Source organism: Streptomyces cadmiisoli (assembly GCF_003261055.1).
Classification (GTDB): Bacteria; Actinomycetota; Actinomycetes; order Streptomycetales; family Streptomycetaceae; genus Streptomyces; species Streptomyces cadmiisoli.
Map to the genome: position 1 here is coordinate 979072 of NZ_CP030073.1, position 57671 is coordinate 1036742.

The window sequence follows — 57671 nt, forward strand, 5'->3', positions numbered from 1 at the left end:
CCTGTGGGAGTACCGCGACGACCTCGGCGCCGACCGCGCCGAGGCGGCGGCCCGACTCTTCCGCCGGGCCCTCGACCACCTCAGCGCGGACGGCGGCATCACCTTGCGCGAACTGGTCGCCCCCTACCGCCACGACCTGCCGGACACCGGCCGGGGCTCCGCCCGGGAACCCGACTTCGCGACGGTCGCCGAGGGATTCGCCCGGCAGGTGGCCCGCACCCCCGACGCGACTGCCGTCACCATCGACGACCTGAGCCTCACCTACGCCGAACTCGACGCGCAGGCCGATGAGCTGGCATCCACCCTGCAAGCGCGCCTGCCGTCGGACCCCGCCGCTCCCGCGGCCGTCGCCCTCTACCTGCAGCCGTCCGTCGAACACGTCGTGGCCCTGCTCGCGGCGGCCCGCCTCAACGTGACCGTCGTTCCCCTCGACCCGGCCTACCCGCCCGCCCTGCTGCGCCATGTGCTCGGCCAGTCCGACCCGCTGTGCGTCCTGGTGGCCCCCGAGGACCTCGACGTCCTCGACACGCTGGCCCCACCGGCGCTGCCCCGGCACCCGCTCACCCTGGCCGCCGCTCCGCAGGCCGCGCCCGTGCCCCGCCGTCAGGGGCCCCGCCCGCTCTACACGTTGTTCACGTCCGGGTCCACCGGTACGCCGAAGGGCGTCCAGGTACCCGATCGCACCCTGTGCAACCTGCTGACCTGGCAACACGCCGAGGGCGGCCTGGACCGTCCCGCCGTCACCCAGCAGTTCTCCATGCTGTCCTTCGACGTCTCCTTCCAGGAGATCTTCACCACCTTGTGCTCCGGCGGTCTGCTGCGCCTCGTGAAACCGGCCTGGCGGCAGGACGTCCCCGCGCTGCTGGAGCGGTTGGAGAGCGGCGGAGCGGAGCGGATCTTCCTGCCGTACGTGGCACTGCAACTCCTCGCCGAACACGGTGCACGAACCGGCCGGTTCCCGTCCCGGCTGCGCGAGGTCGTCACGGCCGGCGAGCAGTTGGTGTGCACCGACGCGATCCGCCGCTGGTTCGCCGGTCTGCCCGGCGCGCGTCTGTTCAACCACTACGGCCCCACCGAGACCCATGTCGTCAGCGCCCTGTGCCTCGACGGGGACCCTGCCGCCTGGCCGGCGCGGCCCGCCATCGGACGTCCCGTGTCCCACGCCGTACTGCGGGTGGTCGACGACCACGGACTGCCCGTCCCGCCGGGCGTCACCGGCGACCTGCTGATCGGTGGCCCGATGGCAGGACGCTGCTACCTGGGCGACGACCCGGCCCACCACGACCGGTACGTCGAGGATCCCGCCCTCGGCACCCTCTACCGCACGGGTGACCTGGCCCGCTTCGACCGGCAGGGCCTGCTGCACTACGCCGGGCGCGCCGACGGCCAGGTCAAACTCGGCGGACACCGGCTGGAGCTCGGACAGGTCGAGGCCGCACTGCTTCGCCACCCCGTCGTGACCAACGCCGTCGCCGTCGTCCAGGACGGCCGGTTGGTGGCCGCGCTGGAGTGCCGGGGCGAGGACCCCGGCCTCGCCGACCTGACCGACCACCTCGCACGTCTGCTGCCCGCCTATGTGCGCGTCGCCCGCTTCCGCCGACTGGCACAGCTGCCCCGCACCCCCAGCGGCAAGCTCGACCGCCGCGCCGCCCTGACGGCTCCGGGACATGAGCTGGTCGCGCACGGTTCCGCGAGCGCGACCCTGACGCCGCGGGAACAACGCCTGACCGACCTGTTCGAGAACGTCACCGGCAAGCCGGTCGCCGCGGACCAGCGGTTCTTCGACGCGGGAGCCACCAGCCTGGACCTGATGCGTTTCCAGCTCAGGTGCGCCGGAGAGGGCGATCTCCCGTTCGGTGTGCCGGACCTGTTCGAGCACGTCACCCCGCGCGCTCTGGCGCGGCTCCTCGACGGCCGCACGGACGAACGGCCGGCCCGTACGACACAAGCGGAGCGGGCCGGCGAGCACATCGCCGTCATCGGCATGGCGGTACGGCTGCCAGGGGCACCCGACCTCGCCGCCTTCTGGGACCTGGTCACCTCCGGCCGTCGCGGCATCGAGCACTTCCCCGCGACCGACGGCCGCGTCGGCGCCCGCAGCCAGCTGGAGGGGCCGCTCGCCTTCGACCCCGGCCGGTTCACCATCAGCCCGCAGGAGGCGCGCCTGATGGATCCCCAGCAGCGCCAGCTGCTGATGAACTGCGTCGAGGCACTCGCCCACGCCGGTCTCGGCGACCCGGACTCCCAGCGGGTCGGGCTGGTGGCGTCCTGCGGCGAGAACACGTACTTCCAGCGCATGCTGCGCGAGGGCGACCCGGACGCGCTGCCCGACGGTTTCCGGCTGGCCCTGCACCACGAGAAGGACTTCCTCGCCACCAAGGCCGCCTACCATCTCGGACTCACCGGCCCGGCCCTGACGGTCCAGTCCGCCTGCTCCAGCTCCCTCGCCGGCGTGCACGTCGCCGCCGGAATGCTGCGACACGGCGACGCCGACGTGATGCTGGTCGGCGGTGTCCTCGTCGACACCGAGCTGACGGACGGCTACGTCTACCGGCCGCAGCACATCTTCTCCCCGGACGGGCACTGCCGGCCGTTCAGCGCGGACGCCGAGGGCACGGTCGGAGGCAGCGGCACCGGAGTGGTCGTCCTCAAACCGATGTCCGCCGCGCTCCGGGACGGCGACACCGTGTACGCGGTCGTCACCGGCTCGGCACTCAACAACGACGGCTCGGACAAGCTCGGTTACAGCGCGCCCTCCCTGCCCGGGCAGCGGGAGGCGATCCGTACGGCCCTGCACCGCAGCGGCCGTACCGGCACCGACCCGGGATACATCGAGGCGCACGGCACCGGCACCCGGCTCGGGGATCCGGTGGAGGCCGCGGCCCTGAGGCAGGCATACGGCCTGGCCGACGACGCGCGCGTGGCACTGTCCTCGGTGAAGAGCCAGATCGGGCATCTGGGCGCGGCGGCAGGCGTCGTCGGACTCGTGCGTGCGGTGCTCGCCGTGCATCACGGGACGATCCCGCCCACGGCGGACTTCGACCGGCTCAACCCCGAGATGGAGGACGGGCCGTTCCGCGTACCCGTCGCCGCCGAGCCCTGGCCGGCGGGCGTGCCGCGGATGGCCGCCGTGAGCAGTTTCGGCATCGGCGGCACCAACGCCCATCTGCTGCTGGAGCACCCGGAGCCGGTCCCGCCCGCCGCCACCGCGCCGAACGCGGTGCCCTGCCTGGTGCTGTCCAGCAGTTCCCCGTCCGCGCTGCGTGCCGACGGGCGCCGTATCGCCGCGTATCTGCGGGCACACCCGGAGGCCTATCCGCGGGTCCTGCGCCACCTCCAGGCGGGCCGGCCCGCGCTGCGTCACCGCGCGGCGGCCACCTGTCCGGACGCCACGGCCGCCGTCGCCTGGCTCGACTCGGACTTCGAGGTCACGTCACCACCGCCACAGGACACCGTCCCCGCCCGGGACCGCGGCCCGCACGCGCTCGCCACGGCCTGGACCGCCGGACACACCGTCATGTGGGCATCGGGTCCCGCGCCCGCGCCATGGGACTTCCCGCCGCCCGCCTTCGACACGGCGGACTACGACTTCCCCCGCACGTCCGCCACGGCCGGGGCCGATCTGCCCGTTCCGGAGTCCGGCAGCTCGCGCCCGCAGCGGCTGCCCGCCGACCAGTGGCTGCACCAGACCCAGTGGACACGCCTGCGCCGTGCCCGCACCAGCACCAGCACCAGCACCGGTGAAGGCCGGCGCACCGCAGTGGTGGCCGCCGCCCCCGACACCGCACTCCCGTCGTGGGGATTCCTCACGCGGCACTACGCCCGCGTGGTGACCGTCCGCGCCGGACAGACCTTCCGGAGCCTCGGCGACGACGCCTACGAGGCCGATCTCACCGACTCCGGGCACCTGACCGCCCTGCTGGACGTACTCGCCCCCGTGGCCGCGTCCGGCATCGACTGGCTGCACACGCTGCCCCTGGCCCTGCGCGGCGACATCGACGAGAGCGTCCTCGACACGGCTCACTGGGCGTGCCTCGACACCGTGGCCGCACTCGCCCGAACCCTGGCCGGTGTCCCGCAGGCACAACGGCCACGCGCCTGGCTGCTGTCCCACGGCGCGCAGCCGGTCACCGGCGCCGTCCGCACCCCCGCGGCCGGACTCCTCGGCGCCGCCCCGGAAGTCACCCGCCAGGAGCTGGACGTGACACTGCGCTGGGCGGACCTGCCCAGCCCTGACCCGGCGGACTTCGCGGCGCATCTGCCCGATCTGCTGCTCGACGACGGCCTCGCCGACAGGGCGACGGCGCTGCGCGACGGCTACTGGTGGCATCCCGCCGTGCAGCCCGTCACCGCCCCGGCGCCCCCGCCGGCCGCGGACCCGTCCGCCGCCCTCGGCACCCACCTGGTGCTCGGCGGTACCGGCGGCATCGGCAGCACGCTGGCCGCACGTCTTCTGGAGCACCCCGCCAACCGCGTCGTCCTGGTCGCCCGCGGAACCGACGTACCGGACGCGCTCCGGACGCATCGGGACCGCGTCGCGCTGGTCGCGGCCGATCTGGCCGTGGACGACCTGGCCAGTGTGGCGAAGCGCCTCGCGCCGCATCTGACCGAGGGCCTCGCCGGGATCGTGCACGCCGTCGGCACGGCTGCCGGAGGACTGCTCGCCCACCGCGACACCGCCGCCGCCCGACGCGTCACGGCGGCCAAGCTGCGCGGCGCGGTGCTCGTCGAACGGCTCGTCGCCGAGCACCGCCCCGACTACGCGGCCTACTGCTCGTCGATGGCGGCCTCGTACGGCGGAGTCGGGCAGTTCGACTACGCGGCGGGCAACGCCTTCCTGGACGCGTGCGCGCACTACGCACCGCACGGAGGCGAGCAGTCCACGGCACGTCTGAGCATCGGCTGGGACGCCTGGCGTGAGGTGGGCATGGCGCAGCACGCGCTGTCGGCCGACGCCCGCCACCAGGACCACCTGGAGGTGGCGCTGACCCCGCAGGACGGCTCGTCGGTGTTCGCGCGAGCCCTGCACCTGCGCCTGCCCCACCTGCTGGTCAGCACCACGTCCCTCGACCAGGCGCGCTACTTCTACGAACCGGCACGGCCGCACGGGCCGGCAGCCGACGTCGGCGCAGTCGCGCCCCGCGACGCCACGGCGGAGCTCACCGGTGTCCTGCTCGACCTGCTCGGCACGGATTCCCTCGACCCCGACGCCGCGCTGTACGACCTGGGCGCGGACTCACTGACCCTGCTGGAACTGCTCGACGAGGTGAAGCGCCGATACGGCAGCGACGTCGACCTCTCCCGGCTCAGCCACCGGGTGAGTCTCGCCGAGATCGTCGGCCACCTCGGTACCGGAGCGCCGGACTCTCCGGCCGTGGACGTCGAGGTGTGGCAGCGCGGAACGAGCCGGGACGTGCTGTGCCTGGTGCATCCGGTCGGCGGTGACATCCAGGCCTACCGGCCGCTGGTCTCCGCCCTGCCCGGCGACCCGACGGTGTGTCTGATCGCCGACCCCGGACTGCGCCACCCGGACCTGCCCGACCTGCCCATGGACGACCGTGCCGCGCACTACCTGGCGGCCGTACGGGCCGCTTTCCCCGAACCCGACCGGCGGCTGCGGCTGGCGGGCTGGTCGTTCGGGGCCTGGATGGCCGTGTCGATGGCGGCACACGCCGAGGCGGAGGGCCGGCCGGCCGAGGCGCTGTACCTGCTCGACCCGCCGCCGCCGGACGCGGGCAAACGGCTCGCCGACTACGACGAACAGCAGGTGGAGGCCGTCTTCGCGCGCGAGATGAGCGGCAACGGTGCCGGAACGCTGCCGCAGTCCGGCCGCGCCTACGCCGAACGCCTGGCGCGCCGCTGCCGCAGCAACCTCGCGGCGATGACCGAGCACCGTCCGCCCCGGCTGGAGCGCACCCCCAGCGTGCTGTGGCTGGCCGGCCGCGCCGTGGGCGAGGGCATTCTGGCGCCGGAACCGACCGCGCCCGACGCCTGGGACGCCCATCTGCCCCGGCCGTTCGCCGTCCACCACGTCGACGCCGACCACTACGAACTCGTCGCGGAGCCCCACGTCCACGCCATCGCCCCCGTCCTCGCGGCGGACCCCGCCGAGGCGAGCGCCGGCCCGATCCGCGACACCGCGTCGTCCTGAGGAGACAGCCGTGCAGCACCCGTACAGCAGCCTGCCCGCGCGATCCTTCTGGCGCACCGCGGTGGCCGAACCCGACCCTCTGGACATCACCGACCTGTGGACGCCGAAGTTCGGCATCGACCAGGACGCCCCCGTGGTGACCGCCGGATCCTGCTTCGCCGCGCACATCGGTAGCGCCCTCCTCGCGCAGGGCATGCACTGGTACGACGCCGAGCTGCCGCCCCCGGGCCTGACCCGGGCCGAGCAGACGGCACGCGGCTACCGCCGCTTCTCCTTCCGCACCGGCAACATCTACACCGCCGCGGCGCTCCGCCAGTGGATCGCCTGGGCGCTCGGGAAGGAGGAGCCGCCGCAGGAGGTCTGGGAGGAGAAGGCAGCCTTCCACGATCCCCACCGGCCGACCGTCGAACCGGACGGTTTCTCCTCCCCCGACGACGTGCTGCGCTCCCGCGAGGTCACCCTCGCCGCCGTGCGCACCGCCCTGACCGAGGCCGACGTCCTGGTCTTCACTCTCGGCCTGACCGAGGCCTGGCACGACACGCACACCGGCACGGTGCTTCCGATGTGCCCGGGCACCGTGCGCGGCACCTTCGACCCCGTCCGGCACGTCCTGCACCAGCACACGGCGGCCCGTGTGCACCGCGACCTGTCGGACGCGCTCGCCCTGGCACGCGGCGTGAACCCGGGGCTGCGCACGGTCCTGACCGTCTCCCCGGTGCCGCTCACGGCCACCGCGACCGGCCGCCACGCCCTCGTCGCCACCACCCACTCCAAGTCCGTGCTGCGCGCGGTGGCCGGCCAACTCGCCGACGAGGACGACCGGGTCGACTACTTCCCGTCGTACGAGATCATCACGGGCTTCCCCTACCGGGCCGCCTTCTACGAGCCCAACCTGCGCACCGTCAGCCCCGACGGTGTGGCCCATGTGATGCGGCACTTCTTCCACTCACTGCGCGGACGATCCGCTCCGGCGCTGCCCGCGCCGAGAACCATCACCCCCGTCACCGGCGGAGAGGACCCTTGGTGTGACGACGCCGTGCTCGACTACTACAGCCCCCGCCCGGTTCCTCCTGCTGGGTGACTCCCACGCCGGCTGCGTCGGACGCGCGGCACAGGCCGCCGGGCTGCCCTTCGTGGGCGGTCCGGTGGGATCCGGGCGCGACTTCCTGGGACCCTTCTTCGACACCGACGGCACCGATGTCACCTTCCGCGCGGCGGAAGGGCAGCGGCTGTACCGGGAGTTCCTCGACACGCTGGACGTGACCGCGCTGGCGGGGCTGGCGGTACCTCTGGTGTGCACGTTCGGGCTGAGCGCGCACACGGTGGCCACCCGGCAGAACTGGGACATCCACCGCGACCGGTCCGGCACGGTCCCCGACCGGTTCCTGCGCGGTCCCCTGTTCGCCGACCTGGTGCGGGCCACCGTCCAGGGAGCGCTGGCCTTCTACGAGCACACCGCCGCGCTGGGGCTGAGGGTGCTGGCGCCCCTGCCTCCGCAGCGTGTGCCCGGCATGTCCGACCCCCGCGTCTTCTTCGCGGCGCAGGACGTGATCGGTGCCGAGATCACCGCCCGCGGGGTCGAGATCGTGGACCTGCGGGCCCGCGTCACCGACGCCGAGGGCCTGCAACGCCCCGCGTTCTGCCTGCCGGACGACACGATCCACGGCAACCTCGCCTTCGGCCGCCTGGTGGTGGCCGAACTCCTCGACCGGGGCCTGTGACCCGCCCCCATTCCCTGCTCCCCGTCTCCGCCGTCCCTTGCCCCTTGCCCCTGATCCCCCTACCCGAGCCACGGAGGTCTTCCATGGAGGACTACGCCCTGCGGGCCCTCGAACGACTGTCCACCCGCCCCGCCGAGCCCTACGACACCCTTTCCGTCGCCCCGATCACACCTCTGCTCGGCGCGGAGGTCACGGGGCTGGACCTGTCCCAGGAGCTGACACCCCAGCAGGAGAAGGAGCTCAAGCACGCGTTCCACGCGCATCACGTGCTGGTCTTCCACGATCAGGACATCACGCCGGAGCAGCACAAGCGGTTCGCGCGGGTCTTCGGCGAGCTGCACCCGGTCGCCCTCGCCCCCGAGGGATCGGACCCGCACATCCTGGACATCAAGGCGAACAAGGAGTCGCGCAACGTCGCCGGCAACGGCTGGCACGCCGACGGCACCGCGGACCCCGAGCCCTCTCTCGGGTCGATGCTGTACATCACGACCATGCCCGAGGGCGGCAGCGGCGGCGACACCCTGTTCGCCAACATGCACCTCGCCTACGAGTTGCTCTCCCCCACCATGCGGAGCTTCCTGGACGGCCTGACCGCCCTGCACGACGGGGCTCTGCCCTGGACCGCCGCCGGACAGACCCCGCCGCCCGAGTACGACGTGCCGCGCACCGAACACCCCGTCGTCGTCCGGCACCCGGAAACCGGCGACAAGCTGCTGTTCGTCAACGCGCCCTACACCTCCCACATCACCCAGCTGTCCCGCGCGGAGAGCGACGCCCTGCTCGGCATGCTGTACGCGCACGTCGCCCGTACCCCGCTGCTGCACTGCCGGGTGCGGTGGCAGGAGCGCACCCTGGTGTTCTGGGACAACCGCAGCGTCCAGCACCACGCGATCTGGGACTACTTCCCGCACACCCGCGAGGGACGACGCGTCGCCATCGACGGCTCCGCCCTGCACGCCTGAGCCGACTCCTCGACCAAAGCAGAGGTGCCCCATGCCCACCACCGCCCACCGTGAGGTGTTCCTCGCAGCCCTGCGTGTCTCGGCCGCCGAACCGCCCTCGACGGCCGTGGCCGGGGCACCCCCGCCCGACTGGCTGTGGGACGTCGCCACCGCCCTGCACGAGAATCTGCCGGCGGACACCGGCGACGCCTGGGCGGTACGGCTGCACGGCCTGCTCGGGGCGGAACCGCGCGCGACCGGGCTGCGCGCCGTGCACCTCTGGCACGCGGACACGGTCCTGCCGCTTCTCACCGGGGCACTGCGGGAGGAGCACCGCCCAGCACTCGCCGCACTCGGCGACCTGCACCGTGCGGCGGCGCAGGGCCGGGCGGCCGGGCACGGCACCTGGGCGACGGCCCTCACCCCGGTGCTGCTGGGCCTCCACGACGCGGCCCACGATCGGCCGAGCGCATACGCCGAGGCCCACACGGGAGCTCGCGACTACGCGCTGGCCAACGGCTTCGCTCCGGCCGAGGCCGACGACTACGGCCATGACTACGCGCGACTGAGCTGCGAGGCCAACGTGCGTACGTTCGCGGACGCTCACGCGGAGGCGGTCGGCTCCGGACTGGCGCGGGCGTACGCGACGGACAGCCCCGCGGCGTACGCCGACACCTGCCCCGGCGCCCAGTCACGGGCTGTCGTACGAGCCATGGCGACACGGGACGATCGGGGCGATCAGGCCGGCCCCGGCGCGTCCCTGCGGCTGGCGGACGGCCTGCTCACGGCACTCGGGGCCCTGCCCTCGGAACAGGCCGGTGACCGGACGCGGGTGAGTGTGCCCTCGGCCTCGTCCTCGTGCTTCCCCGGCCGAGCAGGGGACGCATGTTCGTGAGGTGCCGAACAAAGGTAATCTGGTCCCCATGCCGGGTCACTCATCAGTACTCTCCGAGAGCCAGATCACCTTGCCGCGCCTGATGGCAGCGCTCAGCGACCCGACACGGCTCGGCATCGTGCGCGTCCTGTCCGACGGTGCCGAACGCGGATGGGGCCAGTTCCGCGCGCCGGTCGCCAAGTCCACGCTGAGCCATCACCTCAAGGTGCTGCGCGAGGCGGGTGTCACACAGACCCGCCAGGAAGGCACGCGCTGCTTCGTGATCCTGCGTCGTGACGATTTGGACGCCCGATTTCCCGGGCTGCTGCCGGCCCTGCTGTCGGCGGCCCTGGCCGACGGCGTCGGCGAGCACGTGACGGAGAGCTCCGAGGAGGACTGACCCGGGCGGTGCCGGACCGAGAGGGTCCCGGCAGCGACCACCTGGCGATTCCGTGTCGCCGCCCGCCCTCGGTCCGAGCCGGATCAGATCAGCTCGAGGCCGCCGTCGACGGTGATGACCTGGCCGGTGACCTGTCGCCCGGCCGGCTCGGCCATCCGCAGGATCCAGTGCGCCACGTCCTTCACATCGGCGATGCGGTGCGTGGGGATGCGGTCCCGCTCGTAGGCGTACATCTCATTGGCGGCCTCGGGCGTCAGCCCGGCGTGAATCATCACATCGGTCCTGGTGGGACCGGGTGCGACGGAGTTGACACGAACGCCCTCCCCCGCGAGTTCCAGCGCCCAGCTGCGCGTCATCTGCTCGATGGCGGCCTTGGTCGCCGAGTAGTGCGCCCCGCCCGACATGGGGCGGTGGCCGTAGGTGCTCGACAGGTTGATGATGGTGCCCGAGGTCCGCCGCAGGTGCGGCAGGGCCTCGTGGGCGAGCATGCTCGGAGCGATCACATTGAGGGCGAACAGCTCGGTGATCGCCTGCTTCTCCACCTCCGCGAGAGGCATGACCGCCGTGGCGCCGGCGTTGTTCACCAGGAGATCGAGCCGCCCCCACCGCTCCACGGCTGTCTCCACGACCTTCGCGGGAGCGTCGTCCCGGCAGATGTCGATGTCCAGGATCTCGATGCCCTCGTGAGCCGCGGCGGTTTCCTCCAGGGCGTCCCTGCGGCGGCCCACCCCGAGCACATGTGCGCCTTCCCGCGCCAGCGCGACAGCCGTCGCACGGCCGATCCCCGATCCGGCGCCGGTGACGATCGCCGCTCGGCCCGCGAAAGCCGCCTGGGTGGTGCTGTCCATCACAAATCCTTTGTTCGATGTTCGTGATACATCGAACCATACCAGGGGGACGCTCACACGAAACAAAACATGTCCCACCATTCACCGAAGCGGACCGGTCACGGAAAGTCAGACGCCGATGACCATGAGCCATGGAGCTTCTGAACACCCGCAGAGCGAAGGCGACTTGCGGCTGGACGGGGGCGATTTGCGCGTCATGACACCGACACACCATGTGTGGCTGTCGTGTGTCGATGTTACGTTTGGTTCGAAGTTCGACGAACACCGAACGACACCGAACGGGCATGCATCGGTCCGCGAGGTGACTCCCCGGGCTTCACAGCCCCCCACCGGCCACCAGAACGGTTGGAGTGAAGAGGAATGACACATCGAACGGACGGTCCCAGCCGTCGCGGCGTACTACAGGTCATGGGCGCGCTCGGGGCCGGATCCGCGGCGTCACTGATGACTCCGGGGTTCGCCGAGGCCTTCACGGGCGCGGACATCGGGACGAGGGGCCTGTCGCTGCCGCCGGCGACACCCGACGTCGTCCCCCTGAACTTGCGCGTCCCTGAGCGGGTGCTGCAGGACCTGCGCCACCGGCTGTCGCTGACCAGGTGGCCGTCGGAGGAACCCGTCGACGACTGGTCGCAGGGAGCTCCCCTGTGGCGCGTGCGGCGACTCGTGGAGCACTGGCGGACGAACTACGACTGGCGCGGGGTGGAGGCGCTGCTCAACGGCTTCGGCCAGTACCGGACCCTGATCGACGGGCTCGGCATCCACCTGCTCCATGTGAGATCGCCGCACCCCGACGCCGTACCGATCATGCTGACGCATGGCTGGCCCGGCTCGGTGCTGGAGTTCAGGGACGTGATCAGGCCGTTGACGAATCCGACCGAGTTCGGCGGCTCGGCACGGGACGCCTTCCATGTGGTGTGTCCCTCACTCCCGGGGTTCGGCTTCTCCGATCACCCGAGCGGCACGGGGTGGGGACGGGTCAGGACGGCGCAGGCCTGGGCCAAGATCATGCCGCGTCTCGGCTACCACCGGTATCTTTCCCAGGGCGGTGACTGGGGCGCCGCGGTCAATGTCCAGTTGGGCCGCATCCGGCCCAGAGGACTCATGGGAATCCATGTGAATTTTCCTCAGATCGTGCCGCCCGATCTCGATCCTGCCCGCCTCACACCCGAGGAGCGGGCCGCGATGGATCAGCTGAACGCGCAGCAGAAGAACGAGATCGGGTACCAGATCCAGATGATGACCCGGCCGCAGACTGTTTCCTACGCGCTGTCGGACTCCCCCGCCGGCCAGGCCGCGTGGATCTACGAGAAGTTCGGTATGTGGACCGACAGCGACCGGAATCCGGAGTCCGTCCTCACCCTCGACGAGATGCTGGACGACATCACGCTCTACTGGCTGACGAACTCCGCCTCCTCGTCCGCCCGCTTCTACTGGGAGAACTCAGACATCGACATGACCGCCGTGAAACTCGATCTGCCGGTCGGCGTCACGGTGTTCCCCAAGGAGTTCTACAACCCGCCTCGCCGATGGGCCGAAGCGGCGTTCTCCGACCTCGTGTACTGGAACGAGGCGAGCAGAGGCGGCCACTTCGCGGCGTTCGAGCAGCCCGAGATCTTCACTGAGGAGATACGCAGGTTCGGTCGGCTGTTCCGCTGAGGCGCACGGCCCGCGGGGCCGCCGGCCCCGTCAGCCGAGCCTTCGTCGCAGTTGCAGGGTGTACAGCAGGAACAGCGACGGCACGATGAGGGCCGCGGCGACGCACGAGACCACGAACAGCACCCACAGAGTCGCTGTCGGCGCGGCTCCTTCGCCGATGGTCAGATGGGTGCCCAGGAGGTAGGGATACTGGGCGACGCCCCAGCCCGCGACGACGGCGGCGACCGCGATCGCCGCCAGCGTACGGACGACGAGGGGGCGGCCTCGGCGCAACAGCAGCAGCGCGGCGAGGCCGCACAGCGCGGAGATGATCAGAAGCGGCGCTCCCACCCCGCTCAGGCGGCGGAACAGGCGCGGCGAGTCGGCGTGCAGCACGAACACGCCCGCCACCGCCACCACTCCGGCGAAGATCCCCGCGCCCAAGGCCCGGCGGCGGAAGGCCTCCTCCATCGCGGTGTGCGCGTCGCGCCGGGCCTGACCGGTGAGGAACACGGCGGCGAGATAGGCGCAGACGGTGATCGCGAGCCCTCCGCCGAGGAACGACGTCGGGTTCAGCCAACTGGTCAGCGGGTCTCCGTGCCCGGCCGAGGGAACACGGCCGGAGGCGATGCCACCCGCCACGGTGCCGAAGAAGAACGGAGTGAGCACCGAGGACAACGCGAAGGTCGCACCGGAGATGCGTTCCAACGGGTGGTCGGCCAGTGCGTGGCGGAAGGCGAAGCCCGCCCCCCTGGCCACGATGCCCAGCGCCGCCAGCCCCAGCGGGAGGTACAACGTGGTGGTGATAGCGGTGAAGGCCTGGGGAAAACCTGTCCAGATCGTCACCAGGCAGAAGACCAGCCAGGTGTGGTTGGCCTCCCACACCGGGCTCACGGAACTGTTGATCAGCTCGCGGGTGCGGTGCCCCCGCCTGCGGCCGCCGGCCGTCAGATCCCAGAAGCCGGCCCCGAAATCGGCGCCGCCGAACAGGGCGTAGGCGATGACACCGACGAAGAGGACCACGGCGATCAGCGTGCTCATGCGTCATCCACTCCATCCGTCCGGGGTCCGGTCGCCGGTGCCCGCTCCGGCCCGTACGGGACGGCGACCGCATCGGTACCCGCCTGCTGCCACCGGCGCCGCATACCGCGGAGCACCACCACGGCACCGGCGGCGACACAGACGTAGATCGCGAGCACTGCCGCGAACAGCGGCCACAGGTTGCCTTCCGTGGTGACCGCGTCCTCCGTCAGCAGCAGACCCACGACGGTCCAGGGTTGGCGGCCGACCTCGGTCACCACCCAGCCCGACTCCAGGGACACGAGCGCGACCAGCCCGGCGACGGACGCGCCGCGCAGGAACCAGCGGTTCGTCGGGACCTCGCGCCGCCGCCACCACAGCCACGCGAACCAGGCCGCCAGCAACAGCAGGAGCGTGGCGGTTCCGACCATGACGTCGAAGGCGAGGTGCACGATGTTGACGAGTGAGTCGTCCGGGCGCACCTCCGCGGGGATCGCGTCCAGTCCTTGGATCTCGGTGGAAGGGCTGAAACCGGCGAGGATCGAGGCGGCGTCGGGGATGTCGATCCCGTAGCGCACCTGACCGTCGATCAGGATGCCGCCGAGCGTCTCCGGGACGTGATCACCGGTGGTCGGCACGAGTTCGATGGCGGCGAACTTGGCCGGTTCCCTGTCGAACACCTGGCGCGCGATCGTGTCCCCCACGAGGAACTGCAACGGCATGGCGATCGCCGCGACGGTGAAGGGGACCAGGAAACCCATCCGGTGGTAGTAATCATGACGGCCCTTCAGCAGGCCCCAGGCGTAGATGCCCGCGACACCGAAGCCCGCGACGATGTACGCCGCGAGAAGCATGTGGACCGTCTCCCACCAGAACGCGCCGTTGAAGAAGACCTCCGACGGGACCACGTCGACCACGCGGCCGTCGCGCATGACGATCCCCGCGGGCTGGTTCATCCAGCTGTTGGCCGCGATGACGGAGGCCGTGCCGCCGATGCCCGACAGGGTGACCACCACTCCGGTGAAGAAGTGGGGCCATGCGGGAAGCCTCTTCCAGCCGTAGATGTAGATCGCCATGAAGATGGCTTCGAGAAAGAAGAAGAGTCCTTCGATCGCGAACGGGAACCCGAATGCCGCACCGTAGTTGCCCATCAGCCCGGGCCAGAGAATCCCCAACTCGAAGGTGAGCACCGTTCCGGACACGGCTCCCACGGCGAACAGCACGGCCGCCACCTGCGACCACCGCCGGGCCAGGACCAGGGCCTGTTCGTCACCGCGCCGCAGTCCCCGGTACTGGCAGATCAGCATCATGAAGGTGAACGCGACTCCGAAGGGCACCAGAATGATGTGGAAGCCCAGGGTGAACGCCATCTGCAGGCGCGCGGGAAGCAACTGCGGCGGTTCCACGGCTCCCACCAGCGCGGACAACTCCATGAAGTCTCTTTCGGGCTCGTAGGAAGCAGCAGTTCACGGTGCGATCCCGGGACGGGGCCACCACCGGTCTGCTGCGTGTCCGGATGTCCGTGTCGTTCTCGATTTGCTGGAGCATTCACTGGGCGCCGCCTGCGCCGAGTATGCAGGACGCGGGTACGGCAGCACCCTCAAGCGCTGGGCGCGTGTTGGGCCCCGATCGGCGATCACCCCCGGCGGGCGGAGTGCCGCTCCACCGGTCGCGACGCCGCAGGGAAACGGATGTGCGAATGTCGGTGCCACGTGATAGTCACTACGTCCACGAGGGGGGTGATCATCGGCCTCTCGTGTCAGGACACGGCAAGGGGTGGGGACATGGCGTTGCTCCGTGACTTGGGGCTCACGCTGGGCAAATGGGCGGGTCGGCCCGTCGCGCAGGTGCAGCAGGACTCGGGCGATCCCGAGGTGCAGCGGGTGCGCAAGGCCGCCGAGGCGGCGGACTGGGCCACCGTGCGCGCCGTGCTCGAAGCACGGCCCGAGAGCGAGGACCGTACGGAACTCCTGTCGGCCGTCAGTGACACCGCGGGCGTGGAACGGTGGATCACCGAGGTGCTGGAGGCCGAGCCGGACGCGACGCTGCCCCGGCTCGTCGCGGGGATGCGCCACATCAGCTGGGCCTGGGAGGCCCGGACGGGGGCGCGGGCCAAGCACGTCTCACGCGAGCAGTTCGAGGTGTTCCACACCCGGCTGCGCACGGCCGAGCAGTGGCTGTACGAGGTGGCGGAGCGCGAGCCGGGATGGGTCTCGCCCTGGTACGGCCTCCAGACCACCGGTCGCGGCCTGCAGGTCGGCCAGGCCGTCGCACGGCGCCGGTTCGAGGCGACGGTGCGACGCGACCCGTACCACCTGGGCGCACACACGCAACAGCTCCAGCAGGTCTGCGACAAGTGGGGCGGCTCCCACGAGGAGATGCACGCCTTCGCTCGCGAGTCCGCGTTCGGCGCGCCCGGTGGCACGCTGCTGGGCCAGCTCGTCGCGATCGCGCACATCGAGCAGTGGCTCTCCCTCGACGCCGGACCGGACACCGAGTACATCCGCCGGCCCGAGGTCACGCTGTCCCTGCGGGAAGCGGCCGACCACTCGTTCCGGCACCCGGACTTCGTCCGCGGCGGCGCCTGGATCCAGGTCCTCAACACCTTCGCCATGGCGTTCTCGCTGGCCGGGAACCGCCACATGGCGCGGGAGTGCTTCGAGGCCATCGACGGCCGGGTGACCGAGTTCCCCTGGTACTACCTCAACGGCTCCGACCCTGCCGCGGCCTATCGCAGGCACCGTTCGGCGGCCGGGCGCTGACCCGGCGCGACCAGCTCCGGGGGCAACGCCCTCCGTACCTTTCCCTCCGCGTCCGCGCCGCACGGCACGGGCGCGCCCACCGAAAGACTCCGTCAGGTGCCTCACTCCGAGACCGCTCACACCTTCCAGGTCGACCTGCGCGGCCTGGTCGACCTGCTGTCCCACCACCTCTACTCAAGTCCCCGTGTATACCTGCGCGAACTGCTGCAGAACGCCGTCGACGCCATCACGGCCCGGCAGGCGGTCGAGCCCTCGGCGCCCGGCACCATCACGGTGCGCACCGGTGACACCATCACCGTCACGGACACCGGCATCGGCCTGACCGAGGCCGATGTGCACCGGTTCCTCGCCACCATCGGGCGCAGTTCCAAGCGGACCGCGGACGGCTCGCTCGACGGTGCCGGACTCGACGCCGCCCGCGGCGAGTTCATCGGCCAGTTCGGCATCGGCCTGCTCGCCTGCTTCGTCATCGCCGACGAGATCAGCGTCGTCAGCCGGACCGCCGCCGACCCCTCGGCCCCCGCCGTCGAGTGGCGCGGCCACTCCGACGGCCGCTACACCATCCGTGCCCTGCCCGCGTCCGCCGTGCCCGAGCCGGGCACCACCGTGCGGCTGACCCCGCGCGCGGACAACGCCGAGTGGACCAGCCCCGAGCAGGTCGTCGCCCTGGCCCGGCACTACGGCGGGCTGCTCCGGCACGAGGTCACCGTCGTCGGGCCGCGCGGCGACACCCACCGGATCAACGACACACCCCCGTGGGAGCACACGCACCGCTCCCCGCTGGCCCGCCGCGAGGCGCTCACCGCGTACTGCCGCACCCTCTTCGACTTCACCCCGCTCGACACCATCGAGCTGGACCTCCCGGCGGCCGGACTGCGCGGCGTCGCCTACGTCCTGCCCACCGCCGTGAGCCCGGCGCAGCGCGCGGGACACCGCGTCCACCTCAAGGGCATGCTGCTCACCGACCAGGCCCCCGAGCTGCTGCCCGACTGGGCGTTCTTCGTACGCTGCGTCGTCGACACCACGAGCCTGCGCCCGACCGCCTCCCGGGAGGCCCTGTACGAGGACGGCACGCTGTCGGCCGTACGGGACGCCCTGGGCGAGCGGATCCGTGACTGGCTCACCGGTCTCGCAGCCAGCGATCCGTCGCTGCTGCACCGCTTCATCGACACCCACCACCTCGCCGTCAAGGCGCTCGCCCGCTACGACGACGAGCTGCTGCGCATCGTGCTGCCGTGGCTGCCCTTCGAGACCACCGACGGCAATGTCACCCTGGAGGAGTTCGCGCGGACGCACCCCACCCTCCTGGTCACACGCAGCGTCGAGGAGTTCCGCCAGGTCGCCCCCATCGCCGCGGCCGCCGGCCTCGGCGTCGTCAACGGCGGCTACACCTACGACCGCGACCTGGTGCACCGGCTGCCCGAGATCCGCCCGGGAACGGCCGTCACGGACCTCGACCCGGCCACCGTCACCGCGCACCTCGACTCCGTGGACCCGGGCGCCGAACTGAGGGCGGCGGCTTTTCTCGCGGTCGCCCGGGAGACGATCGGTGAGCACGACTGCGACGTCGTCCTGCGGGACTTCCAGCCCGTCTCCGCGCCCGCCCTGCTGCTCGACAACCGCGAGGCGCGCCACGAACGGACCAGGTCGAGCCTCGCCGCCGAGAGCGACGGCCTGTGGGCGGACATCCTCGGCTCGCTGCGCCACGACACCCCGCGCGCCCAGCTCGTCCTGAACCACCTCAACCCGCTGGTCCGTCAGGCGATCACGATCACCGAGCGCGGTCTGGCCGTCACGACCGCCGAGGCCCTGTACGGCCAGGCCCTCCTGCTCAGTCGCCGCCCGCTGCGCGCCGGCGAGAGCGCCCTGCTCAACCGGGCCTTCATCGGCCTGCTCACCCACGCCATGCACCACCCCGGCACGGCCGCACCCGGCGCTGAGCCCCGGAAGGAACTGTAGATGCTGGAAACCCCCGAGGCCGTGGTCGAGGCGCTCCGCGAGAACCACGACCGTCCCCACGGTGTGCAGCGCACCATCACCGCCGAGGAACTCGTCGAGGCGGCGGAACCCTTCGACAAGCCGGACGTCCTCGTCACCGCCCTGCTGGAGCTGATGACGGCGTACGAGTACACCGGCGAGCACCGCAAGTCGCCCGTCGTCTTCGCCCGGCTGCTCAAAGTGTGGGACACCGCTCCCGAGTCGTTCAGCCAGTGGGAGGCCCACCAGGTCTTCTGGCGCTTCAAGTGGGTGACGACGTCCCTGCTGCAGGTACCGGACGTGCCGCTCGCGACCGTCGACGGCTGGATCGGCCGGATGCGCAGCCGCTACGAGGCGGCCGAGCACGGCATGCAGCCGGTGGCGGCGATGCGCTACCACGTCGCGGCGCACACCGGCGTCGGCCTGGCCGACGCCTTCGACCTGTGGGTCACCCGGCCCCGTACCGAGCTGAGTGACTGTGAGGCCTGCGAGATCCGGTACCTCGCCGGACACCAGGTGACGACGGGCGAGGACGCGGCGGCCCTCGACACCTGGGCGCCCGTCCTGGCCGGCTCCACGGCGTGCAGCGAGGAACCGCAGATGAGCCAGGCGCGCGCGCTGCTGCCGCTGGTGCGCCTCGGCCGTACCGACGAGGCCCGCTCCCACCACCTCACCGGCTACCGGCGGGTCCGCGGGAACACCGGCATGATGCACGAGGTGGGTCTGCACGTGGAGTTCTGCGCCCTGACGCGCAACGAGGGCCGCGGCCTGGAGATCCTCGCCGAGAACCGGCCCCTGTACGAAGCGACCGGCGCGCCGCTGGACCGCGTGGGCTTCCTCACCGGCGTGGAGGTACTGCTCGCCCGGCTGGTCGAGGACGGGCACGGCGCCACGCCCGTCGCCGGCCCGCCCGGCCGGAACTGGACCGCGCAGGAACTCCTCGCCCACGTCCGGTCCGAGGGGGACCGGCTCACCGCCGCCTTCGACGCGCGCAACGCCACCACGGCCGTCGGGGAGCGCCGCCGGCTGCGCCTCGCCCAGGGTCCGCTGCTCGACGAACCGCTGCCGCTGGGACTGCGGACGTCCTCCGCCCGCCCGCACGCCCCGGCCACCGCCCCGGCCGCCGTCCCCCCGGCCGCCACCCGGACGGAGGTGCCCGACGACTTCGTCACCCTGGTGCGCGAGGCACGCCGCATGGCGTCCGTGGGACACCCGGCAGGCATCCGGCTCTGGTCCCGTGTCGCGGAACGCCTCACCGACGGCACCGCGGTACACGACGACCGGCTCGGTCCGCCGGACCTGCTGCACGCGGAACTCGCCGAGCACCGCGCGCGCCTGCACGCGCAGGAGGACCGCACCGCGGACAGCGTCAGCGAGCTGAAGCGGAGCGCCGAGCTGTTCGAACGGCTCGAGATGCCCTGGCACGCCCTGTCCACCCGCACGCACGCCCTGGCCAGGGCCACGTCCCTCGACAGTGCCCCGCAGAGCTCGGAATCCGAGGAGGGCGACGGGACGGCCCCCGGCACCGGGCGGCCGGACGAGGACACCATCCGGGCCGGCATCGACGAGGCACTGCGCGAGCTGGAGCGGCTCAAGACCGAGGCCCCCCTCACGGGCGAGGCACGCGGCGCCGGGGAGGCCGCCTACGGTGCCGACGTGCAGACGGAGCGCGAGCTGGAGTGCCTCTCCGTACTGCACTCCTGCACCTTCGCCGCCTACGAGGAAGTACTGCGGCAGCTCCCGCAGGCCCCCGACTCCGCGATGGAGCGATTCGAGGAGACCGCTCGCCGGCTCCACGCCGAGGCCGAGCAGCTGGGCTTCCCCCACCAGGTGGCCAACGCACGGCAGTTCGTCGCCGATCTGGCCGCCCGCACCGGTGACCTGGCCCGCGCGGAGACGGAGCTGCGCGCCGCTCTGGAGGACATCGACGGGTCCGAGCGGCCCTGGCGCGCCACGCGCCCGCGCGCCATGCTCGCCCAGATGATGCTGGCCCAGGACGAACCGGAAGCGGCCGTGGACCTGCTGCACCAGGTGATCGCGGATACCGTCCGCCACGACGACACGGAGTTCCCGCTCGCGCCGACGTACGCGCTGCTCGGCCATGCCGCCACGCACATGGGGGACTTCGGCGCGGCCGTACGTCATCTGTCCGAGGCCGCCACCCGCTACGACCACAAGGACGCGCCCGACGACGCCGCCGACGTACGGCTCCAGCTCGCGGACGTCCTGGCCCGCAGCGGGCAGCAGGCCGACGCCGTCGCGGTCCTCGAGTCCGTACTCGCGGACGAGGCCGCGTCCTCGCTGGACGCACGACTGCGCGCCCAGGCCCGGCTGACGCTGGCGCGCGGACTGCGGGAGCTGGAGGAGTACCTGGCCTCGGCCGAGGAGTTCCTGCTTCTGGCGGACACCGTCGCCGGCTGGGAGGACGACGCCGCGATCCACACGCTGGTGGCGGCGGAGACCGCGACGGCGCTGGCGCTGGCCGACCGCTGGGACGCGGCCGGCACCGCCTACCAGCGCGCCGTCGCGTCCCACGCCGAGGCACCCAACCCGAGCCTGATCATGCACATGATGTGCGAGTTCGCACGTCTGGTCATGCTGGCCCAGGGACCGGACGGGCTGGACACGGCGCTGGCGCACCTGGCGGAGGCCGACGCGGTCGGGGCCGCCGTACCCGAGGGCACGGAGACCTTCGTCTCCTGGTTCGAGTCCGGCACCGTGCACTACCGCCGCGCCCGCGTCCTGGCGGAGGCCGAACGCTTCCCGGAGGCCCTGACCGAGGCGGAGGCGGCCATCGCCGCCCACGAACAGGGCGGCGAGCAGGGCGAGACGCCCCGCGCGGAAGCGGTCCGCATCGCGGCCCTGATCGAGGGGAACGGCCTGGAGCGGTTCAACGACGCGGTGGTCCGCCTGACCGCGGCATCCCGACGCTGCCGCCACGCGAACCTCCCCGAGGCGGCGCAGATCCTCGACGCCCTGCGCGAGGACTACCTGACCCGCCAACAGGCCTGACAACTCCCACCGTCCCGGGACCGACGCACCCTGCTGAAGACAGGCGTGGGTCCCGGGACGCCGGTTGCCGACCGGCAGACGACCGGCCGGGCGGGCCCCGAGATGCCTCAGAACCGTACGTGGACTTGTCGAGTACGCCCCCGACGGCACCGTGGAGAACGAGACGAGCAGGACCGTCCAGAACGAGATCCGCTCAGCACCCTTCGGCAGCACACGCCCACTCCACACCTCGATGTGGGCTCTGGTCACACAAAGCTCGGGACGCATGGGCTCATCGCTCGCCCCGCTCCGTTGAGAACGGGGACGAGCCATGCGCTCGAAACGCGCTCGCGGCGGTCGGTGAGCAGGGGCTGAATGATCCGACCGGCTAGCCGCTCCGCGCCTCCCCCGTGCCTTCCGCCTGCGGCGGTGTGGTGGTTCCGCCCGGGACCAGGACGGCGAGGGTGTTGCGCGCTTCGAGTCGGAGCGTGCGGCGCCGCGCGAAGGTCGCGGTGAGCGCGAGGATCGAGACCGTGCCTCCGTAGAGCGCGGCGGCAATCGTGGAGAGGAGCCCGACCGTCATCGGGCACGCACCTTTCTTCCCCCGTTCGGCCGCCGGTACAGCACACGGCGGGCGGTGATGCGTTTCCCCTCCACCATACGCGCGTCGTCAACTCCCCGTCACCCACCGCGTCTTGTCGGTCGCGACGGCGTGATGCGGCGCACCGTGCCGCCCGGCGACGGAGCGGTTCACGCCTGACTCCTGTGCGATGTCGTCACGGTCCGACTCGGCCCGCCTCGACGTCCTCACCTGCGCCGCGCAGGTTTCGCCGGCGAAGGAGCAGCGGCGGTACCGCCGAGACGGCCGCCAGCACCGCGGCGGCGACCGCCCACGGCACCCCCGAGAAGTCGTCCGCGCCGACGGCGTGGTCCACCGACCAGTTCCCCGGTCCGGTCACCGCGACGACCAGCGCGAGAGAGCCGTAGAGAAAGGGGACTTCGCAGCCTCCGAGGTGAGCCCAGAGCCCGTTGGCGGCGCTGGGCGCCGCGGCGACGATCATGGTGCCCATGACGACGGCCGCGGCGAGCGGCGTCACCGCACCGGCCCCGAGGAGGACGGCACCGACCAGCTCGCACGTCCCGGCCAGCAGCACCATGGGCCTGCCCGGCCGGAAGCCCCAGCTCTCGAAGACGGCGGCGGTGCCGTCGGGTCCCAGGCCCCGGAACCACCCCAGGAGTTTCTGGGCGGCGTGTCCGAACAGCAGTGCGGCCAGCAGCAGCCGCAGGAGCAGCAGGCCGGCGCTCATGTCGCGATGTCCGGGTACGGCAGCGAGAAGTGGGCCAGCCGCCGGGCGTACTCCTTCTGGTAGTCCAGCCCATCGTGATCGCGTTCGAACATCGCGATGAACAGGGTCAGTGTGAGGAAGGGGTGGGCGCCCAGTTCGAACAGCTTGGGGTAGTCGTGGTCGGCGAGCGCCTCGCGTTCCGCGTCGTCCAACCGGAGCCAGGTCGACGCCTCGCCGGAGACGCAGTTGAGAAGGGTGTTGGCCCGCTCGGACTCCCACCACCCGACGGTGCCGCGCGGGTCGGCGCGGTACCGCTCCACCAGGTCGGGATCGCGGTCGATCGTGTAGAGGAACTTGTTGACCAGGTACTTGCTCATGCCGGAACCCCCTTCGGATACCAGGTGAAGTAGGCCTCCATGGTGTGGAACAGGTCGAGCGTGTCGACGTGATCGGCCTTGGCGCCCTCGCCGGCGACTCCCATCATCAGCATGAAGTCCATGAAACCGTGGGTGGCGTTGCCCGGCAGATGCAGGCTGTCCAGGGTGACCTCGGACAGGCAGCCCTCGATGTCCCCGTTGGCTATCCACTCGACCGCCCGTCGGTCGAACTCGGGATCCGGCCCGTGTGCCCCGAACTGGCGTGGCCCGCCGAGTTCGAGGGAGAGGTGTCCGGTGCCGATGACGGCGACGCGCTGGTTCGCGGGCCAGCTCTCGATGATCTCGCGGATGCTGCGCCCCAGCTGCACGAACCGCTTCGGCTGCGGCAGCGGCGGCGCGAAGATGTTGGTGTAGAGGGGCACGATCGGCAGGTCCGCCTCGGGGCGGAGGGTGATGATCGGGCAGGTGATGGAGTGGTCGATGCGAAGCTCGTTGCTGAAGGCGAGGTCGAATCCGGCGTCCAGGCCCTGGCGCAGTACGTGGGCGGAGAGCTCCTCGTGCCCCTTGAGCAGCATCCTGGGCAGGCCGAACTCGCGTTCCTCGTTGTAGAAGTTCGCGTCGTAGAACGGTGCCTTGCCCACCAGGAACTGCGGCATGTTGTCCAGCCACAGTTGGTGGAAGTGGTCGGAGCCGACCATCACCAGCACATCGGGGCGGGCCCGGGTCAGGGTCTCCCGGAACTTCTCGATCTTGGCCACCCAGGTGTCGGCGAACGGGGGCCGGTCCTCACCGGTGGCCGTGCTGGCGCGGTAGTAGAACGGATGGTGGGTCGAGGCGATGACTGCGACGAGCTCTGCCACGGGGCCTCCTTCGTGTGGCCGCCCGCTCCGGTCGGGGATCGGGGCTGCCGGGGACGGGGTCAGTCGTTGGGGGGCTGGACGTGGACGGCGTTGCGGTCCACGGAGAGGTAGACGTCCATGCCGATGGGCGAGCGCTGTTCCTCGGCGAGCTGGCCGAGGAGTCCGGCCGCACGCGCCAGCAGTGCGTAGCCGCGCAGCAGGGCGATGGGCAGCCCGAGGTCGGCCAGGGCCGCGCCGCACACCCCGGCGCCGTTGAGCGGCAGTGTACGGCCGAGGACCGTGGGGTGGACCCGGCCGATGGCCTCGAAGAGGCGCAGGTGCGGGCCCTTGACGCCGTTCTCCTCGGCGAGGGCGATCAGGACCGGCGTGCGGGGGTCCTGGACCTTGTGGACGGGATGGCCGAGGCCGGGGATCAGCCGCCGTTCCTTCCTGGCGGCCTCGACCAGTTCCAGTGCCACCTCGTCCCAGGCTCGCTCGTCGGAACCGCCGGATTCACCGGAGCCGCCGGGATCAGCGGAGTCGTCGGAGGAGTGGGGCAGTCGCTCCGCGTGGGTGGTGATCGCCTCGTGCAGGAAGCGGCCGCAGTCCTCGGTCACACCGAGGAAGCGGGAGCCTCCGCCCAGCAGTCCGGCGGCGAGCGCCCCTTGAAGGGAGTCGGGTGCGGACAGATAGGTCAGCCGGGCCGCGATCGCGGTCGGGGTGAAGCCGTGGTCGGCCAGGGCCACCAGGACGGCCTCGAAGACGCGGACCTCGGCGGGCGTGGGGCGGCGTTGGGCGGACATCCAGAAGGCCAGCTCACCGAAGCCGACCTGGCCCATCAGATCGGCGGCCAGGTCGTGGCCGAGCAGCGTGATGGTGCTGGTGTCCGAGGTGCCCAGCGAGGTCGGGTACCGGGGCGGGCGGTCGGGGTCCGGTCGTTGCACGATGGAACGCTCCTCCAGGGTCGGTCGGTCGTCGCGGGTGGCGTCCGCTCAGTCGCGCGGTTCCGCGAGCCAGGCGCGCAGTTCGGCGCCGTGCTCGTCGAGTCCGGGCGGAGGCAGTCGGTAGTGGGCCGGTGTGGCCGAGAACGTGATGGGGTGACGGACCGTCGGTACCGCGGTGTCGCCGTCGCCGACGGTGACGACCGGTGCCAGGCCGAGCTCGTCGGCGAACGCGACGCCTTCGTCGATGGTGTTGATGGGTGCGCAGGGCACGCCGGCGGCGAGCAGCTCGCGGAACAGCTCCTGCCGGGTGCGTCCGGCCAGGGCTTCGACCAGCAAGGGCCGCAGTTGCTCGCGGTTGGCGGTGCGGTCCTGGTTGCGGGTGAACCGCGGATCGTCCGGGAGGCCGGGCAGGCCGAGCACCTTGCACAGCCGCGCGAACTGGCCGTCGTTCCCGGCGATGACGATGAGTTCGCCGTCGGAGACGGGCAGCGGCTCGTACGGGAACAGGCTCGGGTGGGCGTTGCCCATCCGATACGGCACCGTGCCACCGGCCACATAGGCGCTCGAGTGGTTGACCAGCCCGGAGAGCGCGGTCGACAGGAGGTTGACCTCCACGTGCTGGCCCCGGCCGGTCTGCGCGCGATGGCGCAGGGCGGCCAGGATGCCGATCACGGCGTGCAGTCCGGTCATCACGTCGAACACGGAGATGCCGGCCCGGTACGGCTGACCCTCCGGGTCCCCGGTCAGGCTCATCAGGCCCGAGATGGCCTGCACCATCAGGTCGTAGCCGGGCAGCGACGCACCCGCACCGGTACCGAAGCCGCTGATGGACGCGTAGACGACGCCGGGGTTCTCGGCCCGGACACCGGCGTAGTCGAGTCCGAAGCGGGTGAGCCCGCCGGGCTTGAAGTTCTCGATGACGATGTCGGCGCGCGCGGCGAGTTCCCGCGCCAGTGCCGCGTCGTCGTCGTTCTTGAGGTCGAGTGCCAGGGAGCGCTTGTTGCGGTTGACCGCCAGGTAGTACGTCGAGACCTCGTCCCGCACGGGCGGGAGCCAGGTGCGGGTGTCGTCACCCTGAGGGCTCTCCACCTTGACCACCTCGGCACCCATGTCGGCGAGCAGCATGGTCGCGTACGGGCCCGCGAGTACGCGGGAGAAGTCGGCCACCAGCAGTCCGTGCAAGGGGCCCACCGGGCTGGTCCCGGGGTTGTCCGTGTCGTCGTCAGCCATGCTGTCAGCCTTCTCCGTCCGCTCTACGGACATGCGTCCGTTCACGGAGTCTCGATCGAGGAGACCACGCTGTCAAGGTTCGCGCGAGACCTATTGACAGTTCCCCGAGGGCGACCCATGGTTGCGCCAGCGCACCCGAAGCTCGCCATACGGACGAGCGTCCGAAACTTTCCCGAGGTGCACGAACGACGACGGAGGAGGCACGAGTCGTATGACAGCAGCCGAAACCGGCGGGACCGGCGGCGCCCCCGCGGTGGGCACACCCGTGGTGCTCCGCAACGCGACCGTCCTGACCATGGACGACCGGAAGACCGTGCACAAGGAGGCCGACGTCCTGGTCGTCGGCGAGCGCATCGAGGCGGTCGGACCTTCCCTCGCCGTACCCGAGGGAACCGCCACGATCGACGCCACCGGCGGCATCGTCATGCCCGGCATGATCGACACACATCGGCACATGTGGCAGACCGCGATGCGCGGCTACGGCGCGGACTGGACCCTGACCCAGTACTTCGTCTGGTACTACCTGGAGCACGGCAAGCACTTCCGCCCCGAGGACATCCACGCCGGCAACCTGCTGGCCGCGCTGGAGGCTCTCGACGCAGGTGTCACCACGACGGTCGACTGGTCGCACGGCCTGCAGACCCCGGAGCACGCCGACGCCGCCGTCGACGCCCTGGAGGAGACCGCGGGCCGTTTCGTGTTCGCCTACGGCAACATCCACAACGGGCCCTGGGAGTGGTCGGCCGCACCGGAGTTCCGCGCGTTCGTCGACCGCCGCTTCCACGGCGACGACATGCTGGGCTTCCAGATGGCCTTCGACGTGACCGGCGATCCCGCCTTCCCGGAGCGGGCCGCCTTCGAGGTCGCACGCGAACTGGGTGCCAAGGTCACGACGCACGCGGGCGTGTGGGGAGCCACCGACGACGACGGCATCCGCCTCATGCACGAGCACGGCTTCATGACACCGGGCACCGTCTATGTGCACTCGGCCACGCTCGCCGCCGACTCCTACCACCGCATCGCGGCCACCGGAGGATCGGTCTCCGTGTCGACCGAGAGCGAGCAGAGCTGCGGGCAGGGCTACCCGCCCACGTGGCGGCTCCGCTCCTACGGCGTCCCCGTCTCGCTGTCGATGGACACCAGCGTGTGGTGGAGCGCCGACATGTTCTCCGCGATGCGCGCCACGCTCGGCGCCGACCGGGCCCGCGAGCACCTCGAAGCCCACGCCGAGGCCCGCACCGTCACCCACTCCAGTCTCCGTGCCGAGCAGGTGGTGGAGTGGGCGACCCGCGGCGGGGCCGGAGCCCTCGGGCTGGACGACAGGGTGGGCAGCCTGGAGGCCGGCAAGAAGGCGGACCTCGTCCTGATCAAGAACGACCACTCACCCGTCATGTTCCCCGTCCTCAATCCCTACGGCCATGTCGCGTTCCAGGCCCAGCGCGGGGACGTGCACACCGTGATCGTCAACGGACGGGTCGTCAAGTACGAGCACCGGCTGGTCGGTTCCGGCCTGGCCAAGGCCCGCCGGGCGGTCGAGGCGACGGTGGATCACCTGCGTGGACGGCTCGGGGCCGAGGCCTGGGAGCGCGGCATGAATCCGGACGTCCCCGAGACGAAGATCCTCGACAACCCCTACGGGTACACGGAGTACCGCAACGCGGCCACCCACCGCGGCTGATCCGACGCCGGGGGGCTGCGCGCCTCCGATCACGCCCGGCCCCGTGCGCCGTTCCCCGTGCGCCGATCCCCGATCCCCGATCCCCGATCCCCGATCGCCGATCGCCGTTCGCCGATCGCCGTTCGCAGGTCTCCCCGTTCCGCCGCACCCCCGGCTTCCCACTCCCCCGTTACCGGCGTCACCTCGCGCCGTTCCACCGTCCTGTCCTTCACCGTTCCACCGTTCAGCCGTTCCACCGTTCCTTCCCTCTCCGCTCCAGCCCGCCGACCCGGCTACGGCTGACCCGACCCGAGGACCTTCAGGTGGCACAGACAACCCCCGAAAGAACAGACGCCTCTTCCCCCTCGACGGGGCACCCGACACGCGCCGCGGTCGCCATCGGCTTCGCCGTGCTGTGCGTGTCGTACATGCTCAACGCGATGGACCGGCAGGTCTTCTACCCGCTGCTGCCGGAGATCCGCGAGGACTTCGGGTTCTCCCTCGACCAGGGCGGGCTGCTGGCCACCGGCTTCACGATCGGACTCGCGCTGGCCGGACTGCCGACCGGATATCTGGTCGACCGGCTGTCGCGCAAGAGCGTGCTCCTCATCAGCGTCCTGATCTACTCCCTCGGCACCCTGGCGATCCCGCTGGCCACGGGATTCGTCGACATGAGTGCCTACCGGCTCGTCTCCGGCGTCGGAGAGGGCATGCAGGCCACCGCCCTGTACGCGGTCATCGGGGCGTTCTTCTTCCACCGCCGGGCCGTCGCCGCCGGTGTCGTCGGTGTCGCGTTCGGCGCCGGTGTGTTCCTCGGCCCTCTCGTCGGCACACGTATCGCCTCCGCGGCCGACGACTGGCGGGGGCCGTTCTATGTGTTCGGTGCGGCCGGTCTGGTGGTGTGCCTGCTCATCGCCGTGACGGTCAACAGGGTCATGACCGAGTCGGTCACGGGCACCGCGTCGACGGCGGCGAAGTTCGATCACGTGCCGGCGAGCCCGTACAACCGCAACACCCTGGGCCTCGGCATCGCATGCGCCGTCGCCGGGCTGGTGTTCTACGGCTTCCTCGGCCTGTATCCGACGTACCTGCGGGAAGAACTCGGTTTCACCGCGGGGCAGGCGGCACTCGCCGTGTCCTGCTCGGGATTCGGCGCGATGATGGCGCTGCCGGCGGGCTGGCTGGGCGACCGCTTCAACCAGCGCAATCTGCTCGGTCTCGCCTTCGTCGCCACCTCGGCCACCGCCTGGCTGACGTACCAGTACGCCACCTCGCCCGGCGCCCAGTACGTGCTCGCCTTCCTCATGGGCACCTTCGCGAGCGGCTTCCTGTTCACCAACTGCACCACGGCCATGCAGCGTGCGGTGCGTCCCGAGCACGTCGGACGGGGAGCCGGGCTGTTCATGCTGACCTACTACGTGGCGGCGGCGTTCTCGGGTCTCCTGTTCGCCCGGCTGGTGGCGGAGCTCGGCTGGGACGGCGCCGGTCTGTGGCAGCTGACCGTGCTTCCCGTGCTCGGCCTCATCGGCCTGACTCTCGTCGACCCCTCCCGGATGCTGGTACCACGCTCCCGAACCGACGCGACCTAGTGCCGCAGCAGCAGGCCACGAACCGGTGGGCCTCGCGCCGAGGTGGCGACGAGGCCCACCGTGTCCGCACCGCGATCGGAGGCGACCCCCGGAGACGACGACACGACGCCCCAGGCCTCCATATGCTGGGCGAAGCACAAGCGTCGAAGTGTCCACACAGCGGACAGCGCCGTGGCTCACTGGCTCACCACCGCCAGGGGCCACCGAGAGGAGTCCTCATGCCGCGCGAAGGTACCGGGCCCGATTTCATCGAGTCCCTGGCGCGAGGGCTGGAAGTGATCGCCGCCTTCCAGCCGCGGCAGCCGGTGATGTCGCTGGCCGAGGTCGCGAACGCCACGGGACTGGCCCGGCCCACCGTGCGCCGGATCCTGCTGACGCTGGCCGAGCTCGGATACGTACGGCAGCACGCCGGCGGTTTCGCGCTCACTCCCCGGATCCTCGATCTGGGCGTCGCCTACATCCAGTCGATGGGGTTGTGGGACGTGGCCCGGCCGCATCTGGAGCGGCTGGTGGAACGCACCGAGCAGTCCTGCTCCATCGCGCAGCTGGACGGCTCGGACGTGGTCTATGTCGCCCGCGTGGCCGTCCCGAAGATCGTCACTCTCGCGGTGCAGATCGGCACCAGGTTTCCCGCGCTGCCGACGTCGCTGGGCAAGGTCCTGCTGGCCGCGCTGCAACCCGACGAGGTCGCCCGGGTCCTGTCCGAGCCGAGCAGGTCGGGCCTGGTTCCGGTGTGGCAGCCGGATCGCGAGGAATGGGAGGCGGAGCTGCGCGAGGTCCGTGCGCGCGGCTGGGCGATGACCGACGAGCAGTTGGCGAAGGGCATCCGGTCGGTGGCGGCGCCCCTGCGCGACGGCTCGGGGCGGGTCATCGCCAGTGTCAACGTCAACGCGCATGCCGCCGAGACCCCGGTGGAGGTGCTGCTCGACGAGTACCTGCCGCTGCTTCTCCAGACCGCCGGGGAGATCAGTGTGGATTTCGCCCGTCTGGAGTCGGCACCCCACGTGCAGCGGCCGTTGGCGCCGACGGGCTCCGGCTGACACCCGGCTCGTCCACGTCCAGGGGCCGGGCACTCCGGCGAACGGCCGGCCCTCGGGACGCGGAACCTGCGACGCGGATCAGGGTCGACGCTCAGGGTGTCGGGCCGGAGGGTCCGCCACGAGGTGACGGGGGTCGGCGGCGCGGTTGATCGCCGACTCGACGGCCCCGACCCGGTCGGCGAGAAGGCCGAGGGCGGCGACGGCGCGGGTGAACTGATCGTGCTCCGGACCGCCGAGAGCCTGCGCGCGAACGTACCGGGCCTTCACCTCCGACCAGCGTGCCGCCTGCTCGGCGCTCAGGGTGCCGCGCAGTTCGGCCAGCTTGAGCAGATTGGCCTCGGCGCCGGTGGTGAGGGTCTGGGCCTGTGCCGCGTAATGGTCGTCGATCAGCGCCGACACCTCGGTGTCGTTCATGACGGGCCGTACACGCTGGGCGATCCGGTTCATGGTGCGGTACGAACCCTGGAGCCGGAACGGGGGTTCCGTGCGGCTGGCGTCGGACTGCGCGGCGGACGCGATGTAGGCGGCGTTCACCGCCAGAACCGTGGCGCGGATCGTCAGCAGGTGGCTCAGGACCGCGACGATCCGCGTCCGCTCGGCGGGACTCCAGGGGTGGACGAGCCGGTCGGCGCGGGCCGTGGGATCACCTTCGGCGAGCCGGAGGAACAGGTCGAGGTCGGCGCGGTCGCGGCCGGCGAGCGGGGCGAGGACGGGGTTCGCGGTCAGCGCGTTCTCGACGAAACTCAGCGCGAAGACCTGTTCCTTGCCGGCCAGGACGTCGCCGAGGTTCCACACGTCGGCGCGGTTGGCCAGCATGTCGGGCACGTGGAACCGGCCGCCGGACTCGGTGTGCGGATTGCCCGCCATGCAGACCGCGAAGCGTTTCCCGCGAAGGTCGTACGTATGGGGCCGGCGGTCCCGCACGCCGTCGATACGGCGGGTGGTGTCGCACAGCGGGATGAACGTCTGCATCAGCTCGGGCGAGTTGTGCTGGATGTCGTCCAGGTACAGAAGGGTGTTGTTGCCCGCGGCCAGCGCGAAGTTGATCTTCTCGACCTCCTGGCGTGCGGTGGTGTTCGGGGCCTCGGCCGGGTCGAGCGAGGTCACCGCTCGGCCGAGGGCCGGGCCGCTCACCCTCACCAGCATCAGGCCGAGTCGATCGGCGACGTACTCCATGAGGCTCGTCTTGCCGTAGCCGGGCGGGGAGATGAGCAGGAGCAGTCCCCCGGTGTCGGTGCGCCCGGTCCCACCCGTGGTGCCGAGCTGCTTGGCGAGGCTGTCGCCCACGAGCGGCAGGTACACCTCGTCGACCAGCCGGTTGCGCACGAATGTGGACATGGTCCTCGGCCGGTACTCGTCCAGGCGCAGCCTGGTTCGTTCGGCGGACGTCAAGGCAGCTCGGCGGCGCTGGTAAGCGCGGTGGGCGGGGACCTGCTCGAGGCGGAACGCGCCCGTGCGGGCGAGGAGTTCGTCGACGCGGATCGTGAGGCTGCCGCCGGTGAGACGGGGATGTGTGCCGAGCAGGCCGCCGACGGTCTCGGTCAACGGCGCGTCGGATGCGTAGCGCGGCAGGTCCGGGCAGAGTTCGGCGGCGACGGCCTCGGCGAGGTCTCCGGCGGTGACGTGCGTGCCGGTGGAGACGGCGTACGAGGACAGCCAGGCGTCGACCAGTTGGCGGCGCGCGTCCAGGTCGTCGAGGGCGGCGAGATCGTCGGCGTACGCGGGGGTATCCAGCGTGCGGCGGAACTTTTCCAGGAGGGTGCGTGTGGTGGACCCGATGACAAAACCGCCGGGTCCCGTGGTGAGTTCGTCGAAGAGGTAGGCCGCAGCGGCCTGTGCACCGGGTCCCCCGATCGCCTCCGCCAGTTCGGCCTGGAGGTCGGCGATCGCGGCCACGGGGCCGAAGGTGTCGCGTGCGCGCGCCAGTGACACGGCACGCCGCGACCACCGCGTACGGGTCTCGGGCGTCGTGCCGTGGGTCCACATCAGCACCGCCCGGGCTCGGGCGGAGGGCTCGTGGCGCAGCCGGCCGGCCGTCGCGTGCAGGCGGAGCAGCGCGCTGAGGATCAGGACGGTGTCGTGGTCGTGGACCCCGCGTACGTACCCCTCGTCGTACGCCTCCTGGGCCGCCCTGCGCACGAGTGCGGGCAGGTCGGCCTCGGCGAGGGCCGCCGGGCCGTGCTCGTCGAGCAGTCGGGCGGCGAGGTGCTCGGCGCGGTAGACCTCGGGGGACTCGGACGGCAGCGGGCGGTCCCAGTACGGGCGGGTGGATGCGAAGTCGGGGTCCGTGATCGGGGAGCGGTGGTCCGTGCCGGTGAGCGCGAAGGCGAGCGTGTCACCGTGGGGGACCAGGGCGATGTCGAGCGGTTGGGTGTTGACCGCGAAGCGGTGGGTGCCGAGGCGGAGGGTGCGTCCGTCGTCGGCGTAGAGGTCGCTCCGGTCGCGCAGGGCCCGGACGGCCTCCTGGCGGGCGGCCCGGATGCGGTCGTCCAGTTCGTCCGCCCGTACCCGGTCGCCGAGTTGCCGCAGTTCGTCGGCCAGGCGGCGGGCCTCGGCCGGCATCGCGTCGGAGCTGAAGTACGTGGCGACGGCGTCGGCGTCGGCGAGGGTGGCGGCACGGTGGGTGACGGTCGCCAGGACGCGGGCCGCCGATTCGGCCAGCCGCTCGGCCCGGCGGGCGCGGATGTCCATGAGGTTCTGCTTGCGGACGGCGAACGCCTCGTGGATCTCGTCCCGCTTGTCCGCGAGTTCGGTGAGGAAGTCGTCGAAGTGGACGAAGCGGGCTTCCAGGTTCTCCAGCCGGAGCAGCACGCGGGCCAGCTGTTCGTCGCACTTCTCGGGAGTGTCGGCCGACGCGAGCGCGCCGGTGACGGTCTGCCCCAGCAGGGAGAACTCCGCGGCGAACTCGGCCCGTCCTTCGAGGTCGAGCAGCTCGCGGCGGCGCCCGTCGAGGACGGCACGGGCGCGGTTGACGCCACCGAGGACCTCGGCGACGCGCTCCAGGACGGATGTACGGACCGTGGCGTCGCCGATGTCGAGGCTCGCGACGACCTCGGTCACCGTGTGCAGCCCCTCGGCCAGTTCGCCGATGCGGGCGGCGACGAGGGCGGCCTCGGCGACCCTGGCGATGCCCGTCGCATCGGCGAGGAGTCGTTCGACATCCGTGTGAAGGTCGGTGAACGCGTGCTCGTCCGCCAGGTGGGCGACCGCCCTCCGTCCGAACGAGGCGAGGTCGCTCTCGACGTCCGCGGCCAGTTCGTCGATACCGGCGATGTCGGCGTACCGCATGTCCTTGAGCGTGAGCAGGTGGCCCTGCGCCTGTCGGAGTTCGGTCAGACCGGACACCCAGACGGTCACACCGCGCGGCACGTCGCCACGCAGCCGGCGTACGACCGCGGAGACATGTTCGGCCGTCTCAGCTAGCGCGTCGGCGGCCTGCCGGGTCAGTGCCCGGACGGCTCGGAACTCGGCCAGCACCTGCTCGGCTGTGTGCCGCACCTGCTCCAGCGGCTCCAGCAGGTCGCCGAGTTCCGCGTCCCCCAGCCAGTGGTGGGATTCCGCCGCGCGGACACACGCCGCGGCCAGTGCCCCGTACACCTCGCTCGTCTGGGTCGTCCCGGCGACCGAACCCGCGATGGACAGGCAGTCGGAGACACCGCGCACGAGGTCGACGTTGCCGACGCGGGCGAGCGGCCCGTCACCGACGTGCCGGCCGGCGGCATGGGTGTCGGAGACGTACGGCGAGGACCACAACTGGAGCGGGTGGAGCCGCTGTTGCTCCGCGCCGCCGGAGCGCAGCAGGAACAGGGCGCCGTCGTCGAAGAGGTCCCACCCCTGGCAGGGCAGCGGAGTCGCGACCTCCTTCCGGATCGTGTCGTACGGCAGCAGCAGGCCGCGGCCGGCCGCGTGTGCGCGGAACGCGAAGAGGACCTCATCCCCTTCGGGCGGGCGGACCACCCGCTCGAACTCCAGGTCCCCGGTGTCGACGCCGTCGAAGGTCCGGTGCGTTCCGTCGGCCAGGCAGTAGCCGCCGGGGAAGACGACGCCCTGGTTCGCGGGCAGGCGGCGGCACGCCCGCCCGATGCCGTCGAGGCGGACGACCGTCCTGGTGAGCGTGTTGAACACCAGGTAGCGGTGGGCGTCCTCCTTGTAGGGAAGGACGCGCAGCAGAATCAGGGCGCCCACACGCGCGTACGCGATGTCGGCGTCGGCGAGCGACTGCAACGGCTCGGCGACGGGCTCGGAATGGACTCCCTCGCCGGAGTTCGTGTCGTCCTCGGCCTTGACGGTGAGGGCGCCCGCGACGGTCGCCACGAACACCTCGCCCTCGACGGACACGTGCGGGTGGCGGCCGAGAACGTGGTCCGCCCGGGTCGTGACGGTCCACGAGAAGTCGTGGGCGGCCGGGGTGACGTGGTCACGCTCGCCGCGCGCGTCGAGGAAGGACACCTGCCCGTCGTCGGACAGCGCCCACCGCAGGACACGTACGTCGTGCACCGTCTCACCGGTCTGGAACACGGCCAGCAGCCGGCCGTCGACGCGGTGGAGCCGGAGGAGGCGGGCCTGGCGGTAGTAGCGGTGGAGGGCGGCGAACTCCCGCACGAAGGCCGGATCGTCCAGCAGCCCGGGTACGGCGTCGGCGGGCCGCCTGTTCAGGTCGCGGTCGTACAGGGTGAGGACGTCGGCCACCACCGTCTCCGCCTTCGCCCCGGCGACGGTGTTGTGGCCGAACAGCAGGCAATCCCCGACGGCGACGATGTCCCGAGGCGCACAGAGGTGCTCGGTGCGCAGCGGCCGAGTGCCGGTGAGTTCCAGGCCGGCCGCGCCGAACGCCTCTGCGCGGCGGGCGTTGAGTGCCTCCGCCCGGCGTGCGAGCTCGGCGGCCCGCGCGGTCAGCCGGTCGCGCAGCACCTCGTACGTACCGGTGTCCAGGTCCGTGGCCCCGGTGGTCATGGGATCCCTCTCGGATGTCTCTGGGACGTGGGGCGACGGTCCGGAGCTGCCGTCCCCTGCGCGGCAGCTCCGGACCGGCGGTCGGTCAGCTCCGGGCGTTGCCGTTCAGGGCGGCGAGCGGGGTGTCGGCGACACCCAGTTCGCCCGCCCTGTCGAGCAGTTGCCGCAGAGCGCCGGAGTCCGTCCCGCCCGTCTTCATCAGCCTCATCAGCAGTGCGGAGACCGTCAGGTTCTGCACGTCGGTCGTGGAGACCGAGCCGAGGAGGCGACCGAGGTCGTCGGTGAAGCTGCCCGTGCCGTCCAGCCAGGGCCGCGCCAGAGCCTGGGCGGTCTCGGAGTTCTGCACGAAGGCGTCGACGCCCTTGCCCAGCGCTATCGAGGACACCAGCCGGTCGAGGAAGACCGATTCGCCGCCGACGATGTTGATGTCGGCGTTCTCCAGCCCGGTCGCCAGCACGGTGGCCTGCGCCTCGGCGATCTGCCGTTGCACGTCCAGCCCGGCCAGCCGGATGTCCTTCTCGGCCGCCAGCCGCAGCCGGTACTCCTCGTGCGTGCGTGACGCCTCGTCGAGTGCCGCCATCGCCGCCGCCTTCTCGGTGAGGCCCGCCGCCTCCGCCTTGAGCTTCTCCCCGATGGCCGACGCCTCGGCGAGTGCCGCGGCCCTGGCTCCCTCGGCCTCCGCCCGCAGACGCGCCTCGGTGGCCCCGGCCTCCGCTCGGCCGGCCTTCTCGATGACCTCGGCCTCCTTGTCCCTGACCTGGACGGCCGCCAGGCCTTCGGCCGCCGCCTCCGCCTGCACACCTTCGGCCAGGCGCAGCTTGGCCCGCGCATCGAGATCGGCGGTCTTCAACCGCGCCTCGGCCAGCGTGACTTCCTCCGCCGCCCGGTGCGCGGCGGCCTGCTCCGCGGCCTCCGCCGCCTTGATGTCCTTGACGAGCCTCTCCTGCGCCTCGGCCTCGGCGGCGATGACGACCGCCTGCCGCTGCCGCTCCGCCTCTTCCACGGCACGCAGCTTCTTGATGGACTCCTCCTGCTCGGCGACCGTACGGTCCACCGCGACCCGCTCACGCACGACTTCGGCGATCTCCCGCTTCTCCGCCTCGACCTCCTTCGACGCGGCGATCTTCGTCAGCTCGGTCTCACGTTCGCGTGCGATGACTTCGAGGAGCCGGTCCTTCTCGATGCGCTCGCTCTCGATGGCGATGACGCGTTCGCGGTTCTTCGCCGCGACGGCGACTTCCCGCTGCTGGTTCTCGCGCTGTACGCCGAGCTGTTCCTCGGTGCGCAGGAAGGCTCCCTGTGCCCGCAGCCGCTCCTCCTCCACCACCCGCGCGGTCTCGGCCTCCTCCCGGGCCCGGCTGGTCTCGATCTCCCGCCGCTGCTTGATCTCGGCATCGGCCTGGCGGCGCTCCAGCTCCAGGATGGCCTCCCGGGCGTCGACGTTCTGCCGGGTGATCTCCTTCTCCTCGGTGCGCCGTGCCTCGTTGGTGCGCACGTGTTCCACAGCCGTCAGCTCGGTGATCTTTCGGATGCCCTGGGCGTCGAGGACGTTCGCCGGGTCGAGCTGGGTCAGCGGCGTCTGCTCCAGGTAGTCGATCGCCGCGTCCTCCAGGTGGTAGCCGTTGAGGTCCACGCCGATGACCTCGATGATCCGGTACCGCAGCTCCTCACGCTTGGTGTAGAGGTCGGTGAAGTCCATCTGCTTGCCGACGGTCTTCAGCGCCTCGGAGAACTTCGCGTGGAACAGCTGCTGCAATGTGTCCCGGTCACTCGCCCGTGCCGTGCCGACGGCCTGGGCGACCTTGACGACGTCCTCCACGGTCTTGTTGACCTTGACGAAGAACGAGATACGTATGTCGGCGCGGATGTTGTCCTTGCAGATCAGTCCGTCCTTGCCGGCCCGTGTGATCTCGATGGTCTTCACCGAGATGTCCATCACCTCGGCCTTGTGCAGCACCGGCAGCACCACCTGGCCGGTGAAGGTCACGTCGACCTTCCGTGTCCTGGAGACGATCAGTGCCTTGCCCTGCTCCACCTTGCGGAACAACCGGGAGAAGGCGAGCAGTGTGACGAGCACGAGGAGCAGACAGACACCCACGCCCACGGTGACGGCATTCATGAGAGACATCCTTGACGAGTCAGGAAACCGGAGGCCGGGACGGACCCGGGCACCTACGGGAGTCGGAAACTTCGCGACGGGGCACCGTCGCTTCGGCGCACCCTGCCGGCGGGGCCGGTGCGGCTCAGGCGGTCCGGTCGCACGGCTGCGGATGCGCGTCGCGGCGTCCGCTCCGGGCGAGGCGTTCGGCCCCGCCGCGGGCCCACGGCGACTCGACACGCGCCCCGGCGAGTACGCCGCGATCGTGCAGGCGCGGGCGGGCCGCCCCGGGTTCGTCGGGGTGGTGGGGACGCAGCCGCCGTACGAGCGCTCGCGTCACGCACCAGGACGCGGTGGAGGCGGCGGCGAGCACGCCGAGCCGGGCCGACGCGCGCGCCCACCCGGACGACGGGACGACCGGGTCGAGCAGAAAGGCGGCACCGAGGCTGGCGAACCAGGCCAGCCCCGTCCACAGGGAGAACGCGACCGCGACCGGGACCCCGCCCAGCCCCCACTTCCCGAGGTCCGCGTCCCCGTCGAAGGTGCGGGGACCGGCCGCGCCCACCGCGACCAACAGCCAGAACACCGCGGCCACCAGCGACGGAACGGTGAACAGGAAGGTCGGAAAGGCCGTGGCGGCCTCCAGAAACGTCCTCATGCCCAACCCCCCTGTCGCCGCCGTCGCGTGACGGCCTTCGCACGGCTGCCGGGTCTTGATGCCGGACACCTGCCGGTGTCCGGCATCGAGACTTCCTCGCGTGCTCCCCTGTGCCCTCATCCTGCCCACGGCGGCCCCGTTGTGCATTGCCGACTTCCGGCAGTCTTTGCCCGGTCCTTCATGCCGGTCTTCCGTCAAGGAAGCGTCAACGGCGCGGCAGAATCGGCACGGGATCGGCACGCGGCTCTCCCGGAGCGGACGCCGCGCTGCTCACAGCGGTCTGGCCGGCCAGTCGAGCAGGCGGGCGCCGATGACCGCGGTCTGCAGGGTGTAGCGCTGCCCGGGGTCGGCCGGGTTGGTGCCGGTCAGGGTGTGGACCCGTTCCAGGCGATAGGTGAGTGCCCGAACGCTCAGTGCGAGCCGCCGGGCGGTCTCGGCCGCGACGCAGCCGGTGTCGAAGTAGGCGGTCAGTGTGTCGAGGAGCGGCCGGGCTCCGCCGCGGGCTTCCTGCAGCGGGCTGAGGGTGCTCCGCACGAGGTCCACCAGGGCCTGCCGGTCGCGGGCCAGCACGGGGTAGACCAGCAGGTCGGCGGCGCGCAGCACCGGGTCGTCGAAGCCCATGCGCTGGGCGACGTCGAGGGCGTTGAGGGCTTCTTCGTAGCTGTGCCCGATCCCGACGGTGCCGGGCCGGGGCCGGCCGATGGCGACCTGGCCGCCGTCGGTGGCGGCGTGCGCCTGTTTGGCGAAGTGGGTCAGGACGTCGCCCTGGTCACCGGGGGCGACGCAGACCATCCGCCCGTCCTTGGTGGTGAACAGGATCCGGCGGTTCTCGAAGCGGCCGAAGAGGGCGTCCTCCACCTGGCGCGGGACGGGGTCCGTCTCGTCGTACTTGTCGGGGCCTTCGGCGACGGCCACGGCGTGGACGCGCGAGAGACGCAGCCCGAACTGTTCGGCACGGGCGGAGAGGTGGCCGGAGTCGCCGCGTCCGTGGAGCAGGTCGTCGATGAACTCGCGTCTGGCCGCCTCCTCCTGCCGGATGACGAGTCGCTGGGCGCGCTCATACCCGTCGGCGAAGGCGTCCATGGCCTGTTCGAGGACGAACAGGACGTCGTCGGTGCCGGCCGAGGCGGGCCGGGCGGCGCGGCCGGCGGCGAGATGTTCGCGCACCAGCACACGCCATCCGTATCCCGATGCCGCGGCCTTGGTGCCCAACTCGCGGCGCGAGGTCAGTTCGTCACGGGTGAGACGACGGCCGGTGGAGGAGGCGTCCGCCAGGATCTCGGTGAGGCCGTCGAGGAACTGGCCGGGTGTGTCGTGTGCGGTCACATGTGCCTCCCAGGGGCGGTCGAGGAGTGGGCCGGCGCCGCCGGTCGGGCGACGGCACCGGCTGTGGTGCGCCGTGCTCGTGCTCAGGCGGTGGCGGGTGCCGGGTCCGCTTCGGCGTGGCCCGCCTTCTCGGCTGCGGCGGACCGGCGGGTGAGCCGGCCGACCAGCGGCTCGGTGTAGCGAGCGGTGAGCGGTCCGACGACGACGAGGATCAGGACGTAGGCGGTGGCCAGTGGTCCGATACGGGGCTCGGTGCCGACGGCGAGTCCCGCGATGACGATGGAGAACTCGCCGCGGGCGACGAGGGTGCCGCCGGCTCGCCAGCGGCCCGCGCCCCGGATTCCGGCACGGCGGGCGGCGTACCAGCCGGTGGCGATCTTCGTGAGCGCGGTGACGACGGCCAGGAGGAGGGCCGGGACGAGGACGGGCGGGATGGCGGCCGGGTCGGTCGACAGGCCGAAGAAGACGAAGAAGACGGCGGCGAAGAGATCCCGCAGCGGGGTGAGGAGGTTGCCGGCGCCCTCGGCGACCTCGCCGGACAGCGCGATCCCGACGAGGAAGGCGCCGACGGCCGCGGACACCTGGAGTTCCTGGGCGATGCCCGCGATCAGCAGAGTCAGGCCCAGGACGACCAGCAGCAGCAGTTCGGCGCTGTCGGACGAGACGGCGCGGCTGACCAGGCCGCCGTGGCGCAGGGCGACGTAGAGCACGGCGCCGACCGTGCTCAGGGAGATCAGCAGGGTGAGGGTGCCGCCGGCCAGGCTGACGCCCGCGAGCAGGGCGGTGAGGATCGGCAGATAGAGCGCCATCGCGAGGTCCTCGATGACGAGGACGCCGAGGACGATGGGCGTTTCGCGGTTGCCGAGCCGGCGCAGGTCGCCGAGGACCTTGGCGATCACTCCCGAGGAGGAGATCCAGGTGACGCCGGCCAGCGCGACGGCGGCCACCGGGCCCCAGCCCAGCAGGAGTGCCGCGACGGCGCCGGGTACCGCGTTGAGGACGAAGTCGACCGCCCCGGAGGGGTATTGGGTCTTGAGGCTGGTGACGAGTTCGGAGGCGCTGTACTCCAGTCCGAGCAGGAGCAGCAGGAGGATGACGCCGATCTCGGCGCCGGTGGCGACGAACTCCTCGCTGGCCCGCAGGGGCAGGATGCCGCCGTGGCCGAAGGCCAGCCCGGCCAGGAGGTAGAGGGGAATGGGCGAGAAGCCCACCCGTCCGGCGAGGCGGCCGAGGAGCCCCAGGGCGAGGATGATGGCCCCGAGTTCGATGAGCATGGCTGTGGTGTTGTGCACGGGCGTCTGTCCTCCGGTTCGGTTCGGTGACGGCGTCTGTGCCTTCGTGGTCGCGGACGGTGATCGCGCGCTGCCGGTGAAGTCGGCGAGGTGGGTGGGGCAGGCGTCGGTGCCCGGCCCGGCGCGGGGCGGCGGCATCGGCCGCGCGTCGCGGGACGGGGCGCCGTGCGGATCGGCGGGGCAGGTGGACCGGGCCGGGAAACAGGCCGGGAGGCACTTGCGGAGCGCGTCCGGCCGAACGTCAGACGCCGAGTGCGGCGTGGCCCGGGTCGGGAACGCTGTCGCGCGCCGTGTTGTCGATGCGCGCGGTCCTGACCGCTGTCACGGCCGGACGGCAGTCGGCCACGGCGACGGGAAGGCCGCAGGCGTGGACAGCTCGGTCCATGTCACGTCCCCCGTCCCACCGGCGCCCGGAGTCACCGGGCAGCAATCTCACAGAATGAGCAGCCAACCGCTCAATGGAGCGCTGCGGCTTGGTAAAGCAGTTTAGCGCACGACCAATTACCCATAGTTCGCGAGGTGTTGCATAACCGCCGTAAAGGTCCGGAAAGAGGTCTGCCGGACACCCTGGGGGTGTCCGGCAGACCTGCCGCCTCGTCAGAGGAGGAACAACCGCCCGACGAGACCGGGCGCGTGGGTCAGCGCTCGGAGCGAGGACGCGGAGGAACGGCTACCCCGTCCTCGGTGACGTACTTCGTTCCGTTGTCGTACTTGGTGATCGTGAAGGCGTCGAGCACCTCGCCGACCTCCTTGTCGGTGGTCGACTTGTCGTCCCACTTCGCGGCGACGACGGCCTCGTAACGCAACTGGTTCTTCGTGACCTTGATGCCCTGGAAGGTCGAGGTGTGACCTGCGCGGACCACCTCGGTCGCGCCGTTGCGCTTCCAGACGCTCTCGCTGTCGGGGGCGAGCTCGTAGTACTTCGGACCGGAGACCGCGACGGTGTAGACCGGTCCGGTCGTCATGCCCGGGGTGCCGGTCGCGTCCGCGTCGACGTACCCGCGGGAGTACACGTGGTCATGGCCCATGAGCACCAGGTCGATGTCGTTGCGCTGGAAGACCGGCAGCCACGCGTCGCGGACCGGCTTCTCGTCACGGCCTTCGGCCGCGGAGAACACCGGCTGGTGGAAGACCGCCACCGCCCACTTGTTGGGGTTGTTCTCCAGGACGTGGTCCAGCCAGCGTCCCTGGAGCTCCAGCCACAGCTTCTCCGGGTCGGGGCAGTCCTGGCTGCACGCGGGCAGCCACGGCGGCGTCATCATCGAACGGGCGTCACCGGTGCTGGCGTTGAGGGTGATGAACCGCACGCCCTGGTAGTCGGTGTAGTACGCCGTCTCCGCGATCGCCTCGGCCATGTGGGCCTCGTAGATCGCACGCTGCCGCTCGGCGGGGGTGGCACCGGCGTTCTCGCCCGCTCGCGGCCCGTTGCCCGGGAACTCGAACGTCGACTTCCAGGTTCGCAGGAAGGTGTCGCCCGAGTACTCGTGGTTGCCGGGGGCGGCGATGACATTGGTGGACTGGCTGTAGCCGTCCATGGCGCCGAACCAGTCGCGCCACTCGCTGTCGTTGCCGCTGGAGTTGATCAGGTCACCGGCGTTGACGCTGCCGACCGCGTCGGGGTAGCGCTCGAACGCCTGCTTCACGACCGGGGCCCACTTGGACGACAGGTCGTTCTGGGCGTCGCCGAAGTACAGGAAGGTGAAGTCCTCACCGGGCCGCTCGGCCGTGGTGAAGGAGTGCGCCGAGCTGAACCAGTCGCCGGTGCCCACCTGGTACTCGTACTTCGTGCCCGGCCGCAGACCGGTCATGACCGCGGAGTGGGTACGGGTCGGGACTCCGGCGGCCACCAGCTCCTCGTTGGCACGCGCCTCGGCGGTGCGCCACTTGCGGGCTCCGGCCTCGCGGTACCGCACCTCGCCCGCGGTCACACCGGCGCCGGTGCGCCAGGTGACGGCCTGCGACGCGTGCGGCGTCCCGGTCGGGGTGAGCACGATCCGCTCCGGGGCCGTACCGGGCACCGCCAGGTCCTGCTCGGTGGTCAGCGCGACATCGAAGACGTGCATGATGCCGCGGTCCGTGCTCTGCGGCAGGACGACCGAGGCGACCCGCTTGGCCGGGTCCAGGAGCCGGGGCACGGTACCGAAGACCTTGGTCTCGACCGTGTCGTTGCCGCCCGACGCGCGGTTGCGGCCGACGGTGGTCACCAGCGGGGTGTTGCCGAACTGGTAGTTGGTGCCCGGCGTCCAGTCGGTGAGCTGGACACCCACGTCCTGGGTGGAGCCGTCGGTGTACTCGACGACCGCGGTGCCCTGCGAGGGGCCGTTGGTCGCCAGCCCCAGGAAGGAGACACCGGTCGCCCGGACGCCGCCCATGTCGACGCGCTGGCCGTGCGGGATCCAGTTGTCCGGCTGACCCGGCTCGGTCTTCGGCCAGGTGAAGGTGACACCGGTGTCGCCGTGCGCGATGCGGTCACCGGGGGCGGCGCCGACCGCGGCGAGCCGGTCACGGGACAGGGAGTTGTCGCTGACGTCCAGCGAACCCGTGTTGCCCGCGCCGTTCGGTGTGGTTCCGACGTTGTTCCGCGCGTCGCTGCCGTCGGTGTACGACGGGGGAACGTCCGACTCGCGGGCGCCCCAGGTGCCCTGACGCGTCGACATGGTCAGACGGATCTCGCCGCCGTCGCGGGCGAAGTCCTCGCCCAGCCAGGAGCGGGTGGTGGACCGGCCGTCGACCTTCATGCCGGTGACGTACGGCTTGGTGGAGCCGCCGTCGGCCTCGATCTCGATCTTGCGCCGGCTGTCGGCGCTGTCGATGACGACCCGCTCGAACCGGGGGCCGGTGACGAGCAGGTCGGCGGTGCCGTGAATGGCCGGGTAGAGGCCGACGTTGGCCCACACGTACCAGGAGCTGAGCGAACCGAGGTCGTCGTTGCCGGGCAGACCCGAAGGCGTGGTGTTGTACATCTCCGCGGAGGCGCGGCGCAGGGCGTCGCGGGCCTTGTTCGGCTGACGCAGCCAGTGGTAGACGTACGGCGCGCCGAAGCTGGGCTGGTTGCTCAGGTAGGCGCCGCGGGTGTTGTACACACCGGCGTCGAGGGCGCTGAGGTGCTCGTCCAGGGCGGCCGTGGCGACCTCCTGGCCACCGCGCTTGTCGATCAGCGTGCCGACGTTGTGCGGCACCATCCAGCCGTACTGCCAGCCGGTGGCCTGCTCGAACTGGTCCCCGCGCTCACCGAGGTTGAACCCGCGGTCGAAGCCGTTGCGGTCCCTCGGGCGGATGTGGCGGCTCTGCTCGTCGAAGACGTTCTGCCAGTTCTGCGCCCGCCCCATGTAGCGGTCGTAGGCCGTCGTGTCGCCGAGGCGCCTGGCCAGCTGGGCGATGCCGAAGTCGTTCACGGCGTACTCGAGTGTCTTCGAGGTCGCCGCGTCCTGCTTGCGGTTCTCGATGAAGCCGACGCTCATGTACTGGTAGCCGTGGCGGCGCAGGGTGCGGTCGGCCGGCAAGGTCTGCGTGTCCTTCATGGACTGCAGGGCGGCGCGCCGGTCGTAGTCGGTGCTGCCGAAGGCGTCCACGGAGGACAGCAGCGACTGCAGCGAGTCACCGCTCATCTTCTGCTGGAGCTGGTTCAGGTGCGGCCAGTTGGGCCACTTGCCGCTCTGCGTCACCATGTCGGTGATCGACTGGTTGATGTCGCTGCCGACCTTCGGGAAGAGCAGCGCGACGAGCTGGGCCTGGCTGCGGTAGGAGTCCCAGCCGGCGTAGGTGACGTAGTGGTGGCGCCCCTTGGCGACCTTGTGCACCTTGCCGTCGTAGCCCTGGTAGTCGCCGTTGACGTCGTCGAAGACGTTGGGGTGGTGCAGCGAGTGGTAGAGGGCGGTGTAGAACTTGGTCCGCTCCTCCTTGGTGCCGCCCTGGGTCCGGACGGTGTCCAGGGCGTCGCGCCAGATGCGCCGGGCGTCGCCGCGCACCTCGTCGAAGTCGTCCCGCCCCACTTCGTGCGCGGCGTTCTCGGCGGCGTTGGCGACGCTGACGTAGCTCAGGCCCACCTTGGAGGTGACCTCGGCGCCCTTGTCGAAGACGAGGTAGGCCCCAGCGCCGTGCTTGGCCTCACCGGCGCGCGCGGTGGCGGAGCCGGGGGTGACCGTGCCGCCCTCCCAGGTGCCGTGCGAGCGGATCGGCCGGTCGAAGGTGGCCGAGAAGTAGGCGCGGTAGCGCCCGCCCTCGTCGCACACCGAGGCGGCCTCGACCCAGCCCTGGACGGTGTGGTCGTCCTTGACGGTCACTTCGCTGTTGAAGACCCGGTTGTTGGACCCGGCCACGTCGAGGACGAGCGTGGAGCTGTCCGCCTCGGGAAAGTCGAAGCTGCTGACGGCGGTACGTGCGCTGGCGGTCAGTTCCGTCGTGACATCGTTGTCAGTCGTGACGGAGTAGTACCCGGGCTCAGCCTTCTCGCGGGCGTGGTCGAAGCCGAGGTAGTAGTCGGTGATGTTGTTCGCCGGGCTGGACGGCAGGGCGCCGTCCGGCAGCGCGCCGGTGTACGGCAGCACGGGGAAGTCGAAGCCGCTGAATCGGCCTTCGCAGCCGGTGCCGGACAGGCGCGTCATACCGAAGCCGCGGAGCCGGTCGGCGGTGTACTCGTACCCGCCCTTCTGGTCCCGGTCGGAGGTCCGGTAGGTGGTGGGGCTCGACTGCACCATGCCGAACGGGACGGTCGCGCCGGGCCAGGTGTTGCCGTAGGCGCTGTTGCCCTTGTTCTGCGAAGGGTCGAGGCGTGTCCCGATGAAGGGATCGACTGCCTCGAACGCGCTGATCTCCGAGGCGGCTTCGACGCCCTGCGCGGTGGGCGGAACTATGGCGAGGGAGCTGAGGGCGAGCGCGACCGCGGTGAGTCTGCGGCGGTTGCGTGCGAAAAGGGGCGGGCGCTTCGGGAGCGTCCGCCCTGGGGATGTCCACATCTGGGATGCGGCGCCTTTCGGTGAATGACCACTCGTCGTGGATACGACGTCATGACCGCCCTACGTTTACGGCACAGACAATCGGGTGTCAGGCCTGCGGGCAACGGTCCCGTGACCACGAAGTGAAGAGAAGGCACTCGCCGGTGTCCTGCGCCACACGGCGTGGGACAGTGTCGCCGCACACGCACACGCACACGCACACGCAGAACGGGGGCCGTTCGGCGAACGGCCCCCGTCTGTCGGTACGGAGCGTCAGCGGGCGGAGGCGCCTGCTGTCGCCGACTGCTTCGCGGGGGCCGCGTCGCCGCCCGCCGGGGCGCCGGTGGCGACCGCTGCGGATTCGGCCGACGCGGGTGCCGCGTTGAGCTCGGTGAGCATGGTCTTGGTGAAGCCGAAGTAGTACGTGGCGATGAAGCCGCCCACGTAGCCGACGAGCAGACCGCCGGCGTAGATCGCCACCGTCCGGCCGAGGCCGTGGTCACCGTCGAGCAGCGGGAACAGCGCCCAGCCCGAGGGGCCGATCGCGGTGGAACCGACGTCCGTGCCCAGCTGGTTGAAGAATCCGATGAACGCTCCGCCGAGGGCGCCGCCCGTGCAGGCCGTGATGAACGGGCGACCCAGCGGCAGGGACACACCGTAGATCAGCGGTTCGCCGACGCCGAGGAATCCCGGCCACAGAGCGGACTTGATGGTCGTCCTGATCGAGGTGTTGCGGTTCAGCCGCAGGTAGACGGCGATCGCCGCGCCGACCTGGCCCGCGCCGGCCATCGCGAGGATGGGCAGCAGAACGGTGTAACCCTGCTGCTCGATCAGGGTCGTGTGGATGGGGATGAGCGCCTGGTGCAGGCCCAGCATGACCAGGGGCAGGAAGAGGCCGCCGAGGATCAGTCCGGCGCCCGCGCCGCCGTTGGACAGCAGCCAGTTGGCGCCCTCGCCGATCTGCGTGGAGATCTCACCGGCGAGGAACATCAGGCCGAAGAGGGTGGCCAGTCCGGCCAGGAGCACGGTGAGGGTGGGGGTGACCAGGACGTCGACGGACACCGGCACCCAGCGGCGGCACCACTTCTCGATCTGCACGCCGAGCCATGCCGCGCCCAGGGCGCCCAGGACACCGCCCTGGCCCGGGGAGAGGCTCTGGCCGAACGCCTCGACGTTGGCCACACCCGCGTAGACGATGATGGCGGCGACGGCGCCGCCCAGGATCGGCGTACCACCGAACTCCTGCGCCGTGTTGTACCCGACGAACACGGCGATCAGCGCCATGAACCCGGAGGCCATCGCGGCGAGGGCCGGCGTAATGCCGGGCAGCCAGCCCAGGTTGACGAGCAGACCGTTCAGGCCCGCGATGATGCCGCAGCCGATGAGGGCGGGGATCAGCGGGACGAAGATGTTCGCGATGCGGCGCAGGAAGAGCTTGAACGGGGTGGAGTTCTTCGCCTTGCGCTCGGCCCGCAGCGCGGCGCCCTGAGCCGCGAGGGCGTCAGCGGTCACGGGGTCACCGGCCGGACCGTCGCCGTTGCCGGAGGCGGCCGTGGCGGGAGCCGCGTCGCGCTCCTCCTCCACGAGGGTCTCGAACTCGGGGGTGACACGTGCGACCGTGCCGGGGCCGAGCACGATCTGGTAGGTGTCGTCCTCGACGACGCCCATCACCCCGGGAAGTGCCTTGAGCTGTTCGTCCTGCACGAGGGAGCGGTCGTGCAGGCCCAGTCTCAGCCGGGTCATGCAGTGGGCCACCGAGGTCACGTTCTGCGCGCCTCCGACGAGCGGCAGGATGGCCGCCGCGGTGTCCCGGTACTTGTTCTCGTTCGCCATGAGATCGGCCTTGCTGTGAGGTGTCGGCTGGTACGTCAGGCGGCAGCGGCTTCGAGGGCCCTGCGCAGGTGCCCGTGCGCGTCCTGGAGAAGGCGCTCGGCCGTCCGCGCGTCCACGGACCCGAGCAGAGTGAGGATGGCGTTCTTGGCCTCGCCGCCGGTGGCGGCCAGTGCTGCCGCGATGGCCTCGTCGGACGCGTCGGTCGCCAGGCCGACGATCCGGTGGGCGCGGGCCCGCAGCTTCTCGTTGGAGGCGCGCACGTCGACCATCAGGTTTCCGTAGGTCTTGCCCAGCTTGATCATGGTGATGGTGGAGAACATGTTCAGCACCAGCTTCTGCGCGGTGCCGGCCTTGAGCCGCGTCGAGCCCGTCACCGTCTCCGGGCCCACCACGACCTCGATGCCGTGCTCGGCGGCGGCGGCCAGCGCGCTGTCGGCGTTGCAGGACAGGCCGATGCTGAGCGCGCCGAGGGAGCGTGCGTAGCGGACCGCCTCGACGGCGTAGGGCGTACGGCCGGAGGCCGAGATGCCGACCACCACGTCGTCGGCGGACAGGTTCAGCGCGTCCAGGTCCTGCCGCGCCCCCTCCTCGGAGTCCTCCGCGCCCTCGACGGCGGTGACCATCGCCGCGGGTCCGCCCGCGATGAGGCCGACGACCTGGGACGGGTCGGTGTTGAAGGTGGGCGGGCACTCGGAGGCGTCCAGCACCCCGAGCCGGCCGGCCGTGCCGGCCCCGGCGTAGACGAGGCGGCCGCCCCGGGCCATCCGCTCGGCGATGCCGTCGATCGCGGCGGCGATCTCGGGGAGCCGCTCCGCGACGGCCGCGCTGACGGTCGCGTCCTCGGCGTTCATGTGGCGGGCGATGTCCAGCGTGGGCAGGCGGTCGATGTCCGCCAGTTCGGGGCGGTACGCCTCCGTGGCCATCGTGGCGAGCTGGTCACGCAGTAGGCCGTTCCCGACGGCTTCTTGGGTGGACATGTAGATCACGGTTCCTGTCGTCCGGACATTCTGGAAGCTTTGGCTGGTTTCCGTCATACGCGACGGAGGAGCGGGTCGGCCGCCTCGTGTGACACGAGAGACACTTACGAAATTTTCTTTCACTTCGCTCCGGTTGCACGAAACATATTTTCGCCGCCGGGTCGCGTCAAGCGCCCGCCGGTGATCAGTGGGTCACATCGCCCGGACCCGTCCGGGCCGTGGCCTCGTCGAGGAGTTCGAGGATGTGCCGGTAGGGACGTCCCGTGGCGCGGGTCATACCCATCTCGCACGTGCGGTTGCACGACGCGTAGGCGTCGTACGAACGCGTGTTGATCTCCGCTGCCTGGAGTGCCGTCGCCGCGGCGGTGACCTCCGGGTACAGCAGGCCGCGGTCGCCCGCGAAGGCGCAGCAGCCCCAGGAGTCGGGCACGGTCACGTCCGGGCTCAGCGCGGCGGCCACGGTCCGCAGGGCGCCGTCGGCGCCGAGGTGCGTGGTCGAGCAGGTCGGATGCAGGGCCAGCGACCCCAAGGGCCGGGCGGGGGGCAGCGCGGGCAGCAGCCGCTCCGCGGTGAACGCCACGCTGTCGACGAACCGCAGGGCCGTGTAGCGGGCGCGGTCCGCTTCCGGCAGGGCGTCCGCCAGCCGCTCCAGGCCATGGGTGCACGACGAGGCGTCACACACGACGGGCAGCCTTCCGTGGTCCGTGGCGGTCCACAGTGCGTCCAGGGTGCGGGCCGCCATGGTGCTGTGCCCGCGCGTGAATCCCTTGGACTGCCAGGGAGTGCCGCAGCACAGGCCGCCGAGCCCGTCCGGCACCGTGACCCCCACCCCCGCCCGCTCGCACAGCCGCAGGAACGCGGCCGCCGATCCCGCGGACCGGCCCGCGCCCTCCTCAGGACCGAAGATGCTGCCGATGCAGGCCGCGAAGAACACGGCTTCCGTGTCGGCGGGATGCTGCGCGGCGGGGCGGACGGGGCCGCTGCGCGGCATGTCCTCGGTCCAGGCCGGCACCAGTTCCGCGGCGCCCAGTTTGCGCATCGCCCCGGTCGCGGCGCGGGTCAGGGGCGTCGGCACGGCGTGGGCGGCCCTGAGCCCGGTGCGTACACCCCGCACGGCGCCCTCCCAGTGCCGTGCCAGGCCGTCTCCCGCCTTCTGGGCCGCGCTGCCGTGCCGCTCCGCTCGCAGGCGTTTCATGACCTCCCCCGTGTCGATGTGCACGGGGCAGGCGGTGACGCAGAGGCTGTCGACCGCGCAACTGCCGACGGCCGCGTACTCGTAGTCGTCCTCCAGGGCGCGCCGCGTCTCGTCGTCCCCCGCGGCTGCGGCGAGGGCGATCTCGCGCAGCAGCGCGATCCGCTGGCGCGGGGTCGTGGTGGCGTCCGCCGTCGGGCAGACCGGTTCGCAGTAGCCGCACTCGACGCAGGCGTCCACGGCCGGGTCGACCTCGGGAACGCTCTTGAGGTTGCCGAGGTGGGCGCGGGGATCGTCGTCGAGCAGGACCCCGGGGCTGAGCACCTGGTGCGGATCGCACAACCGCTTGAGTTCACGCATGACGTCGTAGAGTTCGTCGCCGTACTGGCGCCGCACGAAGGGGGCCATGGCGCGTCCGGTGCCGTGCTCGGCCTTGAGGGTGCCGCCGGCGTCCAGGACGAGGTCGACCATGTCGTCGGTGAAACGGGCGTAGCGGTCCAGTTCCCCGGGGGAGTCGAAGTCCTGGGTCAGCATGAAGTGCAGGTTGCCGTCGCGCGCGTGGCCGAAGATCACCGCGTCCTCGTAACCGTGCCGTTCGAACAGGCCGATCAGGCCCTCGCCCGTGGCGGTGAGCCGTTCCATCGGCACGGCCACGTCCTCCAGCAGGGCGGTCGTCCCGGGCCGGCGCGCGCCGGCGACCGCGGTGTACAGCCCCTTGCGCAGCCGCCACAGCCGGTTCCTCTCCCCCGCCTCACGGGTGAGCGCCGCCGGGGTCACCGTGGGCAGCAGCCGCAACGCGGGGTGCGCGGCGCCGACCGTGTGCTCCAGCCTCTCGGCGTCGTCCTCCGCGAACTCGACCAGCAGGGCCGCGTGCCCCGTCACGGTCAGCCCGCGCAGGGCGTCCACCGGATCGGCGGACCGCTGCGCCACTCGCAGGGAGGCGGCGTCGAGCAGTTCCACCGTGCGGGCCCCGGCGGCCAGGAGTGCCGGCAGGCAGTCGGTGGCCTGGGCGAGCCCCGGCAGTACGAACAGACCGGTGGCGGTGTGCGGCAGCAGCGGGACGGTACGGAACACGGCCTCCGCGACGAACCCGAGCGTGCCCTCGCTGCCGACCATGAGACGGGCGAGGATGTCGGCCGCGGTGGCGTGGTCGAGGAAGGAGTTGAGGCCGTACCCCATGGTGTTCTTCATGGCGAACAGCCGCTCCACGGTGGCCCGTGAGGCGGCCGAGCCCCGGACGCGGTCCCGCAGCCGCAGCAGTCCGGCGTGCAGTTCGGGCTCCCGGGCGCGCAGCGCCTGGTCGGCATCGGCCGCGGCGGTGTCGACGACGGTGCCGGAGGGCAGCACGAACCGCAGGGACTCGATGGTGCGGTAGGCGTTGTCCTGGGTGCCGCAGTTCATGCCGCTGGAGTTGTTGGCCACCAGGCCGCCGATGGTGCAGGCGCTCTCGCTGGCGGGGTCGGGTCCCAGTCGGCGGCCGTACCGGGCGAGCCGGGCGTTGGCCTGGCGGACGGTCAGTCCGGGCTGGAGCCGGATGCGGTGCCCGTCGTCGAGTACCTCCGCGGCCCGCCAGTGGGTACGGACGTCGATCTGGATGCCGTCGCCGCCGGCCTGACCGGCCAGGCTGGTGCCGCCCGACCGCAATGTCAGCGGGATGCCGGCGGCGTGGGCCCCGGCCATCAGCGCGCCGACCTCGCCGGCCGACGCCGCGCGGACGACCGCGCGAGGGGTGAACAGGTAGGGCGAGGCGTCGTGGGCCGCGGCGATCCTGCGGGGCACTTCGGTCGTCACGCGCGCCGGGTCGCTGACGCAGGAGGCCAGGAGCTCGACCATGCGCTGGTCGGAGGCAGGGGCGGTGGAGGCGGTGGACTGGCTCGGGCTCATGGTTCCTCGGCTGCGCCGCCGGTTCGGCGCGGGACGACGGACGGTCGGTGGGCGCGTGTCGGATGGTCGGTGGGTGCGGCGCCCGGCCGTCCCGTACGGCCGCCTCGGCGGAGGCGGGCGTCAGGGCCGTTCGCGGCGCCTCGCGTCCGTGGGCGCCGCAGGACGGCGGCCCTCGTGCCGACGGCTCCGGCCCGGACGATCACCGATCGCCCGCTTCCCGGTCAGGGCCGCGGCTTCAGGGAGTATCAAGACCATCGACGCGGGATGTCAATAATTTACACACCAAAGTTTTCCGCGTAATTTATTTACATCGCAGGGCGGACGGCTCGCAGGGCGAGGGGAACTGCTGACGGGACAGGGCTGCGGAGCGCACGCCTGCGGCGGCGCCCAGGGGACCGCGTCCTACGGACGACGGCGCCGACGCCGCTGCACGGCGGTGTAGGTCTCCTGGAGGGCGGCTGCCGCCGTGTCGTAGGAGCGCTGTGCCACCGCGACGAAAAGGCAGTCGATCAGGGCCAGCTGCGCGATCCTGCTGACCGTCGCGCCCGAACGGAACGGTGTCTCGCGGGCGGCGGTGGTCAGGACCAGGTCGGCCGCCACCGCGAGCGAGGAGTGGGGGAAGTTGGTGAGGGCGATCGTGGTGGCCCCGCGCTCGGCGGCGGCGACCAGCGGATCGACGGTGTCCTCGGTCTCCCCCGAGTGGGAGATGCCGATGGCCACGTCGTCGGGACCCAGCAGCGCGCTCGCCGTCAGCGCGGCGTGGACGTCCGTCCACACGAACGTGATGTGGCCGATGCGGTGCAGTTTCTGGTGCAGGTCCTGGCCGACGAACGCACTGGCACCGACACCGAAGATGTCGATACGACGGGCCGCGGTGATGGCGTCGACGGCTCTGCCGAGGACCGCGGGATCCAGACTGCGGGCGGTCGCGTCGAGCGTACGGACCTCGTTGTAGATGATCTTCTTGACGATCTGTTCCAGTGTGTCGGACGGATCGATGTCGGTTCCCAGGGCCGACTGTTCCCCGCCGACCGCCCGCTCGTGCGCCACCGCCGCGGCCAGCGCGAGCCGGAGCTGCGGGTAGCTGCCGAAGCCCAGCGTCCGGCAGAAGCGGAGCACCGTGGCGGGCGACGTGGCGGCCCGCTCGGCGAGCAGGCCGATCGAGAGTCCCGAGGATCCGGCCGGGTCCGAGACGACGGTGTCGGCCACCCGCCGCTCCGAGGGCGGCAGCGAAGGCCGGGCGGCGCGGATACGGGTGAGGGCGTCGGCTCCGGATCCACTGGTGGAACCGGACTCCGGCTCCGGAGCGTGGGGCACGTCCCGGCGGCTCATCGACTTCCTCCTGCACCGGACGACGGGAGCGTCCGCACCCTGACAGGCAGTAAATCACAACACCGGGTCAGGCCGGTGACGCCGCACGCCCCGCACCGGCCTGCGGGAACGGTTCCCACGCCCCGCCGACGCGCCTCGCCCCGCCACGGCCCCCGCAGTCGCCGGCACACCCCCTGCCGTCGACACCCCGGCCCGCACCCGGGACCGCCGGCCGGTCTCCGCGGCCGGCCCCACAGGCCGCCTGGGCCCATCGAGCCCTCCTGGTCGCCGCGGACCGTGCGTGTCCGGACACCGCGACCAGACGCCCCTCACTGAACACACCTTGTACGTAAGGCAGTTGAGGCTGCGGCGACGGCGCGGACCGTCCCACCTCCGGCCACGACCCGGCCACCGCCGACAGCGCGGACCGATCCCACCGACCCTGTCCATCGACCGACTGCTGCGCGACCTGGACACCCTCCATGCGCGGACCGGCGTGACGGGCCACGCCGAGCTGCTCCCGGGGCGCGGCGGGCGACGGGGCGACGGCTGCGCGCCGACGGCCTGACCCGGTCAGCCGACCCCGTTCGCGCCCGGAACGGGGGGCGCGTCGCCGGGGGCGCCGTCACACCGGCCGTCGGCGCGGCGGTGGCCGTGGGTGCGGCGGGCGCGTCCATCGGCCTGCCGCATCCTGACGGCGACGCCGCCGCGTCGCCGGCTCCGCCGAGGCAGCCGGGGCGACCGGCGAGGCGGTCGCCCACGATCCGTCGTCTAGGGTGACGTCATGCTGCACATCCGCATGTATGTGCCAACATGGCCGTACGAGACCCGCGTTGACGAGCCGATCGTGTGCTCCTGTGTGTCGGAGGCGTCACGATGAACCGGACGATACGGGCGGTGGCGATCTTCTGTGGCCTGACGGTTCTCGCCCTGCTCCTCAGGGCGAACTGGCTGCAGTACGCGACCGCCGACGATCTGGCCACCGACCCCAAGAACCGCCGCGTCGTCATCGAGAGGTACGCCTCGGTGCGCGGCGACATCATCGTCGACGGCCGGGCCGTCACCGGCTCGAAGAAGGTCCCCGGTGCCGAATTCCTGTACAAGCGCACCTACGTGAACGGACCCATGTACGCGCCGGTGACCGGGTTCGCGTCACAGGCCAACGGGGTGTCGCTGCTGGAGAGCACCTACGACAGCGTCCTCAGCGGCCAGGACGACCGGTTCGCCTTCCAGCGCGTCGCCGACGTCGTCACGGGGAAGGGCCGGCGGGCCGGTTCGGTGGTCACCACCATCGACCCCGAGGCGCAGAAGGCGGCGTACAAGGGTCTGAGCGACCTCAAGGGAGCGCGGGGCGCCGTCGTGGCCCTGGACCCGAGCACCGGGAAGGTGCTTTCCATGGTCTCCGTGCCGTCGTACGACCCCTCCCTGTTCGCCGGCAACACGTTCAAGGAAGCGGACCAGTTCGCCGCGCTCGACAAGGACAAGCGCAAGCCCATGGCCAACCGTGCGCTGCGTGAGACCTACCCGCCCGGATCGACGTTCAAGATCGTCACGGCGGCGGCGGCCCTGGAGCACGGAATCGTGACCGACATCGACGCCCCCACGGACGCCGTGTCGCCCTACCCGCTCCCCCAGTCGACCAACAAGATCGGCAGCGAGGCGGGTGACGCCTTGTGCAACAAGGCGTCCGTGAAGACGGCGATGCAGTACTCGTGCAACAACGTCTTCCTCGACCTCGCCGCCGAACTGGGCCAGGAGAAGATGCGGGAGACGGCCGAGAAGTTCGGCTTCAACGAGGACGTGTACTCCGCCGAGCTCGGTGACCTGCGGGCGACGAAGAGCCTGTACCCCAACGACCTCGACAAGCCCGGAACCGCACTCACGGGCATGGGCCAGGGAAGTCTCACCTCCACGCCCATGCAGATGGCCATGGTCACCGCCGCGCTGGCCAATGACGGCAAGCTGATGCAGCCCTACGTCGTCGACGAGGTACGAGGACCGGACCTCAACACCCTGGAGAAGGCCAAGCCCGTCGCCCTGGACGAAGCGGTGTCCCCGGCCACGGCGCAGCAGGTCCAGGAGATGATGGAGTTCACCGCCGAGAAGGGCAGTGCGCAGCGCGCCCTGATCGACGGCATCACCGTCGGCGGCAAGACGGGCACTGCGCAGCGTGGCGTCAACGTCGCCGACGAGGTCCCGTACGGCTGGTTCGTCTCGTACGGCAAGGGCCCGGACGGCCGGTCGGTGGCGGTCGCCGTCTTCATCGATCCCACCGACATGGACATCTCCCGGCAGGACATCTCCGGCGGCCGCCTCGGCGCCCCCATAGCCCGCAGCGTCATGCAGGCCGTACTCCAGGACTGAGGCCGTGCGCGAGCCGTGGACACCCCGGCCGCCGGCCCAGTCCGGCGGCCGGGGTGCTCCCGGACCTCGCGAGGTGCTCACTTCGCCCCGTGACGGCCCCCGGTGAGGCGCGCTCACCGCAGCTCACGCAACGGACCGCTTCCCTCGATGTGTCGCGCGTTCTCAGAACGCCGGGTTGACACCCGTGTGCTCTCGGTCGGCCAGATGAGCGGCGAGCAGGCCACCCGGCCACGTGGCGCGCGGGGCCTTCTCGGGACGCAGCAGGGCCTGCGCGACCACCGCGTCGGCGAGCACGGTCTCGATGTCCAGCCGCGGATAGAGCCCGAGCGATTCCGCCAGTTCCTCGGCGTCCTCCCCCTCGGGCGGGTCGATCGCCCCGAAGTCGGCCAGCACACCCAGCCGCACGAGCCTGGACAGCGTCCCCATGCGCTCCGCGATACCGGGCGAGGTGTGCAGAGCGATGGCCTCCCACACCTGCTGGATCAGCGGCTCGGGCCAGTCGTGCCGGGCCAGGAACGCATGCGCGGCGTCCGCGCCCTCGACCTCGAAACGCTGCGGACCGTCGTACGCGTCGGACGTCCCGGCATCGTGAAACAGACACGCCACGGCCAGCGCTTCCCGTTCCCGGGCGTCGATTCCTTCCCGCCGGCCCATGAGGTCGGCCAACAGCCACACGCGCACGCTGTGGTTGACGATCGCGGGCTTCAGTACGGAACTCACGTGCTCGAGCGCGGCGTCGGCAACCACTCCCCCGAAGGAGACCTTCACTTCGCATCCTCCATGTCTCGCACGCCCCTCATGGGGCGCAGGCCACCCGGTGTCGAAAGGTCAGTCCAGAGCGTCGAGGGCGGTCTCGACGATCTCCATGAGCGACGCGCGGTCGGGGTTGAACGTGCCCATGACCCGCAGGCCGTGCATTGTCATGATCAAGTACCGCGCCAGGGTCCGCGCGTCGTGCTTGCCGGTGAGCTGCCCATGGTCCTGGGCCTCGGCGACGACCTGGTGGAGGGCGTCCTCCAGCAGCTCCGTGGTGGACTGCACATGGGCCGTGACCTGGGGATCCTGGGAGATCCGTCCCACGGCCGCGCCGACGATCAGACAGGCCCGCCGGCTGCCGTCGCGGACGATGTCGTCGACCGCCGCCACGAGCACCTCGTGCAGCAACTCACGGCCGGGGGCGCCATCGTGAAGCACCTGGACCAGCGGCAGGGCGTAGCACTCCCGATAGCGGTCCATGGCAGCCAGGTACAGGCCTTCCTTGCTGCCGAAGGCCGCGTAGAGCGAGCCACGACCGACACCGGTGGCATCGACCAGGTCCTGGATGGACGTGCCGTCGTAGCCGTTGCAGCGGAAGGCGTTCATCGCCGCCTCCACAGCCCTTTCGGTGTCGAACTCCCTGGTGCGTGCCATACCGCGACCATACGCCAAACCTGAACGAACGGTAAAGATTTTCAATAGCGAAGACAGGGGTGGTGCAAAGACTTTCCACAGCCTCCACCCACCCACACCCCCGCTCACCACCGAGACCGCTTCACACCCTGCGCCGAGTGCCGAGAGTCGCGAGCACGAAGCCTGCGAGGCCCTCACGGAGCCGGACGGAGCACCCCTGGCCGACCACCGATCGGGCACGGCGCATGCACCAAACACACCAACCCGAGGGCGCCGGACACCCCCGCCGCACTGCGCTGTTCGGGCATCAATCCGCAGGTCAAAGCGATCCGATCACCCACAGCACCCTCCTCCCGGCCGCCACAGCAATTCATTATCGACCGTTCGTTCCTGATAGCGGTAGGGTCCGGAAGCATGGGCTCGGGAAACCTGCGAATCCTGTGGATCCATGCGCCCGCACCGCGATCCCTCCCTCCCGGCAGACCCATGGCTCGGCCGTGCCGGATGTTGAACGGAGACACATGTCCAAGCGTTTGCAGTCCAAAGTCATCATCGTCACCGGAGGTACCTCCGGCATGGGTTCGACCTTCGCTCGGCGAGCCGCGTCCGAGGGCGCGACCGTGCTGATCGGAGCGCGCGACAGGGAGCGGGGCGAGGCAACCGCGGCGGAGATCACCCGGGAGGGCGGGAAGGCACTCTTCGTCCCGACGGATGTGACGGTCGAGGAGGAACTGGCCCACCTGGTCGATGTCGCGGTCAAGGAGTTCGGCGGTCTGCACGGCGCCTTCAACAACGCGGGTGGCGGCAACAGCCGGGGAGCGCTCCGGAGCATGGACGCCTCCCACTGGGACAGCGTCATCGCGCTCAATCTGACCAGCGTCTTCTACAGCCTCAAGCACGAGATCCCGGCCATCGTGGCCAGTGGTGGCGGCTCCATCGTCAACAACGCGTCCGTGGTCGGCGTGGTGGGCGACCCCTCGGCCATCGCCTATACGGCCGCCAAGCACGGTGTCCTGGGCCTGACCCGATCGGCCGCGCTCGACGCGGCCAGGGGGGCGTGCGGGTCAACGCCCTGGTGACGGGTCTGGTGAACACCCCGCTCTGGCGCAGCCACGTGGAGAGCAGCCCGGAATCCGCCGCCATCCTCCTCGACAAGCAGCCCGCCGGCCGAGCCGCCG

Annotated in this window: 36 protein-coding genes and 1 pseudogene (2 of these 37 only partly in view); 15 read left to right on the top strand and 22 right to left on the bottom strand. The window is 71.3% G+C overall.

The window, feature by feature from the left end:
* The 6 genes from DN051_RS03925 to DN051_RS03950 all read left to right on the top strand — a co-directional run.
* Positions 1–6151 carry the 3' portion of a non-ribosomal peptide synthetase gene (locus DN051_RS03925; RefSeq protein ID WP_112437984.1) on the top strand. The gene continues 2939 nt to the left of window position 1, outside the view, so 6151 of the gene's 9090 nt are visible here — the last part of the coding sequence; the start codon falls outside the window, past its left edge; it ends in the stop codon at positions 6149–6151.
* Positions 6152–6161: 10 nt separating this feature from the next.
* Complete coding sequence (locus DN051_RS03930; RefSeq protein WP_112437985.1) at positions 6162–7232, top strand: GSCFA domain-containing protein; 1071 nt, start codon at positions 6162–6164, stop codon at positions 7230–7232.
* A gap of 64 nt (positions 7233–7296) precedes the next feature.
* Positions 7297–7872 (top strand): hypothetical protein, encoded by a 576-nt coding sequence (locus tag DN051_RS03935; protein ID WP_112442036.1) that lies wholly within the window; start codon positions 7297–7299, stop codon positions 7870–7872.
* 83 nt (positions 7873–7955) lie between these two features.
* Complete coding sequence (locus DN051_RS03940) at positions 7956–8834, top strand: TauD/TfdA dioxygenase family protein (protein ID WP_112437986.1); 879 nt, start codon at positions 7956–7958, stop codon at positions 8832–8834.
* Positions 8835–8865: 31 nt separating this feature from the next.
* Positions 8866–9708: a hypothetical protein gene (locus DN051_RS03945; RefSeq protein WP_199314880.1), complete on the top strand. Its 843-nt coding sequence runs from the start codon at positions 8866–8868 to the stop codon at positions 9706–9708.
* Between the two features lie 82 nt (positions 9709–9790).
* Positions 9791–10087 carry an ArsR/SmtB family transcription factor gene (locus DN051_RS03950; RefSeq protein WP_381277824.1) on the top strand — a complete coding sequence of 99 codons (297 nt, stop codon included), beginning with the start codon at positions 9791–9793 and terminating at the stop codon, positions 10085–10087.
* 83 nt (positions 10088–10170) lie between these two features.
* Here the strand turns inward: DN051_RS03950 and DN051_RS03955 are convergent, their stop codons facing one another.
* The gene (locus DN051_RS03955) at positions 10171–10935 is read right to left on the bottom strand and encodes an SDR family NAD(P)-dependent oxidoreductase (RefSeq protein ID WP_053757746.1); all 765 of its coding nucleotides are present in this window, start codon (positions 10933–10935) and stop codon (positions 10171–10173) included.
* Positions 10936–11295: 360 nt separating this feature from the next.
* On the opposite strand from DN051_RS03955, the gene DN051_RS03960 reads away from it, so the two are divergent.
* Positions 11296–12591: an epoxide hydrolase family protein gene (locus DN051_RS03960; protein ID WP_112437988.1), complete on the top strand. Its 1296-nt coding sequence runs from the start codon at positions 11296–11298 to the stop codon at positions 12589–12591.
* 30 nt (positions 12592–12621) lie between these two features.
* Here the strand turns inward: DN051_RS03960 and DN051_RS03965 are convergent, their stop codons facing one another.
* Complete coding sequence (locus DN051_RS03965; protein ID WP_053757748.1) at positions 12622–13611, bottom strand: cytochrome d ubiquinol oxidase subunit II; 990 nt, start codon at positions 13609–13611, stop codon at positions 12622–12624.
* Positions 13608–15023 carry a cytochrome ubiquinol oxidase subunit I gene (locus DN051_RS03970; protein WP_112437989.1) on the bottom strand — a complete coding sequence of 472 codons (1416 nt, stop codon included), beginning with the start codon at positions 15021–15023 and terminating at the stop codon, positions 13608–13610. The genes DN051_RS03965 and DN051_RS03970 overlap by 4 nt, the downstream gene beginning before the upstream one ends.
* A gap of 351 nt (positions 15024–15374) precedes the next feature.
* Between DN051_RS03970 and DN051_RS03975 the strand changes: the two genes are divergently transcribed.
* The 3 genes from DN051_RS03975 (at position 15375) to DN051_RS03985 (ending at position 21341) form a co-directional block, all read left to right on the top strand.
* A complete protein-coding gene (locus DN051_RS03975; protein ID WP_246040912.1) occupies positions 15375–16352 on the top strand; it encodes a hypothetical protein in 978 nt (325 codons plus the stop codon).
* A 96-nt stretch (positions 16353–16448) separates the two neighbouring features.
* A complete protein-coding gene (locus DN051_RS03980) occupies positions 16449–18311 on the top strand; it encodes an HSP90 family protein (protein WP_053757750.1) in 1863 nt (620 codons plus the stop codon).
* Positions 18312–21341 carry a tetratricopeptide repeat protein gene (locus tag DN051_RS03985; RefSeq protein WP_112437990.1) on the top strand — a complete coding sequence of 1010 codons (3030 nt, stop codon included), beginning with the start codon at positions 18312–18314 and terminating at the stop codon, positions 21339–21341.
* A 367-nt stretch (positions 21342–21708) separates the two neighbouring features.
* On the opposite strand, the gene DN051_RS03990 is transcribed toward DN051_RS03985, so the two are convergent.
* The 6 genes from DN051_RS03990 to DN051_RS04015 all read right to left on the bottom strand — a co-directional run bounded on the left by DN051_RS03990 (position 21709) and on the right by DN051_RS04015 (position 25996).
* A complete protein-coding gene (locus DN051_RS03990) occupies positions 21709–21903 on the bottom strand; it encodes a hypothetical protein (protein WP_112437991.1) in 195 nt (64 codons plus the stop codon).
* Positions 21904–22096: 193 nt separating this feature from the next.
* Positions 22097–22627 carry a DoxX family protein gene (locus tag DN051_RS03995; RefSeq protein WP_053757753.1) on the bottom strand — a complete coding sequence of 177 codons (531 nt, stop codon included), beginning with the start codon at positions 22625–22627 and terminating at the stop codon, positions 22097–22099.
* On the bottom strand, positions 22624–22983 hold the full coding sequence (locus DN051_RS04000; protein WP_053757754.1) for a hypothetical protein: 360 nt from the start codon (positions 22981–22983) through the stop codon (positions 22624–22626). Before DN051_RS04000 ends, DN051_RS03995 begins: the two co-directional genes overlap by 4 nt.
* Positions 22980–23843 (bottom strand): DODA-type extradiol aromatic ring-opening family dioxygenase, encoded by an 864-nt coding sequence (locus DN051_RS04005; RefSeq protein ID WP_112437992.1) that lies wholly within the window; start codon positions 23841–23843, stop codon positions 22980–22982. The genes DN051_RS04000 and DN051_RS04005 overlap by 4 nt, the downstream gene beginning before the upstream one ends.
* A gap of 59 nt (positions 23844–23902) precedes the next feature.
* A complete protein-coding gene (locus DN051_RS04010) occupies positions 23903–24766 on the bottom strand; it encodes a citrate/2-methylcitrate synthase (RefSeq protein ID WP_246040914.1) in 864 nt (287 codons plus the stop codon).
* 48 nt (positions 24767–24814) lie between these two features.
* Positions 24815–25996 (bottom strand): CaiB/BaiF CoA transferase family protein, encoded by a 1182-nt coding sequence (locus tag DN051_RS04015; RefSeq protein WP_112437993.1) that lies wholly within the window; start codon positions 25994–25996, stop codon positions 24815–24817.
* A gap of 211 nt (positions 25997–26207) precedes the next feature.
* Between DN051_RS04015 and DN051_RS04020 the strand changes: the two genes are divergently transcribed.
* From DN051_RS04020 to DN051_RS04030, 3 genes are all read left to right on the top strand, one after another.
* Complete coding sequence (locus DN051_RS04020; RefSeq protein WP_053757757.1) at positions 26208–27674, top strand: amidohydrolase family protein; 1467 nt, start codon at positions 26208–26210, stop codon at positions 27672–27674.
* A gap of 302 nt (positions 27675–27976) precedes the next feature.
* Positions 27977–29242, top strand: a complete 1266-nt coding sequence (locus tag DN051_RS04025; protein ID WP_112437994.1) for an MFS transporter — start codon at positions 27977–27979, stop codon at positions 29240–29242.
* Positions 29243–29460: 218 nt separating this feature from the next.
* The gene (locus tag DN051_RS04030; RefSeq protein WP_112437995.1) at positions 29461–30282 is read left to right on the top strand and encodes an IclR family transcriptional regulator domain-containing protein; all 822 of its coding nucleotides are present in this window, start codon (positions 29461–29463) and stop codon (positions 30280–30282) included.
* 78 nt (positions 30283–30360) lie between these two features.
* On the opposite strand, the gene DN051_RS04035 is transcribed toward DN051_RS04030, so the two are convergent.
* From DN051_RS04035 to DN051_RS04080, 11 genes are all read right to left on the bottom strand, one after another.
* Positions 30361–35235: a DNA repair ATPase gene (locus tag DN051_RS04035; protein ID WP_112437996.1), complete on the bottom strand. Its 4875-nt coding sequence runs from the start codon at positions 35233–35235 to the stop codon at positions 30361–30363.
* Between the two features lie 85 nt (positions 35236–35320).
* Complete coding sequence (locus DN051_RS04040; protein WP_053757760.1) at positions 35321–37354, bottom strand: flotillin family protein; 2034 nt, start codon at positions 37352–37354, stop codon at positions 35321–35323.
* Between the two features lie 124 nt (positions 37355–37478).
* Complete coding sequence (locus DN051_RS04045; RefSeq protein ID WP_112437997.1) at positions 37479–37991, bottom strand: hypothetical protein; 513 nt, start codon at positions 37989–37991, stop codon at positions 37479–37481.
* Positions 37992–38261: 270 nt separating this feature from the next.
* Entirely contained in the window at positions 38262–39317 is a 1056-nt protein-coding gene (locus DN051_RS04050; protein ID WP_112437998.1) for a PucR family transcriptional regulator, read from the bottom strand.
* Between the two features lie 83 nt (positions 39318–39400).
* The gene (locus DN051_RS04055; protein WP_053757816.1) at positions 39401–40609 is read right to left on the bottom strand and encodes a cation:proton antiporter; all 1209 of its coding nucleotides are present in this window, start codon (positions 40607–40609) and stop codon (positions 39401–39403) included.
* A 241-nt stretch (positions 40610–40850) separates the two neighbouring features.
* Positions 40851–40994 (bottom strand): hypothetical protein, encoded by a 144-nt coding sequence (locus DN051_RS44875; protein ID WP_159053979.1) that lies wholly within the window; start codon positions 40992–40994, stop codon positions 40851–40853.
* Positions 40995–41247: 253 nt separating this feature from the next.
* Positions 41248–45564 (bottom strand): GH92 family glycosyl hydrolase, encoded by a 4317-nt coding sequence (locus DN051_RS04060; RefSeq protein WP_112437999.1) that lies wholly within the window; start codon positions 45562–45564, stop codon positions 41248–41250.
* 252 nt (positions 45565–45816) lie between these two features.
* On the bottom strand, positions 45817–47376 hold the full coding sequence (locus tag DN051_RS04065; RefSeq protein ID WP_053757764.1) for a PTS transporter subunit EIIC: 1560 nt from the start codon (positions 47374–47376) through the stop codon (positions 45817–45819).
* A gap of 35 nt (positions 47377–47411) precedes the next feature.
* Complete coding sequence (gene murQ / locus DN051_RS04070; protein WP_053757817.1) at positions 47412–48353, bottom strand: N-acetylmuramic acid 6-phosphate etherase; 942 nt, start codon at positions 48351–48353, stop codon at positions 47412–47414.
* A gap of 184 nt (positions 48354–48537) precedes the next feature.
* Complete coding sequence (locus DN051_RS04075) at positions 48538–51429, bottom strand: FAD-binding and (Fe-S)-binding domain-containing protein (protein ID WP_112438000.1); 2892 nt, start codon at positions 51427–51429, stop codon at positions 48538–48540.
* Between the two features lie 402 nt (positions 51430–51831).
* Positions 51832–52761 carry a MurR/RpiR family transcriptional regulator gene (locus tag DN051_RS04080; protein ID WP_112438001.1) on the bottom strand — a complete coding sequence of 310 codons (930 nt, stop codon included), beginning with the start codon at positions 52759–52761 and terminating at the stop codon, positions 51832–51834.
* A gap of 855 nt (positions 52762–53616) precedes the next feature.
* On the opposite strand from DN051_RS04080, the gene DN051_RS04085 reads away from it, so the two are divergent.
* Positions 53617–55104: a peptidoglycan D,D-transpeptidase FtsI family protein gene (locus DN051_RS04085; protein WP_053757818.1), complete on the top strand. Its 1488-nt coding sequence runs from the start codon at positions 53617–53619 to the stop codon at positions 55102–55104.
* A 162-nt stretch (positions 55105–55266) separates the two neighbouring features.
* Here the strand turns inward: DN051_RS04085 and DN051_RS04090 are convergent, their stop codons facing one another.
* A complete protein-coding gene (locus tag DN051_RS04090; RefSeq protein ID WP_053757767.1) occupies positions 55267–55872 on the bottom strand; it encodes an HD domain-containing protein in 606 nt (201 codons plus the stop codon).
* Positions 55873–55932: 60 nt separating this feature from the next.
* Positions 55933–56514 carry a TetR/AcrR family transcriptional regulator gene (locus DN051_RS04095; protein ID WP_112438002.1) on the bottom strand — a complete coding sequence of 194 codons (582 nt, stop codon included), beginning with the start codon at positions 56512–56514 and terminating at the stop codon, positions 55933–55935.
* Positions 56515–57068: 554 nt separating this feature from the next.
* Here DN051_RS04095 and DN051_RS04100 point away from each other — a divergent pair.
* Positions 57069–57671 (top strand): annotated as a pseudogene (locus DN051_RS04100) (SDR family NAD(P)-dependent oxidoreductase) (it continues 107 nt past the right edge of the window).

What these genes read in the sequence shown, in the direction of transcription:
- DN051_RS03965 (WP_053757748.1), bottom strand. Translation starts at nt 13,611, where the DNA reads ATGAGCACGCTGATCGCCGTGGTCCTCTTCGTCGGTGTCATCGCCTAC.
- DN051_RS04095 (WP_112438002.1), bottom strand. Translation starts at nt 56,514, where the DNA reads ATGGCACGCACCAGGGAGTTCGACACCGAAAGGGCTGTGGAGGCGGCG.
- DN051_RS04065 (WP_053757764.1), bottom strand. Translation starts at nt 47,376, where the DNA reads ATGGCGAACGAGAACAAGTACCGGGACACCGCGGCGGCCATCCTGCCG.
- DN051_RS03985 (WP_112437990.1), top strand. Translation starts at nt 18,312, where the DNA reads ATGCTGGAAACCCCCGAGGCCGTGGTCGAGGCGCTCCGCGAGAACCAC.
- DN051_RS04020 (WP_053757757.1), top strand. Translation starts at nt 26,208, where the DNA reads ATGACAGCAGCCGAAACCGGCGGGACCGGCGGCGCCCCCGCGGTGGGC.
- DN051_RS04040 (WP_053757760.1), bottom strand. Translation starts at nt 37,354, where the DNA reads ATGAATGCCGTCACCGTGGGCGTGGGTGTCTGTCTGCTCCTCGTGCTC.
- DN051_RS04085 (WP_053757818.1), top strand. Translation starts at nt 53,617, where the DNA reads ATGAACCGGACGATACGGGCGGTGGCGATCTTCTGTGGCCTGACGGTT.
- DN051_RS03960 (WP_112437988.1), top strand. Translation starts at nt 11,296, where the DNA reads ATGACACATCGAACGGACGGTCCCAGCCGTCGCGGCGTACTACAGGTC.
- DN051_RS03945 (WP_199314880.1), top strand. Translation starts at nt 8,866, where the DNA reads ATGCCCACCACCGCCCACCGTGAGGTGTTCCTCGCAGCCCTGCGTGTC.
- DN051_RS04075 (WP_112438000.1), bottom strand. Translation starts at nt 51,429, where the DNA reads ATGAGCCCGAGCCAGTCCACCGCCTCCACCGCCCCTGCCTCCGACCAG.
- DN051_RS04045 (WP_112437997.1), bottom strand. Translation starts at nt 37,991, where the DNA reads ATGAGGACGTTTCTGGAGGCCGCCACGGCCTTTCCGACCTTCCTGTTC.
- DN051_RS04060 (WP_112437999.1), bottom strand. Translation starts at nt 45,564, where the DNA reads ATGTGGACATCCCCAGGGCGGACGCTCCCGAAGCGCCCGCCCCTTTTC.
- DN051_RS44875 (WP_159053979.1), bottom strand. Translation starts at nt 40,994, where the DNA reads ATGGACCGAGCTGTCCACGCCTGCGGCCTTCCCGTCGCCGTGGCCGAC.
- DN051_RS03950 (WP_381277824.1), top strand. Translation starts at nt 9,791, where the DNA reads ATGGCAGCGCTCAGCGACCCGACACGGCTCGGCATCGTGCGCGTCCTG.
- DN051_RS04080 (WP_112438001.1), bottom strand. Translation starts at nt 52,761, where the DNA reads ATGAGCCGCCGGGACGTGCCCCACGCTCCGGAGCCGGAGTCCGGTTCC.
- DN051_RS03970 (WP_112437989.1), bottom strand. Translation starts at nt 15,023, where the DNA reads ATGGAGTTGTCCGCGCTGGTGGGAGCCGTGGAACCGCCGCAGTTGCTT.
- DN051_RS04035 (WP_112437996.1), bottom strand. Translation starts at nt 35,235, where the DNA reads ATGACCACCGGGGCCACGGACCTGGACACCGGTACGTACGAGGTGCTG.
- DN051_RS03990 (WP_112437991.1), bottom strand. Translation starts at nt 21,903, where the DNA reads ATGACGGTCGGGCTCCTCTCCACGATTGCCGCCGCGCTCTACGGAGGC.
- DN051_RS03975 (WP_246040912.1), top strand. Translation starts at nt 15,375, where the DNA reads ATGGCGTTGCTCCGTGACTTGGGGCTCACGCTGGGCAAATGGGCGGGT.
- DN051_RS04000 (WP_053757754.1), bottom strand. Translation starts at nt 22,983, where the DNA reads ATGAGCAAGTACCTGGTCAACAAGTTCCTCTACACGATCGACCGCGAT.
- DN051_RS03955 (WP_053757746.1), bottom strand. Translation starts at nt 10,935, where the DNA reads ATGGACAGCACCACCCAGGCGGCTTTCGCGGGCCGAGCGGCGATCGTC.
- DN051_RS04030 (WP_112437995.1), top strand. Translation starts at nt 29,461, where the DNA reads ATGCCGCGCGAAGGTACCGGGCCCGATTTCATCGAGTCCCTGGCGCGA.
- murQ (WP_053757817.1), bottom strand. Translation starts at nt 48,353, where the DNA reads ATGTCCACCCAAGAAGCCGTCGGGAACGGCCTACTGCGTGACCAGCTC.
- DN051_RS04015 (WP_112437993.1), bottom strand. Translation starts at nt 25,996, where the DNA reads ATGGCTGACGACGACACGGACAACCCCGGGACCAGCCCGGTGGGCCCC.
- DN051_RS03940 (WP_112437986.1), top strand. Translation starts at nt 7,956, where the DNA reads ATGGAGGACTACGCCCTGCGGGCCCTCGAACGACTGTCCACCCGCCCC.
- DN051_RS03995 (WP_053757753.1), bottom strand. Translation starts at nt 22,627, where the DNA reads ATGAGCGCCGGCCTGCTGCTCCTGCGGCTGCTGCTGGCCGCACTGCTG.